The 43,925-nt window shown below is 45.5% G+C and carries 38 protein-coding genes, 1 tRNA gene and 3 pseudogenes; 30 read left to right on the plus strand and 12 right to left on the minus strand.

Translation table 11 applies throughout. From position 1 onward, the window contains the following. From F8562_RS24895 to F8562_RS24920, 6 genes and pseudogenes are all read left to right on the plus strand, one after another. Nucleotides 1–4,165 (plus strand): type I secretion C-terminal target domain-containing protein (locus F8562_RS24895; RefSeq protein WP_319644008.1); only part of this gene is annotated, 4,165 nt, incomplete at its 5' end. A 167-nt stretch (nt 4,166–4,332) separates the two neighbouring features. Then, complete coding sequence (locus F8562_RS24900) at nt 4,333–5,769, plus strand: TolC family outer membrane protein (RefSeq protein ID WP_014228671.1); 1,437 nt, start codon at nt 4,333–4,335, stop codon at nt 5,767–5,769. Then, nucleotides 5,766–7,913 carry a type I secretion system permease/ATPase gene (locus F8562_RS24905; protein ID WP_004849540.1) on the plus strand — a complete coding sequence of 716 codons (2,148 nt, stop codon included), beginning with the start codon at nt 5,766–5,768 and terminating at the stop codon, nt 7,911–7,913. The genes F8562_RS24900 and F8562_RS24905 overlap by 4 nt, the downstream gene beginning before the upstream one ends. Further along, nucleotides 7,910–9,115, plus strand: a complete 1,206-nt coding sequence (locus F8562_RS24910; RefSeq protein ID WP_014228672.1) for an HlyD family efflux transporter periplasmic adaptor subunit — start codon at nt 7,910–7,912, stop codon at nt 9,113–9,115. The genes F8562_RS24905 and F8562_RS24910 overlap by 4 nt, the downstream gene beginning before the upstream one ends. A gap of 197 nt (nt 9,116–9,312) precedes the next feature. Beyond that, a pseudogene (locus F8562_RS24915) lies at nt 9,313–12,456 on the plus strand (glycosyltransferase). A gap of 42 nt (nt 12,457–12,498) precedes the next feature. Further along, on the plus strand, nt 12,499–13,437 hold the full coding sequence (locus F8562_RS24920) for a peptidase (RefSeq protein WP_094909552.1): 939 nt from the start codon (nt 12,499–12,501) through the stop codon (nt 13,435–13,437). 13 nt (nt 13,438–13,450) lie between these two features. Here F8562_RS24920 and F8562_RS24925 read toward each other — a convergent pair whose 3' ends face one another. From F8562_RS24925 to rlmI, 3 genes are all read right to left on the minus strand, one after another. Then, nucleotides 13,451–14,152, minus strand: coding sequence for a helix-turn-helix domain-containing protein (locus F8562_RS24925; protein WP_014228675.1), 702 nt, complete (start codon nt 14,150–14,152; stop codon nt 13,451–13,453). Nucleotides 14,153–14,610: 458 nt separating this feature from the next. Then, a complete protein-coding gene (gene hspQ, locus F8562_RS24930) occupies nt 14,611–14,928 on the minus strand; it encodes a heat shock protein HspQ (protein ID WP_009651933.1) in 318 nt (105 codons plus the stop codon). Nucleotides 14,929–14,988: 60 nt separating this feature from the next. Then, nucleotides 14,989–16,191, minus strand: a complete 1,203-nt coding sequence (rlmI, locus tag F8562_RS24935; RefSeq protein ID WP_009651924.1) for a 23S rRNA (cytosine(1962)-C(5))-methyltransferase RlmI — start codon at nt 16,189–16,191, stop codon at nt 14,989–14,991. Nucleotides 16,192–16,382: 191 nt separating this feature from the next. On the opposite strand from rlmI, the gene F8562_RS24940 reads away from it, so the two are divergent. Genes F8562_RS24940 through yccX form a run of 3 tightly spaced genes read left to right on the plus strand, consistent with a single transcriptional unit; the run spans nt 16,383 to nt 18,073 of the window. Continuing rightward, a complete protein-coding gene (locus F8562_RS24940; RefSeq protein WP_014228676.1) occupies nt 16,383–16,937 on the plus strand; it encodes a YbhB/YbcL family Raf kinase inhibitor-like protein in 555 nt (184 codons plus the stop codon). 16 nt (nt 16,938–16,953) lie between these two features. Beyond that, nucleotides 16,954–17,742, plus strand: a complete 789-nt coding sequence (locus tag F8562_RS24945; RefSeq protein ID WP_014837988.1) for a helix-turn-helix transcriptional regulator — start codon at nt 16,954–16,956, stop codon at nt 17,740–17,742. Nucleotides 17,743–17,791: 49 nt separating this feature from the next. Then, nucleotides 17,792–18,073 (plus strand): acylphosphatase, encoded by a 282-nt coding sequence (gene yccX, locus F8562_RS24950; RefSeq protein WP_004849561.1) that lies wholly within the window; start codon nt 17,792–17,794, stop codon nt 18,071–18,073. On the opposite strand, the gene tusE is transcribed toward yccX, so the two are convergent. Further along, nucleotides 18,070–18,399: a sulfurtransferase TusE gene (tusE, locus tag F8562_RS24955; protein ID WP_004849563.1), complete on the minus strand. Its 330-nt coding sequence runs from the start codon at nt 18,397–18,399 to the stop codon at nt 18,070–18,072. The two genes, yccX and tusE, sit on opposite strands and share 4 nt — an antisense overlap. Nucleotides 18,400–18,487: 88 nt before the next feature. Next, complete coding sequence (gene yccA, locus F8562_RS24960; RefSeq protein ID WP_004100829.1) at nt 18,488–19,147, minus strand: FtsH protease modulator YccA; 660 nt, start codon at nt 19,145–19,147, stop codon at nt 18,488–18,490. 267 nt (nt 19,148–19,414) lie between these two features. On the opposite strand from yccA, the gene F8562_RS24965 reads away from it, so the two are divergent. The 3 genes from F8562_RS24965 to F8562_RS24975 all read left to right on the plus strand — a co-directional run bounded on the left by F8562_RS24965 (nt 19,415) and on the right by F8562_RS24975 (nt 22,414). Continuing rightward, nucleotides 19,415–21,043, plus strand: a complete 1,629-nt coding sequence (locus F8562_RS24965) for an ABC transporter substrate-binding protein (protein WP_014837990.1) — start codon at nt 19,415–19,417, stop codon at nt 21,041–21,043. A gap of 141 nt (nt 21,044–21,184) precedes the next feature. Beyond that, nucleotides 21,185–21,272 (plus strand) — tRNA-Ser (locus tag F8562_RS24970). Between the two features lie 950 nt (nt 21,273–22,222). Further along, nucleotides 22,223–22,414, plus strand: coding sequence for a hypothetical protein (locus F8562_RS24975; RefSeq protein WP_094909550.1), 192 nt, complete (start codon nt 22,223–22,225; stop codon nt 22,412–22,414). Nucleotides 22,415–22,657: 243 nt separating this feature from the next. Here the strand turns inward: F8562_RS24975 and F8562_RS24980 are convergent, their stop codons facing one another. After that, nucleotides 22,658–23,176, minus strand: coding sequence for a hypothetical protein (locus tag F8562_RS24980; protein ID WP_094909549.1), 519 nt, complete (start codon nt 23,174–23,176; stop codon nt 22,658–22,660). A gap of 500 nt (nt 23,177–23,676) precedes the next feature. Here F8562_RS24980 and F8562_RS24985 point away from each other — a divergent pair, with 500 nt between their 5' ends. The 8 genes from F8562_RS24985 to F8562_RS25020 all read left to right on the plus strand — a co-directional run bounded on the left by F8562_RS24985 (nt 23,677) and on the right by F8562_RS25020 (nt 28,258). Continuing rightward, the gene (locus F8562_RS24985) at nt 23,677–24,522 is read left to right on the plus strand and encodes a DUF6387 family protein (protein ID WP_094909548.1); all 846 of its coding nucleotides are present in this window, start codon (nt 23,677–23,679) and stop codon (nt 24,520–24,522) included. A 234-nt stretch (nt 24,523–24,756) separates the two neighbouring features. Continuing rightward, nucleotides 24,757–24,984 carry a helix-turn-helix transcriptional regulator gene (locus F8562_RS24990; protein ID WP_094909555.1) on the plus strand — a complete coding sequence of 76 codons (228 nt, stop codon included), beginning with the start codon at nt 24,757–24,759 and terminating at the stop codon, nt 24,982–24,984. 11 nt (nt 24,985–24,995) lie between these two features. Next, a complete protein-coding gene (locus tag F8562_RS24995) occupies nt 24,996–25,307 on the plus strand; it encodes a hypothetical protein (protein WP_094909547.1) in 312 nt (103 codons plus the stop codon). Between the two features lie 14 nt (nt 25,308–25,321). After that, entirely contained in the window at nt 25,322–25,708 is a 387-nt protein-coding gene (locus tag F8562_RS25000; protein ID WP_094909546.1) for a hypothetical protein, read from the plus strand. 16 nt (nt 25,709–25,724) lie between these two features. Then, complete coding sequence (locus F8562_RS25005) at nt 25,725–26,012, plus strand: hypothetical protein (protein ID WP_094909545.1); 288 nt, start codon at nt 25,725–25,727, stop codon at nt 26,010–26,012. A gap of 94 nt (nt 26,013–26,106) precedes the next feature. Continuing rightward, nucleotides 26,107–26,430 (plus strand): hypothetical protein, encoded by a 324-nt coding sequence (locus F8562_RS25010; protein WP_094909544.1) that lies wholly within the window; start codon nt 26,107–26,109, stop codon nt 26,428–26,430. A 66-nt stretch (nt 26,431–26,496) separates the two neighbouring features. Further along, the gene (locus tag F8562_RS25015) at nt 26,497–26,820 is read left to right on the plus strand and encodes a hypothetical protein (protein ID WP_050548636.1); all 324 of its coding nucleotides are present in this window, start codon (nt 26,497–26,499) and stop codon (nt 26,818–26,820) included. Between the two features lie 568 nt (nt 26,821–27,388). Next, the gene (locus tag F8562_RS25020; protein ID WP_072011302.1) at nt 27,389–28,258 is read left to right on the plus strand and encodes a hypothetical protein; all 870 of its coding nucleotides are present in this window, start codon (nt 27,389–27,391) and stop codon (nt 28,256–28,258) included. Nucleotides 28,259–28,348: 90 nt separating this feature from the next. Here F8562_RS25020 and F8562_RS25025 read toward each other — a convergent pair whose 3' ends face one another. The 4 genes from F8562_RS25025 to F8562_RS25040 all read right to left on the minus strand — a co-directional run bounded on the left by F8562_RS25025 (nt 28,349) and on the right by F8562_RS25040 (nt 31,938). Continuing rightward, the gene (locus F8562_RS25025; RefSeq protein WP_224393895.1) at nt 28,349–29,290 is read right to left on the minus strand and encodes a retron St85 family RNA-directed DNA polymerase; all 942 of its coding nucleotides are present in this window, start codon (nt 29,288–29,290) and stop codon (nt 28,349–28,351) included. A 286-nt stretch (nt 29,291–29,576) separates the two neighbouring features. Next, the gene (locus tag F8562_RS25030) at nt 29,577–30,455 is read right to left on the minus strand and encodes a retron St85 family effector protein (RefSeq protein WP_094909543.1); all 879 of its coding nucleotides are present in this window, start codon (nt 30,453–30,455) and stop codon (nt 29,577–29,579) included. Between the two features lie 234 nt (nt 30,456–30,689). After that, nucleotides 30,690–31,169, minus strand: a complete 480-nt coding sequence (locus F8562_RS25035; protein WP_094909542.1) for a DUF4756 family protein — start codon at nt 31,167–31,169, stop codon at nt 30,690–30,692. Nucleotides 31,170–31,257: 88 nt separating this feature from the next. Beyond that, nucleotides 31,258–31,938 carry a hypothetical protein gene (locus tag F8562_RS25040; protein ID WP_094909541.1) on the minus strand — a complete coding sequence of 227 codons (681 nt, stop codon included), beginning with the start codon at nt 31,936–31,938 and terminating at the stop codon, nt 31,258–31,260. Nucleotides 31,939–33,223: 1,285 nt separating this feature from the next. Here F8562_RS25040 and F8562_RS25050 point away from each other — a divergent pair. From F8562_RS25050 to F8562_RS25075, 6 genes and pseudogenes are all read left to right on the plus strand, one after another. Continuing rightward, nucleotides 33,224–33,720: pseudogene (locus F8562_RS25050) on the plus strand (hypothetical protein); the annotation flags it as partial. Between the two features lie 101 nt (nt 33,721–33,821). Continuing rightward, nucleotides 33,822–34,337: a hypothetical protein gene (locus tag F8562_RS29570; protein ID WP_224393893.1), complete on the plus strand. Its 516-nt coding sequence runs from the start codon at nt 33,822–33,824 to the stop codon at nt 34,335–34,337. A gap of 46 nt (nt 34,338–34,383) precedes the next feature. Beyond that, the gene (locus F8562_RS25060) at nt 34,384–35,205 is read left to right on the plus strand and encodes an integrase core domain-containing protein (protein WP_094909540.1); all 822 of its coding nucleotides are present in this window, start codon (nt 34,384–34,386) and stop codon (nt 35,203–35,205) included. A gap of 23 nt (nt 35,206–35,228) precedes the next feature. After that, on the plus strand, nt 35,229–35,471 hold the full coding sequence (locus F8562_RS25065) for a hypothetical protein (RefSeq protein WP_224376801.1): 243 nt from the start codon (nt 35,229–35,231) through the stop codon (nt 35,469–35,471). Between the two features lie 142 nt (nt 35,472–35,613). Continuing rightward, the gene (locus F8562_RS25070; protein ID WP_094909539.1) at nt 35,614–36,435 is read left to right on the plus strand and encodes a S1 family peptidase; all 822 of its coding nucleotides are present in this window, start codon (nt 35,614–35,616) and stop codon (nt 36,433–36,435) included. A gap of 245 nt (nt 36,436–36,680) precedes the next feature. After that, entirely contained in the window at nt 36,681–36,908 is a 228-nt protein-coding gene (locus F8562_RS25075; protein WP_224376802.1) for a hypothetical protein, read from the plus strand. Nucleotides 36,909–37,076: 168 nt separating this feature from the next. Here F8562_RS25075 and F8562_RS25080 read toward each other — a convergent pair whose 3' ends face one another. Together F8562_RS25080 and F8562_RS29810 are read right to left on the minus strand one after the other, a co-directional pair. Next, a complete protein-coding gene (locus F8562_RS25080; protein WP_094909538.1) occupies nt 37,077–38,909 on the minus strand; it encodes a hypothetical protein in 1,833 nt (610 codons plus the stop codon). 196 nt (nt 38,910–39,105) lie between these two features. After that, nucleotides 39,106–39,969 (minus strand): annotated as a pseudogene (locus F8562_RS29810) (conjugal transfer protein); the annotation flags it as partial. 308 nt (nt 39,970–40,277) lie between these two features. On the opposite strand from F8562_RS29810, the gene F8562_RS25090 reads away from it, so the two are divergent. From F8562_RS25090 to F8562_RS25105, 4 genes are all read left to right on the plus strand, one after another. Then, entirely contained in the window at nt 40,278–41,192 is a 915-nt protein-coding gene (locus tag F8562_RS25090; protein WP_094909537.1) for a hypothetical protein, read from the plus strand. Nucleotides 41,193–41,389: 197 nt separating this feature from the next. After that, nucleotides 41,390–41,740, plus strand: a complete 351-nt coding sequence (locus F8562_RS25095; protein WP_142298660.1) for a hypothetical protein — start codon at nt 41,390–41,392, stop codon at nt 41,738–41,740. After that, a complete protein-coding gene (locus F8562_RS25100; protein ID WP_094909535.1) occupies nt 41,737–42,699 on the plus strand; it encodes a hypothetical protein in 963 nt (320 codons plus the stop codon). The genes F8562_RS25095 and F8562_RS25100 overlap by 4 nt, the downstream gene beginning before the upstream one ends. Before the next feature lie 60 nt (nt 42,700–42,759). After that, nucleotides 42,760–43,907 (plus strand): IS3 family transposase gene (locus F8562_RS25105; RefSeq protein WP_094909581.1). Its coding sequence is split into 2 segments (ribosomal slippage): nt 42,760–42,997 and nt 42,997–43,907, totalling 1,149 coding nucleotides; the frame shifts between segments, so codons are not numbered across the junction. The last annotated feature ends 18 nt before the right edge of the window (nt 43,908–43,925 follow it).

Here is a 43,925-nt window from a genome sequence, read left to right on the forward strand (position 1 = left end):
TGACAGTGACTCCGACTCGGACAGCGATGCTGACTCTGACAGCGACTCGGATTCGGACAGCGATTCGGACTCGGATAGCGATTCAGACTCTGACAGTGACTCCGACTCTGACAGCGACTCGGATTCCGACAGCGACTCCGACTCCGACAGTGACTCCGACTCGGACAGCGACTCGGATTCCGACAGTGATTCCGATTCCGACAGCGATGCTGACTCTGACAGCGACTCCGATTCAGACAGCGATTCGGACTCTGACAGCGATTCCGATTCCGACAGTGATTCGGATTCTGACAGTGATTCGGATTCTGACAGCGATTCCGATTCCGACAGCGACTCCGATTCGGACAGCGACTCCGACTCTGACAGTGATTCTGACTCTGACAGCGACTCGGACTCGGACAGCGATTCCGACTCCGATAGCGACTCGGATTCCGACAGCGATTCTGATAGTGACAGCGATTCGGATTCTGACTCTGACAGCGACTCGGACTCTGACAGCGACTCGGACTCTGACAGCGACTCGGACTCTGACAGCGATTCGGACTCTGACAGCGACTCCGATTCAGATAGTGATTCGGATTCGGACAGCGACTCGGATTCGGACAGCGACTCCGACTCTGACAGTGACTCGGATTCAGACAGCGACTCCGACTCGGACAGCGACTCTGACTCTGACAGCGATTCTGACTCGGACAGCGACTCGGACTCCGACAGCGATTCCGACGCTGACAGTGATTCGGATTCAGACAGCGATTCTGATTCTGACAGTGACTCCGACTCGGACAGCGATGCTGACTCTGACAGCGACTCGGATTCGGACAGCGACTCGGATTCGGACAGCGACTCGGATTCGGACAGCGACTCGGACTCCGACAGCGACTCCGATTCGGACTCCGACAGCGACTCCGATTCGGACTCTGACAGCGACTCGGATTCGGACAGCGACTCGGATTCCGACAGCGACTCCGACAGTGATTCCGATTCCGACAGCGACTCGGATTCAGACAGCGACTCGGATTCCGACAGTGATTCCGACTCCGACAGCGATTCGGACTCTGACAGCGATTCGGATTCAGACAGCGATTCGGATTCTGACAGCGATTCCGACTCCGACAGTGACTCGGATTCAGACAGCGACTCGGATTCCGACAGCGATTCGGACTCCGACTCTGACAGCGACTCGGATTCGGACAGCGACTCGGATTCCGACAGCGATATCGAGGCCATCCCCGATAGCAACAGCCCGGACGTTGTCGCGCTGGAAGGTAACCTGAACAACGTCAGCGGTACCAGCGGTCAACTGGTTGGCCTGACGTTACTCAGCACCGTCGATGTCTCGCTGCTGTCGGGCAATAATCTGCGCTTTAGCGTGGGTTCCGGAACCGTTGAGGATATGACGGTATCGGTGAACGGCAACTCGCTGCTGACGGCGAGCGGATTGCTGACCACTATCGTCAACCTGCTGGGGGCAGGAAATACCCTGACGGCCGATCTCTCGGTGGTGAATACGGTCACCGGCGAAGTCGTGGCGATTGCGGAAAACAGCGTCTCTATCTCGGCGAGCCTGCTTGGCGGGCTCTCCTATAACGGCACGGTCTCCTTCGCCAATCTGCCGGCGGGCGACTACACCATGGTTATCTCTGCGCCGGAAAGTAACGGCCCCCTGGTATCGTTGATCAACGCGCTGGCGGCGGCCCAGGTGGCAAGCTTCGTCAACGTGGACGTGACGGATTCCGTTGGCTACAGCGTCGGCGCCATTGAAGGTAACGTGCTGGATACCACCGCCAGCGGCGATATGCAGGATAGCGGTCAGGGCATCTCGGTCACCAGTGCGGTATCGGACTCCGTCGACGGATCGACCCCGGTTAACGTGACCAGCGCTGGCGTCAATATCACCGGGGCTTATGGGGTACTGACGATTCACTCTGATGGCAGCTATAGCTACCAGTTGACCAAAGGCGGGGCCGCTATCGGTCAATCGGATGTCTTTAGCTATACCATTACCGATGAAGCGGGCAATACCTCGACGACTAACCTGACGATTAATATCGGCGGCAACATCGAACCGGCGCAGGCCAATCCGGATGCTCAGGAAACGGATCTGACCGCGACGTTCGATACGCTCAACGGAGAAAGCGGTACCGTTGGCCAACTTGTCGGCGTCTCGTTACTCGGTTCCGTCAACGTTGGCTTACTCAACGGCAATAGTTTTGACTTTGACGTCGCCGCGGGGGCAAACGAAAAAGTGCTGCTCGCTGTCTCTGGGACCACCGGCCTGAGCCTGGGCGCGGCCCTGAGCACGTTGCTGAGCCTGCTGGGTGGCGCATCGTCCTTTACGGCGGATCTCTCTATCGTCGATAAGGCGACCGGCGAAGTGGTGCAGGTTCTGACCAACGCCGTCAACATTAATGTTAATGGACTCGGTCTCAGCCTGGGCTATAGCGGCGGCGGCTGGTCCTCAATGTTACCTTCAGGGTCGTACACGGCGGTGGTCTCTTCACCGAATACCGGCGGTCTGTTGGGCGCGCTGCTGGACCTGAACCTGGGCACCTTTGTCAACGTGTCGGTCACCGATTCTGAGGGCTATCACACCGACAGCCTGACGGGGAACGTCCTGCAAAGCGATGGCGACGGCGATGTGGCGGACACCGGGGTAAATATTAAGGTGACGAGCGTCACCGCCACCTCGGTGACCGACGCCGATCCGGTATCGGTCACCAGCAGCGGAACGACGATAGCCGGTGCCTGGGGATCGCTGACCATCCATAGCGACGGTAGCTATACCTATCAGCCGTACGGCGGAGTGAATAGCGTCGGCCAATCGGAGGTCTTTACCTACACCATAACCGACAGTCTGGGCCACACGGCGAGCACGACGCTGACGATCGATATCGACAGCCCGGCTTCGCTGGCGGTGAATGATGTCGTTGCGCTGAACGTGGCAACGGCGCTGGCAACGGTGAATGTTCCGGCGATTGACACGGCGGGGCTGAACACAAGCGGTAAGTCGACAACGGGCGGAGTATCAGCGAGTAAGTCGATTAGCTTTAGCGTGGGGGCCGATCGCGAAATGGATACCCTCTCGGTGAATGTGAACTACACCGCAAGTGGCTCGGTGGTCAATACCGTCAGGATTGACAGCACGGTCAGCATTTATCACGTACTCAGCGACGGCAGTAAGGTTCTGGTGTGGCAGGGGGCACCGACAGAAAATCTGACCACGATTATCGGCGCAACAGCCAGCGCTACGGATACGCTAACGCTAACGGGTGTGGCATTGAGCGAAGGAAATTACGAGATGGTCCTGGCTTCGAAAGCCACCGCCACTCTGGATTCTTTCTTAACGCCAGCGCCGAATTATACGGTTGGAGCTTCTATCACCGGTACGACGTTCGATACCGCAACGCACTATACGGTGGCAGGAACCAACGTCAGCGGGAATATCCAGAACGGAAACAACTCGGGCGGTACGGAAGATTTCCATGGCGTGCTGTATGCCTCATACACCGTCGCCGGACATACTTCCACTGGCAGTGCCGAATCCTGGACCTTCAACAGCAATGGCAGTATCACCACCAGCAACGGTAGCGCAGTAACCGGAAGTAGCGTCACAATTTACGGTGACTATGGCACCCTGACGATGGCGAATAATGGTTCTTATACCTACAGTCTGAAGGCAGGGATGGATGTGTCGACAATCACGCACAAGGAGGTCTTCGCCTACACGGTAAACGACAGCAATGGCGTTTCTTCCGCGGCGACGCTGACCATCGATCTGCATCCGCAGATTACCGGCAGCGTGAACGGCGACGATATCCACAGCACCGCTTATGACGATACCTTCACCCTGGGTATCGGGGCCGACACGGTGGTTTACAACCTGCTGGCCGATGACAATACCGGCGGCAACGGCAGCGATACCTGGAAGGATTTCTCGGTTGCGCAAGGGGATCATATCGATGTGTCGGCGCTGCTGGTTGACTGGGATGGGAACAGCAGCAGTCTGGGCAACTATGTGACCCTGAGCTACGTTGGCAATAACACGGTGGTATCCATCGACCGCGACGGCGGGGCCGGTGACCATCAATCAACAACCTTAATTACGCTGGAAGGGGTGCATATCAATTCGCTCAACGAGCTGCTTGATACAAATAACTCCAACTAATCGGCGTTATAGCGAACGGCACACGGAAGTGCCGTCCAGATTATTTATTGCGGAGGAATGAATCGGGCAGCGATCCGGGAGATAGCAGACCGTTATTTAATAAAAATAATGATGCGGAAATTATTATATCCGTTTTTTCAGTGCGTGAATTCTGAAGGGTAAATTTGATGCGTCTATTTAAACAAAAAAGGAATGTCATAACCTGCGGCTATACCGCTCTCTTTATTGCTTTGAATCCGCCGTTTTCAGGTCATGCGGAAAATTCATACTTGATGCCGAATGATATTAGCAGCCAGCGTTTAACCGATAGCCAACAGGTCGCGGGGTACAATGAAGAGATTATTAATAGCCAGACCCGAATATCCGGCCCGCTGGATATAAAAAAAGCGGTAAAAAATGCGGTCAACTGGCATCCGGCGATTACCCAGGAGGTCAGCAAACTCCAGGAAATGGCGCAGAAAGTTGACGTGGCGAAAGCCAAATATTACCCGCAAATTAGTGCGGGTATGAATAATGGTTATAGTAATACTTATTCTGATGCCGGATATACGCCATCGCTGGTCGTCTCGGTATCGCAAATGCTTTACGACTTCGGCAAAGTGTCCAGTTCGGTCAGAGCCGCCGACTCCGGCGTGGCCCAGCAGCAGGCCACCGTCATGCTGAATATCGACCAGGTCGCTCACGACACCGCCGCGGCGGTAGTGCAGGTGCAGGGCTATCAAAAGCTGGTCGACATCGCTAAAGCGCAGGTCGATTCGCTTAAACAGATTGGCGATCTTATTCGCCAGCGCAACGATGCGGGGGCGTCATCGTTATCGGACGTTGTGCAGACCGATACCCGCGTGGAGGGCGCGCAATCTACGCTCCTGCAATATCAGGCGGCCCTTCAGCGCTGGAAAGCCACGCTCGCGACCTATATCGGCATCGGCGGCATTGCCACGGTGACGGATGACCTTCCGCAGGGGATGGACGCCGCCTGCGCGGTATCCAAAATCGATTACCGCTCTGTTCCGGCGGTATTAGCGGCGCTGGCCCAGGCCGGCCAGGCTCAGGCTCAGCTGGATAACGCCAACGCGCAAATGCTGCCGACGATTTCCCTTGAGCCGGAAGTCACCCATTACCTCAACGATAACTACGCCAACAGCGCGGTACTGAATAAAACGCAATACTCCGCGTGGGTGAAAGTGCAAATGCCCATCTATCAGGGCGGTGCGATGACCGCCTCACGCGACGCCGCCCAGCAAAGTCTGGCGGCGGCGAATGCGGCGATAAAAACCGCCCAGCTGGATGCCAGCCAGAAGCTGAACGCCTCTCGCGATGAAGCGGTTAATCTTGCCCAGTCGCTGGGGATTCAGAAACGTCAGCAGCAGCTGGGTGAGCAAACCCGGGCGCTGTATCAGGATCAGTATCTTCAGCTCGGCTCGCGGCCGCTGCTGGATCTGCTCAACGTCGATCAGGAAATTTACCAGGCCAGATTTAGCCAGGTCCTGACGGAATCACAACTGCGTTCGCTGGAGCTGGACTGCCTGTTCAGCACCGGCAAGATGCGCTCGGTGTTCGCGCTGGAAAAACAAAATATCCAGGGCGTGGAGATCCGCCCATGACCTCACAAAACGAACGCGCCGGGATACCGCATTTGCTCGATTGGTCTAATGCGATTGCTTTTATTGCCAACCACTATCGACAAAGCTTTTCTCCCGGCACGCTGCATGCCGCCGCCGAGTGGGCGACGCAGAAAACCCTGCCGGAGGCGCTCCGGCACCTGGCGCGCCACGCCGGGCTAAACTGCCAGTTTTTATCTCCGGGCGATGAGAAAATGTCGGCCTGGCGGCTACCGCTGGTCGTCCAGCTGCGCGACGGGCAAGTCGCCGTGCTCGAAAGCTTTGACGTTAATAACGCCGTCGGGGTGCGGTTTGTGAAGGAGCTCGCGCTGCTCAGCTACTGCCCGCTGGAAACCCTGCTGCCGGAAATTGAAAAGACCATTGCGTTTCGCCCGTCAGCGCCGGAAAGGGATATTCGCACCGAGAGCTACCTGGCCCGCTTTCAGCCGGACTGGCTGCGTAAAATTGTGCTGAAAGATATTCGCCCCTACCTGCACGTGATGCTGGCGTCTTTTGCCATAAACGTTCTTGCGCTGAGCGGTATTCTGTTTTCGATGCAGGTTTACGATCGGGTGATCCCGGCGCAGTCTTATCCCACTCTGTATGTCCTGTTCAGCGGCGTATTGCTGGCGGCGGTATTTGCTTTTGTGCTGAAAATTATGCGCGGGCACGTCACGGATCTGCTCGGCAAACGCGGGGATATTCGCGTTTCTGACCGGGTCTTCGGCCACGCGCTGCGCCTGAAAAACAGCGCGGTACCGCGCTCGACGGGGAGCTTTATTTCGCAAATCCGCGAGCTGGAGCAGGTGCGCGAAATGATGACCTCAACGATGATGACCATCGTGGCGGATTTACCGTTCTTTTTGCTGTTTCAGGTGGTGCTGTTTATCGTCTCGCCGTGGCTAAGCTGGATTGCGCCGGTGGCGACGATTCTGATGATCCTGCCCGGCCTGCTGCTGCAGCGCAAGCTCGCGGCGCTGGCCAATAAAAACCAGCATGAAAATACCTTGCGTAACGCCATTCTGGTGGAAAGCATTCAGGGGTTGCAGGACATCAAAATGATGCAGGCGGAAAGCCGCTTTTTGCATCAGTGGAATAGCTATATTGCCATTACCGCCGAGTCGGGGGTCAAAACGCGCAGGCTCACCCACGGCCTGGTCAGCTGGGGAATGTCGGTGCAAAACCTGCTCTATGCCACGGTGGTGGTGGTCGGCGCGCCGCTGGTGATTAATGGCGACATCACCACCGGGGCGATGGTGGCGGCATCAATGCTCTCGACCCGCATGGTGGCGCCGATGACCGCGCTGTGCGGCGTACTCGCTCGTTGGCAGCAGGTGAAAACGGCGAAGGCCAGCCTCGATAACCTGATGGCGCTGCCGGTCGAAGGGGGGCAGGACGAAACCCGGGTTCACCGCGCCGTGCTGCACGGCAATTACGAGTTCCGGCAGGCGGAATTCCGCTACGGCCTTAACGATGCCGCGATCCCGCTGCGTATCAACCAGTTATCCATTAAAGCCGGCGAGAGAATCGCCATCCTTGGGCGAATCGGCGCCGGTAAATCGACCCTGCTGCAGGCGATGATGGGCAACGTCGAGCTGGTTTCGGGCGAGCTGCGGCTGGATGATTTAAGCCTGCCGCAGATCGACCTCGCGGATATTCGCCGCAACGCCACCTTGCTGACCCAGGAGGCGCGGCTGTTCCACGGCACCCTGCGTGAGAACCTGATCCTCGGGCGACCGGCGGCGACGGATGATGAAATCTTCTCGGTGCTTACCCTGTGCGGCGCGCTGGAGTTTGTGCGCAAACTGCCCCTCGGTCTTGAACACGTCATTATGGAAGGCGGGCTGGGGCTTTCAGGCGGCCAGCGGCAGTCTCTGCTGCTGGCCAGGACGCTGCTGCGCGATCCGAACATTATCCTGCTCGATGAACCGACCTCGTTTTTCGACGAGCGAACGGAAAAGGCCTTTGTGGAACAGCTGGCGCAGTGGGCCGGCGAGCGAACGATGATCATCGCCACGCATAAAGCTGCGGTGCTTAATATCGTCGATCGGATCCTGGTTATCCAGGACGGGCAGCTGGCGCTGGATAAACCCAAAGCAACGGTTTTTGAGCAAGAGAAAGCCCGCGGGCAGGTGGTGAACATATGAGTAAAATCCCCCTGATGGCCGATCACGACCCGGTGGCGCTGCTGCCGGATAGCGAAGAAGACGAGGCGAAAATTGTTAAATCGCGGCGGCTGATTCTCCTGCTGGCCGTTATGCTGCTGGTGGGCGGCATCTGGGCATGGTTCGCGGTACTGGACGAAGTTTCAACCGGTACCGGGAAAGTGATCCCCAGCTCGCGGGAGCAGGTGATACAAACCCTCGACGGCGGTATTTTAACCGAGCTGAACGTACGGGAAGGCAGCAAGGTACAAGCCGGACAGGTTGTGGCGCGCCTCGATCCCACCCGCAGCGAATCTAACGTCGGCGAAAGCCAGGCGAAATATCGCGCCTCGCTGGCGGCGAGCATTCGCTTAACCGCCGAGGTGAACAATCAGCCGCTGGCGTTTCCCGACTCCCTGAAAGCCTGGCCCGCGCTGCTGGCGGAGGAGACGCGTCTGTACCATAGCCGCAAAGAGCAGCTGAGCAAATCGACGCGCCAGCTGGACGAGTCGTTAAAACTGGTGAATAGCGAACTGGCCATCACCGAAAGGCTGGCGAAAACCGGGGCGGCGAGCAATGTCGAAGTGCTGCGTCTTCGCCAGCAGGTCGCGGATATTAGTTTTAAAAAGATCGATCTCAATACCCGCTATTTTGTTGACGCGCGTGAACAGCTGTCAAAAGCCAATGCCGACGTGGCCAGCCTGGCGGAAGTGATAAAGGGGCGCGCCGATTCGGTCACGCGCTTAACCGTTCGTTCGCCGGTGCAGGGGATCGTTAAAAATATTAAGGTCAATACGATTGGTGGGGTTATTGCGCCCAACGGCGAGCTGATGGAAATTGTTCCGGTCGATGGCCGGTTATTAATCGAAGCGCGGATTTCACCTCGTGATATTGCTTTTATTCATCCTGACCAGCAGGCGCTGGTGAAAATTACCGCCTATGATTATGCCATCTATGGCGCGCTGAACGGCGTGGTGGAAACCATATCGCCGGATACCACTCAGGATGAAGCTAAACCGGATGTTTACTACTATCGGGTGTTTATTCGCACTGACTATGATTACCTGGAAAATAAAAGCGGCAAGCGTTTTTTAATTGGCCCGGGAATGATTGCCACCGTTGATATTAAGACCGGCGAAAAAACGGTCATGGATTATCTGGTCAAACCGTTTAATCGGGCAAAAGAAGCCTTAAGGGAACGTTAATCAACGGGCGAGCTTCTTATCGGCTACGGGTCATGGCCGTTTGCGGTCCGCTAGCCCGGACAAGGCGCGTTGAGCGCCGCCTCCGGGGAGTGTGCCGGGCCGAGCCATCGGCGCAATATCTAAAATGGGTTTGTTTGCAGTCTCTGATAATAATTTTTAAACATTCAACGCATTCTTGAATAAACGGAGAGGGGAAGATGGCGCTAAGTGATTTACTGCAACAAGCCTGCTTTCAGGCGAAAAAATTAAAATCCACCGTATTGCCCTCTGACTATCCGGCATGGGTAATCTTCTTTAGCGTCAGCGATGGCCAATCACGCGCGCATATGCATATTTCTCGCGGTACCAGCTTCGATCTCGCGTGGCTGGCGGGGGCCAGGGCGCTGCAGGAGTGGCGTAAAAAACAGGACCGCGAACCGCAGTGGCTGCGGGTTGACGTCGTGGACAGCGTGGAAAAGCTCAGCTGGCAATCCCTCAATGAAAAATTCATGGTCACCAAGCGTAACTATTTTCGCTTTGGCCTCGCGTTTGACCCGCAGTTTAATTGCGCAATGCTCGAGCAGGAAATTGCCGGCAACGCGCTGCTCTACGATGGCGATAACGGCGTCGTGGCGCCGAATAGCGTCAATCTGGAAAACTACGCCCGGCGGCGGTTTAAACAGACGCTTAGCTGGCCGCAGGATCCGCAGCAGCCGCTCTGACGCTTTAAAACTCAGGGGATCTTCTGCGATCGTTTTGGGACAAAAGTGATGGAACAGAGCGGGCGAGGTTCCGGCTATCGCGTTATCGGGGAAAACTGGCAGGACGAGTGCCTCGCCGAGGTGATTAAAAAAGGCACCGATTATCTGGCCCGTCAGGTAAAGCAAGACGGCCTCTACCATTACGGCTGGTTTCCCTGTTTCGACCGCCCGGTCCGATCCTATAACGCGCTGCGCCACGCCAGCTCCACCTATTCGCTGATTGAGGGCTGGGAAGCGACCCGTCAGCCGTCGGTTCGTCAGGCGATAGACCGCGCGATTGCGTACCTGGTTAACACGCTGATTGAAGTACGGACGCTGGACAATGGACGCGAGGCGGCGTTTCTCTGCGACGTGGGCGATGAGATCAAGCTCGGCGGTAACGCGGTAAGTATCCTGGCGCTGGTGAAATACACCGAGACGACCGGAGACCGGCAATATCTGCCGCTGATGGCGCAGCTGGCGACCGGCATCGCCTTTATGCAGGATCCGCTCAGCGGCCAGTTTGTTCACGTATTGAATAGCCACGATCTGTCGCTGAAAGCCAAATTCCGCATCATTTATTACGATGGCGAAGCGGCTTTTGCTCTTATGCGCCTGTACGGCCTGACCAAAGCGCCGCAGTGGCTGGAGATGGTGGAAAAAGCCTTCGCCTATTTCATTAAAAATAAGCACTGGCAGCACCATGACCACTGGCTGAGCTACTGCGTTAATGAGTTAACCCGCTTTCGCCCGGAAGAGAAGTACTTTCGCTTTGGCCTGAACAACGTGCGCGATCATCTTGATTTTGTGCTGCATCGCGTCACCACCTATCCCACGCTGCTGGAATTAATGATGGCGGCGTCTGAGATGGTGACCCGTCTGGACGCCTCGCCCGAGCATCGCCATCTGCTGGCGGATTTTGACCAGCAGAAGTTCTGGCAGGCGCTGGAAGTTCGGGCGCGCTATTTGCTGAACGGCTTCTTCTGGCCTGAGCTGGCGATGTTTTTTAAAAATCCCGCACGGATCGTCAACAGCTTCTTTATTCGCCACCACAGCTACCGCGTGCGTATCGATGACGTCGAGCACTACCTTTCCGGCTTTATCGCCTATCAGAAATACCATTTAGCGGCAAAAAAGCCGCTGCTCCCGCAGGACGACGCGCCGCCGTCGAATAACGCGATCCCCGTTTTTCTGCTGGAGACGCTGCGCGACGTCGGCAACGGTATTGAGGTGGCGGCCATGCGGCGGGCGAAGCTCTTTACCGAACATTTGCGCACCGTGCCCTGGATAGTTACCGCGACGTGGAATCCCGAATTGTCCAGAGCGGTGCGGGCGCTGAAAGCGCGCGGCGCGCTGCCCGAAGAGGTGCCGGTTTATAACCTCTATGAGTGGCTCAGCGATTGCTTTGAGATGAACGCGATCGCTGCGCTGGCGCCGCTGGTGGGCAATATCGAGCTCAGGCATGCCGTCAATCCCGGCGCGGATGTCGCGGTGGGTAAACACAACTTCCTGCTGCGTCCGCAGGGGAGAATCATCGAAGACTATATTGATAGCGCCGGCAATATTCTGCTGCGCAAAAGCTTTGACGAGAAAAAGGGCAACGTGCAGCTAAGCCATCTTGAAATTGCCCTGGCGGGCGGTGAAGTCAAACGCTTTGCTCAGGAAGAGGCGTTTTATGCGTGGATGCTGGAAACCCGGCTGGCGGAAAAAGGGCGCTGGCATTTTATCGTCGATAAAAATAAAACGTGGAAAAGCTTCGTCTGCTCGCGGCCCGCACAGCGCATGGCGTGTACGCTGAGCGCGATTATTCACTCCCATCATCAGCTGTCTAACGGCGCGCTGAAAAGCTCCTACCGGCATATCCTCGAACAGCCGGAGCTTGTCGATCGGCTGATTGTCCTCACCGATGAGCAGTGGCAGGACCTGCAGCTGGAGGGTTTCCCGGCCGCGCGGATGGTGGTGATCCCCAATCATCTCGATAACGGCAATATTCCGGCGAACCCGCAGAAAGCGCCGTCGCAGACGGTCATTTATCTGGCGCGCTATTCGGAAGAGAAGCAGCATGCCTTGCTGCTGAACGCCTTTCGTAAAGTGCTGACGGCGATCCCCGATGCGCAGCTGCACACCTACGGGGTCGGGCCGCTGCGGCGCAGCTTAAGCGCGCGGGTGGCGGAGTGGGGGCTGGAGAAGGCGATCCATATCAACGGCTTCACCTCCGACATCGCGCAGGCGCATAAAACGGCCTGCTGCACGGTACTTTGTTCGACTCAGGAGGGGCAGTCTCTCTCCGCCGTGGAGGCGATGGCCTACGGTACGCCGCTGATTAGCTTTGCCATTAAGTACGGTCCGCGCGACATCCTGCAGGACAGGGAGGCGGGGATTCTGGTGCCCTGCGGCGATGAGGAGGCCCTGGCGGCGGCGCTGATCGCCGTTATCTCCGACAAGTCGCTGCAGCAAAGTATGCAGCAGGCCGCGCTGCGCAACGCCCAGCGCTACTACGGCAGCGCTATCGCCGGACGCTGGGCGGCATGGCTGCAGACAAGCGAGCGTCAGTTGGATGCCGGCGCGGAGCGCGGAAACGGGCTGGAAAAAAAGCGTCCTCGGGCGGTTAACGTTGGCTAACCGTCAGCGCCTTTTTTATTCCCGCGGCCCTCAGGCGTGGCGATGAGACGAGTCATCGCGCTCCTGCTGGCATCCTGCTGCTGTTCGCCGCTGCTGGCGCGCGATGTGGTGCAGGTTTCCCGCTGCGTTCCCGGCTCTTTGCTTCATGCGCATCGCCTGGAAAAAGCGCACGTCGTGGATGACTTTCATATTTACTACAGCCTGCAGGGTAGGGACGCCCTGCAATATCCGCAGGATAGTTCCGGCGACGGCGTGCCGGATGTCGTGAAAGACATTGCGAGCCAGCTCCAGGCTGCGAAATATCTCTACACCTCGCTGCTGGGCCTGCGCTCGCCGCTGCAGCAGAAAATTTATCGCCAGGCCCGACAGATCAACATCTACCTGCTGACGCTCCCCAAAGGTCACGGCCTGGCCTTCGATCGGGTGGCGGCAGAAACCATGGGTGACGGAACGGCGCTGCCCTGCGGCTTAAAAATTGTCCTTAACGCCGCGCTGCGGCCGGCGCGCAACATTACGCCAGCGCATGAATTATTTCATTTGTATCAATACGGCTACGGGGTTTTTAAACAGAAATGGTACCTGGAAGGTATGGCGCGCTGGATGGAAAATGCCTTCAGACCCGCGCAGGAAAGAGTTGTGCCTTCATCCGGGGAGGTTGCCTGCGAGAGCAACGTTTCTCGCAGCTATAGCGCGGCCACCTTTTGGGCCAGCTATGCGCAGCAGGCGTTTGCCGCCACGCTAGTGCCGGATAACGCGCTGGCGTATCGCTATGTCGATGGCAGCCCGGTGTTTCAAACCCGGACGGTACCCGGCGGCGCGATGCTGGCGCCTTTTTTTCAGCAGCTTGCGCTCAGCAGCCGGCGCATTTCTGGTGAAATGAAGCTGCCCAATATCCGCTGGAGTGAACAGCAGCAGCGCGACGGGCGGTACAGTCACCTGATTTGCCAGGCGTTAGCCGCGACGGCGCAGAATAAAAAATAAGCGGTATGCATACTCATTCTGCTGGCTGCGCGGGCCCGGATTTTGAATAAAGCCTGTTCATCTTTTCCGGCAGATCAATAATATCCGTCAGGATGCCGCGCGATAAATGGATATAGCCGTCACTCTTCAGCTTCGATAATACCCGCATGATGCCGCTGCGGGACAAAAAAGAGTGGTCCATAATATAATTCACGGCAGTGATGTTATTCTTAATTACATTCGGTTCATCAATAAGTTCGAGCAGATGGCTACGTATAATTTCGTATGCGGAGAGTTGTGATATCGTCATGCAATGAGCATAGACTTTGGCCGAACTATAATCCTGCAGCATCGCCAGCGATTGCCAGAGATGATATTTGACGACCTGCTCATGAAAAAAACGTTGTGGAATCAAAAGTAAGCGCGATGTTTCTTTCGTTTTAACATACAGATGGCGGGTATATGCCAGCTGGCAGCTGGCGCCAAAAATAAACGGTGCGCTTTCAGCATTAAGGATCATCCCATCGCTTATGCGGTTTAACGCCACGCTCCCGTCGAATAAAATGAGGCACTGTCTTTCACCATTCCGCGTCAGGCTGATGTTGCGTTTTTTGCTAATGGTGCAGGGCGTATGCTCTTTAGCGATTATCTCAATCAATTTTTCAATATGATCGGTGGGTTTCACGACTTTGCTTAAAATTTCATCGCGGAGCAGCGAGTGATTATTCCTCTTCATTGTTACCCTTTTAAAACAATGAGTTGAAAATATTATTGAATGGATATTGTACGCGTCTAATAATCAATAATATGCTTTCTGTTGGCAACTTATCGAACATTGCCAGGATTATTTTCCTGCTATAAATTACGATTTGTAATCTAAAACCTGTAATTCATATTAGTCAATATAAATTGATTTTTTTTATTGTTTTTTTAAGCCAGGTAGATCTTTTTTTGCGGCTGGTCTTTTTGCGCAAAAAGTCACGTTATTGCGCGTGAGGAATTTCTCGCTTCGTTTTTGATTTTTTAACGCGATGATAAGCGGAGTGAGTCAGGTAGGTATATGTGTTTATTAAATAAAAAAGCGCGGCGTTTATTTTTTATCCTATTTGCCGCATACGCGGCGGCAAGGAGGAGATGAAAATAGCCAACGGGGTTTTAAACCTGGCGGTATCCAGGCGTAAAACCCACAAATGACTAGTTGCGCAATCGAGGGGCCTGCAGCTGCTGGCGAATGGTTCTGGCCAGTTCGTCCAGCGACGGCTGTTCAGGATGTTCGTCGCTGGGCTCGCTGCTCAGCTGCGCTTCTGCGAGATAAGTGTGAATCGGCTGGCCATCATCGTCTTCCATCACCACATGATACCAGGGCGCAAGGCGCAGTTCGTCGTTAGCGGCGATTTCATCCTCTTCCGGCTCCGTGAGCGAGTACTCGGGATCGACATCGACGATCACGCCCAGGTAGCCCAAAAGCGTGTGGCGAACTTGTTGGCCGATACCGAATTTGCTGGCTATCATAAGCACCTCCTGGGAGACATGATTACCTGCTATATGCGGGCCGATTCTCCACTTTTCAAGTTACATGATGCGGCAAGCAAACCCTTTCAGATACAGCCCTTCGGGGTAGGTTGCTATCACCGGGTGGTCGGCAGCCTGGCGGAACTGTTCTATAAATTGTACATCACGTCCGGCATCCAGGGCGGCATCGGCAATGATTTTCTGAAATAAATCGGTGGTCATCAGGCCGGAGCAGGAGAAGGTCAGCAGGACGCCGCCGGGATTCAGGAGCTGAATCGCCAGCATGTTGATGTCCTTATAGCCGCGGCAGGCGCCCATCAGCTGGCTTTTGTTTTCAACAAACTTCGGTGGATCCATCACAATCACGTCAAACTTTTCGCCGGCGTCGCGATATTTCCGCAGCAGCTTGAAGACGTCGTCGCGGATGAACTCCGCTTTAGACAGATCCAGCTTGTTCAGCTCAACGTTCTGCTTTGCGACGTCCAGCGCCTCCTGCGAGGTGTCAACGCTGACAACCTGACGGCAGCCGCCCATCAGCGCGGAGATGGCAAAACCGCCGGTATAGGAGAAGCAGTTCAGCACGCGCTTATCGGCGACGTATCGACGGGTCGCCAGGCGGCTGTCGCGCTGGTCAAGGTAATAGCCGGTTTTGTGGCCGCCCTGAATATCTACCAGCAGCTGCATACCGTGCTCGGTAATCGGCAGCAGGGCAGGCGGCAGTTCGCCGACAACGGGCCCCTGCGCCAGCTCCAGCCCCTCTTTTTTACGCACCGCGACGTCGCTACGATCGTAGATAGCGCAGTTCGGAAACAGCGTTTGCAGCGCGCTGACAATCGACGCCCGCTGGTATTCGGCACCGGCGCTCAGCAGCTGCAGTACAAAAAAGTCGCCAAAACGATCGATGGTCACGCCCGGCAGGCCGTCGGACTCACCGGCTATCAGGCGATAGCTATCGAGCCCGTCGCGGGCCGCCAGCCACTCGCGCCAGGTTTGCGCCTGCTGCAGGCGACGTTCGAAAAAGGCGTTATCAATGGCTTCATTGCGATCGAAGCTCCAGACGCGGGCGCGGATCTGTGAAGACGGCGAATAGGCGCCGCGGGCCAGCCATTTTCCCTGAGAATCAACGATATCGATGGTCTCACCTGAACGGGCTTTACCTTCCATCCGGGCGACGGCGCCGGAGAAGATCCAAGGATGGCGACGCAGCAGGGATTTCTCGCGTCCTTTGGTTAATACTAAGCGGGGGAAAATGGAGTCTGTCATGGGGCTACCTTTAAGCAACGGGAATGTCGGCACCGAAAAAATGGCGCGTAGGTTAGCACAAGTGGCTGAGGCAAGCACCATTCCACCGGTATCGACAAGTGAGCGTTTCGGCACAAAACGCAGGCGCTTTGGCACAATAAAAAACATGCCGGGATCTTACAGTATTTCCTCACCTTACGGAGGAAAATACGATGAAAACAGGATTGAAGGTCGCAGCCGCGATGATGGTTATAATGAGCGGGACGGTGATTGCCGCGCCGTTTAGCGTCAGCAGCGCGGATATGCGCGACGGCCAGACGCTGGCGCAGACGCACTGGTTTGGCGGTTTTGGCTGCACCGGCGGCAATATTTCACCGCAGATCGCCTGGAAAAATGCTCCGGCGGGTACCCGCAGTTTCGCGGTGACCGCTTACGATCCGGATGCGCCGACCGGGAGCGGCTGGTGGCACTGGACGGTGGTGAATATTGCCCAACAGGTGACTGGCTTAGCCGCTGGCGCCGGAGACAAAAATAACGCTAAACTGCCCGCCGGGGCGATACAGGGGCGCAATGACTTTGGCTATGCGGGTTTTGGCGGCGCGTGTCCGCCCGCCGGAGATAAACCGCATCGCTACCGCTTTACGGTATGGGCGCTTGATACCCCGACGTTGCCCATTGATGGCGAGGCCAGCGGGGCGTTAGTCGGATTTATGTTACACAGCCACGCTATCGCCAGCGCGCAGTTAACGGCGCTGGCCGGAAGATAATAAAAAGGGCGGCATGATGCGGAACATCCATTTTCACCATAACGCGTTAACGGCGGCGGAAATCACTACCCGTCGTTTATGCAAACTGCACCGCGTCACGCTGTTCTCGCCCGCGATCTGCCGGGTAAACCGCGGCAGTAAGGTCATTGTGCAGGGTGCCAGCGAGATGCTGGCAACGCCGCAGCAGCTGATTATTTTGCCCGCCGAGGTTGAGCTCGAGGTGATTAATCAGCCGGAAAACGGGCTTTTTTGCTCCGACCTGCTCTCTCTCACGCCGGAACTGCTGGCGGATTTTAAGCACCGCTATATGAGCGAGCCGCAGACCGGTCGTCTGACGTCGCTTTGCGCGCCGCTGGCGCCGGAAATGTCGTTTATGTGGCAAAGCGTCCTGCGGGCGGTACGGGAGGGGCTCAGCGCCGAGCTGCAGCACCATCAGGCGATGGGATTGCTGCTGGCGCTGTATCAGGCTGGCTACGCCGGGCCGCTGCTCAACGAGCGGCGCGAGGACATAACCGGTCAGGTCAGGCAAATTATTATGCTGTCGCCTGCCGAAGCGTGGAGCGTGGCGAAAGTGGCTAAAATGCTCTTTCTTGGCGAATCGACGCTGCGCCGTCGTTTGCAGCAGGAGTCCCGGAGCTTCCGCCAGATCGTGGAAGAGGTCCGTATGGCCTACGCGCTGGGGCAATTACAGTCGACGTCGCGACCCATTGGCGACATTGCGCAAAGCAGCGGCTACCTGTCAGGCTCGCGCTTTAGCGCCCGTTTTCGTCAGCACTATGGATTATTACCTAAGCATGTACGCTGACGGAATTTGCTATCCTCTGTATTGAGTCATTGGCCGAAAAGGGGGGAACATGGCAACGGTTTGCACGATGGCGTGGGTATACGGCTCCGTTCAGGGCGTCGGGTTTCGCTATTCGACCCAGCGCGAGGCGCTGCAGCTGGGATTAACGGGATACGCGCGCAATCTCGACGACGGCGGCGTGGAGGTTCTGGCCTGCGGAGAACCGGACCAGGTGGAGAAACTTATTGCCTGGCTGAAGGCCGGTGGGCCGCGCAGCGCGCGGGTGGACAGGGTTCTGACCGAGCCCCATCAGCCCACCAGAGAGTGGCAGAAATTCGCCATTTTGTATTAGATGCATTTAACCGGTTTAGGCAGTCCGGCGATTTTTGTCGCCTGCTTAGCCGGGCCTTTCGGGAACAGGCGGTAGAGGTAGCGGCTGTTGCCTTTCTCTTCGCCAAACTTGTTCGCCATGGCCTTCACCAGCATACGAATCGCCGGTGAGGTGTTAAATTCCAGATAAAAGTCGCGCACAAAGCGCACCACTTCCCAATGCTCAACGGACAGGCTGATGCCCTCCTGCTCAGCGATAACGGCCGCCATCGCTTCGTTCCACAGGGTTGTGTCCTTCAGATAGCCTTCGCTATCGGTCTCTATTTCATTGCCTTCAAAGATAAACATGATTCTTCACATACCGCTGAAAATGGCGGCAGTGTAGCAAAAAATAAGGCCCCGCATAAGCGGGGCCTGAGTACAGACGGGGAGAGGATTAGTCTCTGCTGGCGAAGCCAAGGATGCTCAGCAGGCTGACGAAGATGTTGTACAGCGAGACGTACAGGCTAACGGTCGCGCGGATGTAGTTGGTTTCACCGCCGCGGATGATGTTGCTGGTCTCAAACAGAATGGCGCCTGAAGAGATCAGGATAAACACCGCGCTAATCGCCAGATGCAGAGCCGGCAGCTGCAGGAAAATGTTGGCAACCATACCGATAAGCACGACCACCACGCCCGCCATCAGCATTCCGCCGAGGAAGGACATATCTTTACGGGTGGTCAGCACGTAGGCCGAGCAGCAGAAGAACACCAGCGCGGTACCGCCCAGCGCCAGGCCAATCAGATCGCCCATACCCGCAGACAGGTAGGCGTTAAGCATTGGCCCCAGGATGTAGCCCAGAAAACCGGTAAAGGCGAACGCGGAAATGATACCCGTTGGCTTATTCGCGGTTTTATAGGTCAGGAACATCAGGCCGTACATACCGACCAGCGTCAGAATCAGACCCGGAGAAGGCAGCATCAGCACCGTGCTGGCCGTCGCCGTAATAGCGGAAAATGCCAGCGTCAGGCTAAGCAGGAAATAGGTGTTCCGCAGAACTTTGTGCGTGCTAAGTAGCGATGAACGGTCTCGCGACGATGTAATTATACGATCCATGAGTCACTCTCTTATGACAGATGTAATTAATAACGAAGCATAAAAAAAACAGGGCCTAAGCCCTAATGCTTTTACCCATCTTTACTCAAAGTCAGCGGGCTGAATGCAGCACATTATTCCAGGAAAATCGGGATAAGTGGCATTTTTATTTGTTCGCCTTCCGGAGTCAGATCGAAATCTGATAACTCACTGAAAAATATTGCGTTATAGCCATTCTGCGACTAACTCTGGAGAGGGTACTCACGAAGCGTAACAAAGGCAAGGGATATGAAAACACAAAAATATAATCACATCACACGCGTACTGGTGGCCGTCGGTCTGTTCTCCATGGTCATCCCGGCGCTGGCCGCTCAGGTACCGCCGGGAACGGCGTTGGCCGAAAAGCAAGAACTGGTCAGAAATAACGGCAGCGAACCGTCGTCGCTGGATTCGCATAAAGTGGAAAGCGACGTTGAAAACAACATTATCAGCGATCTTTTTGAAGGGCTGGTCAGCGTATCGCCAGCAGGAGAGATTGAGCCCCGGCTGGCGGAGAAGTGGGAGAATAAGGACAACACCGTCTGGACGTTCCACCTGCGTCCCGGTGTGACCTGGTCCGACGGTACGGCGATCACGGCGCAGGATATTGTCTGGAGCTGGCAGCGTCTGGTGTCGCCGCTCACGGCGTCGCCTTACGCGAGCTATCCCGGCAATATGCATATCGTCAACGGGGCGGAGATCGCGCAGGGGCAAAAAGCGCCCGAGACGCTGGGCGTCAAAGCGATAGATGATGCCACCCTTGAGGTCACCTTAACTCAGCCGAATGCGGCGTTTTTGGCGATGCTGGCGCACCCATCTTTGGTTCCGCTCGATAAAGTGCTGATATCGCGCTACGGCGACAAATGGACCAAACCGGAGCATATCGTAACCAGCGGGCCCTATAAGCTGTCGCAGTGGGTGGTGAATGAGCGCATTGTGGCCGAGCGCAATCCGCGCTACTGGGATAACGCGCATACGGTCATCAATAAGGTGACGTACCTGCCGATAAGCTCTGAAACCGCCGACGTCAACCGCTATAAGGCGGGAGAGATCGATATTGTGTATACGGTACCGATTAATCAGTTTGCCCAGCTCAAAAAAACCATGGGCGATCAGCTGGATGTTTCGCCGCAGCTGGCCACCTATTATTACGAATTCAACACTACCCGGCCGCCGTTTAACGACCCGCGCGTACGGCGGGCGCTGAATATGGCCCTCGATAAAGACATTATCGCGGAGAAGGTGCTGGGGCAGGGGCAGCGTCCGGCCTGGCTTATCAGCCAGCCTGACATCGGCGGGGTGAAGCTGCACAATCCCGAGTACGCCAGCTGGCCGCGCGAGAAGCGTATCGCCGAGGCGAAAAAGCTATTGAGCGAGGCCGGGTATAATGAGACCCATCCGCTGGTCTTTAATCTGCTCTATAACACGTCCGAATCTCACCAGCGAATTGCCATCGCCGCCAGCTCAATGTGGAAAAAGAACCTTGGCGTTGAGGCGAAGCTGCAAAACCAGGAGTGGAAGACCATGCTCGACGCTATGCATACGCATAATTTTGACGCCGTGCGCTACGCGTGGATAGCCGACTATGACGACGCCGCGACGTTTCTCAATAACTTCCGCACCGGCGACAGTGAAAATACCAGCCAGTACAGCAACCCGGCCTACGATGAGGCGCTGCGCAATGCGGCAAAAGCCTCTGACACGGCGGCACGGGGCAAGTTCTACCAGCAGGCGGAGGATCTGTTAGGTCAGGATGTCCCGGCCATTCCGGTCTATCACTACGTGCGCACCCATCTGGTCAAGCCATGGGTAGGGGGATTTACGTCGGATAAGCTGGGGTATTACTACACCAAAGATATGTACATCAAAAAACATTAACGCGAAGAGGGCGGTTTGCGCTGAAAATCTGCGCAAACTGCCTGAATTTCAGACGAATAACGCGTTTTTGTTTAATTTTAAGGCAGTTGAATAAATTGGTGCTTTACAGCCTGAACAGAGGTGTTTATAGTGCGCCTCATTGGAAGCGTGGCCGAGCGGTTGAAGGCACCGGTCTTGAAAACCGGCGACCCGAAAGGGTTCTAGAGTTCGAATCTCTACGCTTCCGCCAAATTTATGGCAAAATCAATAACTTACGATGGGTTTTTGGCTTTGCCCTGCATAAAGTACTGCATAAAAAGCCCGTGAAAACGGGCTTTTTTTGTATCCAAAATCTGCGTTTAATCACTAAAAACCCATCCAAAACCTAGCTTGTTAATGTGGGTAATCTTTAATAATGCCATGTTCCGCGCGCGGAGAGAGGTGATAGCATCCTACTCACGTAAAGCCATTAGGTTATTCCGGGTCATCAGTTAAAAGATAAAGTTGAAATAGCCTGCTAAGAAGGGACAGTCTGACGTAAGCTTGTCTCACTGCAGGGGGAATGGATAAGCAATATATTCACTAATAATACTGCTCTGACCTGTAAAATAACACTCGCCAAAATGAGATTTTTCTTAGATTATGAAGGGGGGGGGCGATGCGAAGCGCACACAGCAATTATGTCGTTTTCTTTTCCCCCGGAGTGCCTCGGTGGAATTTTTTATATCTTCTATTAATTTCATGTTTAATCATCATTTGTTTCTAAAATATTTTCTTGTGTTTTTTATGCTCATCAAGAAATTAAATATTCGCAAGATGGGATTTCCTACAGTCAATTTCACGAATATATTTATGGTAATATGGCTCTCCTATATTTGAACATAGATCAATAAAAAATAAATCACCATAATGTGCAGTATACAAAGATTAGTATCTTAACTATATACTTTTTTTGGAAGGTACAAAAGATGAGAATAGGAAAGTAGTAAATTGACATCTTTGTTCATTAAATGCTATCATTTATATTATAACATTACGTCATCCTATACTGATTAAGTATTTTGCATTAACCAGAAACATGTGTTATATCTTAATTGGTGAATCGATTGAGACATGTTAGCCTTAAAAATATTAATGCCTCCGCTTCATATTTCCGTCTACACAATAACAAGAAGTTCAAAGAGACAAGAGGAATGAAAAATGATGACACCAGAGGATGCGGTACGATATTGTCTTATTGGACTGGAGCGGGATTGTGATGACGCCATCATCAGTACAATTATACCGAAACTCCCTAAAGAGGTCGTCCATCTTGCTAAACGATGGGGCTGGGGTGATACAGAGGTTACAGAAAGTATTTACCAGTTCTTAAAGCAAGGGTATGACGAATAATAAAAATCTATTAGATGCTATGATGATAAATCCACTCTGTATATCACTCTGGGGGAAAAGATAAATCATATTTCTATACTCTCACATCGAAATTGGGTTGTTCAATTATAAACTTTATTCAGCGGGAGTAGTTGTGTTATAGCTGTAAAGATTAATGGGTGCAATGATTGTATGGATACCTTTATTAAAGAAGATAGAACACCCACCACCATTAGGTGATGGGTAAATGATAGTGTTATTTTACTATAACTGGTTTTTCTCTGCTGCAGATTTTTTCTGTCCTTCAACGGAAATCTGTTTTTTATAATCATTGTAAAAATCAGTTCGTAGATAGCTAAGCGTCATTTCGAATGATAAATGTGGAGCATCTAAGAGTATTTGTGTACCACCATTTGAATATTTGGTGAATTTATTACCAACAAATGGAATCTGCTGAGAAATTAATTTATATTTTTGTTTGAGAGATGAATTGATATAATTAAATTTTTCTTTAGGGAATTTGGCTAATACAGCGACTAACAAACCATTTCCATCAAAAATAGTGGTGACCTCTTTTAAACCGTCAAATGGTATATCTTTGACAGGAATATTATACATGTTACCATGGCTGTATATATTTTCACCTAATGATGAATATCCATTATATAAGTCTGAAGTCTCCTTTTCTGTTGTTTTTCCTAATGTCAGACCGAAAACTGTAGGATCGGCAAAAGAAGCAAAAGGCAGTAGTAAAACAAATAAACTGAAAATAATTTTTTTCATATATCCTCCATAATAAACAGACGCATTATCCCACTAAGCTTGTTTGTATCAGAGAGTATAACAACGTCTCCTACGACATAAACATGATATATGCTAGCATGATTTTTCTTTAAAACTAGTTTTTTGACAGATAACTAAAACGATTTTTCCAATATCGAAGATATCATTCTTCTTTCTGACGTGAGTATTTTACATATAATTATCGATATTATTCTATTGCATCCAGTGAAGAATTTTATTGAAATATGTTGTAAGCCCTACTTTATGCTTATTTTTTAATATAATGAAAAATTATAGTCCCTTGCGAAGTGAAGAGCGGAGTCTTGGGTAAACAGGCAAAGTAGTAATACAACTACTAAAAAATAGGGGGAGGTGGCTGTTACACCGACAGAACAACAGCTTTATAGTGTTATCGGGTCATTAAATAAGAGATGCATTATAAATGACAGGGAGTTAACGTTGTCAGGTAAACTATTAAATATCAAGTGGATAATAAAAAAATGAAAAGAAGTGAAATCAGGAAGGCGATTGAATCGTGGTTTGATATTGAGCATTATGACGCAATTGAACAGCTCACCCTACAGCAGTTTTATGTTGAGATTGAGCGGCGTATCTTGGCTTACAAAATGTTGCAGAAGCGCGATACATTGCCGCCCCTGAACAGACTCTTGCTGGATGATTACCGCAATAAGATCCAGAGAGGCGAAATTTTATTCAGTGGCGATACATCCACGCAGGGGCATGAGCTTGCCAGAACCTACGCTGTTGTCCCGGTAACCTGCAGTAATGCGCAATTATATGCGAAAAGTTTAACACTGCTTGCTACCCACCCTGAAACATCCCAAAAAAGTCAGTCCGAATACCTGTCGGAGTATCTGAAGGAGTCCGGGATAAAAAGCCTGTCTTCGATTACTGTCGATATCTTCCTACAGGAGGCATCAACTGAAGACATTATTGAACACCTGAAAGTACTCATCCCTCAATGGAAGAAACAACTAAAAATGAATGCTCCGGCAGTGAGGGAGTATCGATTTGGCAAAAGTACATTCAGAAAAATCATTGAATACCGTCTTATACCCATGATGGATCTCATTTTTTGGGGAGCAGATAATGACGGTATAAAAATTCCACTTTCCCTGATGTCTTCACTTCTTCATGAGGACAGTGATAATGATCGTGATGAAGGAATGCTAAAGGCAACGGATTACCCATTGGCAATGGCGTTCCTGACAGATGAAAACTATCTGAAATCACTTGAAGATTATATGATGGAAAACAATTACTTAAAAGACATCCCGGTTTCTGAACACGTCAGAGACGATACAAAGAAAAAAGCAGCCAAGTAAAAAGGGTTACGTTCGCCCTGAGCGAACGTGATCACATCCAGTTCCAACCATCTCTTTCCCGTTCACTTCCCCTCGATTTTTTCAAGAAACTCTTCTTCCAGCATCCCTAAAAAAACACAAGCGAATTCGCTATTATTTTCCTCGTCGCAACAACATAGAGAAAACAAAATCTCATAGAGATTACGTAAAACAACAGAGGAAATGACAATGAAAAAGAGTAACAAGCAAAACTATATGAAGAATGAAATCGCAGGGAAAAGATTAATCCGTGTTCCTGAAGTACTCAGTCGGGTTGGATTTAGTCGTACCACTTTATATGAACGTATTAAGGAAGGCAGTTTTCCAGACAGAGTGAAAATAGGGTTAAGATCTGTGGCCTTTGTTGAAAGTGAGATTGACGCATGGATTGAAAAAGTGATTGCTGAATCTCGCTGTGTATCTGAATACAACCATTTTAAATAAAAGAGGATAATATGAAAAATAGAACTATTCTGCCATGTGTAATAACTGTCACTAATGATGAAACGGAAATATTTATGGAAATGGCTGTTAATAACTTTAAAAAGCATCTTCAAGTCATGATCGATTGTATGGGCGATGATTATGAGCGTCATTTTAAAGACAGACGTTATGTTGAAGATGTGATTGTCAAAGTGATCGAACGAACAAAACAAGATTTTTCTGAATCAATGAAAGATAATAAAGGTAAAGAATGTTATCTGTTCTTGGATGAGGTGAGAAGGAATCTGAGAGTTATTTACACTGCGTATCGTACTAACTATTAATGATAGAGGTAAATATGAACGAAAAATGTTTAGGCTGGAATGAAATACCCGTTAAAATATCCGCAAGTAATGCTGATACAGCAAACTTTGCTACTGATGTTGTAAATACCTATAATGAGTTAATACATTACTTATACTTTAATCTAAAGGATGATGTGTTTCTGAAGAAAATGAAGGATGGATTTTACAGGGAGATATTCATAATGGATATTATTAATCTCACGCTACATGAATGGTTTGAAAGTTCTGAAGAGATAAAGATTAAACACATATCAGTCCCTGAGGTTAAAACTATACTAAGTAGCTATCATGAGTTTTTGATTAAATGTTTTAATGGTGATGATTATATTCTTTTTTATAAAAAAATAGAAATCAGCGCAAACAAACAGTCTGTAATATAAAATAAGAGGTAATGAAATGAGTGAAAAACTGATAAAAGAATCAAGGAAAATATTCCTGCACCTTGCTGAGTTATTTTATGAAATGAGAATAAATACGCTGAAGGAAACACGGCCTGATGAAGCAGAGATGTTAATGGTGGATGATGCATTCATGGAAGACATTTATAAAGAGTGCATTAAAAATGCAGGTGCAACTTTTAAAAAAGTATCCAGAGTTGAGTATTATGAGCAAGGGCATTCAGTAAAAATGGTTGATAAGGAGGTGGTATTGATAACACTGCGTGTTAATCATAAAAGAAGATGAATATATAAGTTTCAAAAATATAGTCCTGTTTAGCCCCATGTATGGGGCTGGAAATAATAAACCAATAAATATCATTTTAAAATGAGGAATCATTATGTCTAAAAATATTGAAATTAAAAATACATCTACTGAGTTGTTCTATGATCTGGCAAAGCGTTCTTTCGAAGCAAGCTGGAAAACAATGCAAGATATATGTAGTGACAACATTTCGCATCTTGTTGATGACGCTGATTTTATGAGTGCATTTATACGAATCACGATTAATCATATTTGTCATAACTTTGAGAAGTTTACTATGCAAGAAGGAAATCAAGGAAACCTTGAAGAGGTTAACTTTGAAGAGGTTAACTTTGAAGAGGTAGCAGAACGGCTTGTACGCCATTCGTGGGAGTTTTCTGAGGAGTCATATACTCAGTAATACGTGGACTGTATTAGCCCCGTAAGGGGCTGTACAGAATATTATTTTAGTAAAAAAGGTAATGTCATGATTAAAGAAAAAAATGAAACGATGATGTTTGCCGTAGCAGTTGTATTAATGAGGTATTGTAACAGTATCTATTATATGGCGAATGAACACTATGATACTGCTGTATTCTTTGTGAAAGAAAAAGAAGCTGTTGATTACATATTAGATGATTTAATTAAAGATCTGATGAATAATTTTTATTCTTATAAAGATAGATATGGTAAAGGACATGAGAAACAAGAAGAGATTAATGAGTCAGAACTTAAGGGGAAAATATTATTGATTCATGAACAATCTGTTAAATATTTAGTTATGAAGAATATTAAATATGGTACTGTATAAGTTTGTGTCTTATAAAAATCACACCACGACATATCATATTAAAAATATATTCGGTTATTGTTAGATTGTTACTTGATTATCATTTTAATATTTGATAATTATTCACTATATTGATTCTCATATTTAAACTTCTTTTTAATATATCATATCAGGTTCAGAAAAGTTTTATTTATCTGAGGAACTATTATATAAAAAGAGAGCATTTTTTCTTTGTTTTCCACCCTTATTGGAAATATCAAGTAAAATGCTCTTTTTTTGCGCAATTTTATAGGTGATTGATTTTCAGTATTTGGCATTTTTTTGAATGTTCGATAGCGTAAATTTCATATCATCAAAAATAGTCTGATAAAACAAATAAAGATAACATGGGTATTTTGTAGTATTATGTGCTTTTCAACAAGCAGCCCCGAATAACGTCATCGATTTGAAATGTAACTTAGTCTTAAGAGTAGTTGTAGCTAGTGAACAGTGCGAAAACCATTGCAAGATAATTAACAGTGTGTTAGTAGATGTGTTGTAATACTGAGATCCATTCGTGTATTTGGTATATTTTTAAAAGGGAATGAAAATGACACCTGAGTATAGAATTGATGCAGAGAAAAGAATAACTGAATATTTACAGTCTCAAAATTTAGAAAACATTAAAAATATGCAGGTTGAACAAACATTTGAAGATTTAGGCTTTGAGGTTAACATATGGAACATTAGAACTAAAAACGATGGTAACTGGTGGGTTGCTGAAGGTGAAAATGTTCCTATGAATTTATACACTCAGAATGAGTATTTCTTTTCTGCTGATGAAGCATATTCGTTTCATTTAGGTATAACTCAAAGATTACATGCACGACACCAAAAAAATTATAAACATGTTATTGATGAGTTGCCTTTAGATATAGATATGCTGCAATCTATTAATCGAAAATTAAATGCCTCTGCGATTGCTCTTAATAATATTAATGCACCTGAAGATATTCAAAGCATTGGATTGACATGCAGAGAGAGTATGGTTGAACTTGCTGGATACCTTTATAAAAGTCATGAAGATATACTAAAAAAAGAAGGCATTAAAGCTGCTGACTTCAAGAATATTTCTCGTATTGTCATTGGATTATATGCAGCAGGACCGCGGAATTCAAGTCTTAGGAAATATTGTCGCTCAACGATTGAATCTGCATGGGATATATCTTCGGAGACGGTACATTCTTCAAATAAAAATATCCCAGATGCCAAAATTTGTCTTTTGCTTACATGTACAGCAGTTTCATTAATTCAGAATTTATTTCTTAAATTTATTGGCTTTGATAGTGATGTAAAGTGTCCAAACTGTCACAGTTTAAATACTGAAATTCATGAGTCTGAAGAAGATAGTCAATTACATGTAGTGTGCTGTGAGTGTGGTGAAGTGGTGAAAGTACTTTCAGACGAAATTGATGACTGATAATAGTTAATCTTTATATATTTGAGGCAATTTAAAAAATGATTGTTTTGAATATGATTTATGAGGTCATTGATTTGACCTCAATTGAAGTTAAATATCGGTAATTATTGTGTTTTGCTTCTGATGGAATGCGGAAAGTTTCTTTGCTTTATCCTTGTCAATACTTCTGACAAAAGATAATATGCCTTCTATAATTTTATTTTTATTCGGAATTTCATTCCTGACTAAATCATAAATTCTTTTTCTGTAGACACAATAATCCTTTTTGCTGATAGTGATCCTAGGCGTGACTGTTAACCCTGTAACCTCTCTTCGTACCTTGGGACCTAGAAATTTTTCCTTTCTGGAATTAATTGCAAAGCCTTCATCTACGATTATATCTTTTATTAAATAAGATGCTTTCTGTAAAATTATTATTTTATTTCCTGATATGCAAAGATCATCAGCATAGCGTGTATATGTCAAAGCTCGCTTTTTACAATATGTAGATACACGGTGATCAAGTCTTAGGCAAACAAGATTAGATAAAGCCGGTGAAGTTGGTGCTCCCTGAGGTAAATATCCCCCTTTAGTGCAAAATGATGTTAGTATAAAGGCTATGTTATTATTATACCCTATGTTTTTAAACAGAGTATATATATGTGATGCTTTTACATTGGTAAAAAAATCTTGTAAATCAAGATTCAATACATACTGATTTCCCTCATGTGGTTTAGCATTATCAAGGATCGATTTTTTCCTTACAAAGCCTTTGGCATAAACTGAAGGTGATAATTTATCTAAAATATATCTTAGAACCCACCGTTGGATTGCTTTTAATTCCTTTAGAGGGCTTTCGATGTGCCGAACCCCACCGGATTTTTTTTTCATTTCTATACGGTGATAGTATTTATCATTATTAAAGCTAAACTTGGAAATGACTTCTTTCGGGAGTCGAAGGGATTGTGATAAATCATCCACATTCTCAAGAATCGGAAGTGATAACAGTTGCTGTGTGTACTTTCCTTGATGAGCAGTCATATTTTTTATCATAGTAGATGTACATGAAATTGTGTGCTAGTTTTTAACGACTACAGCGGGGAAGGAGAATGAGCAGACATACCTGTGAAGGTATGGATGCGAAGTATCCTTCCGTAAGGCGGATGTACGAGTCCCCCAAATCACGGCGGGCGGGAGTTGGGGGACTCGATCATCGCGCTATCTCTGTGATGAACTGCGGGAACGGAGAGACTCTCCATCCACTGTGGACTTAACTAGCGAACTAGACAGCCACCTGCTTAAAAACTAGCACACCACACAATGTTATGATGAATCTCAATCAGTGTCTAGCATATTGTTTATTCATTATTTTAGTTCTTAATTCAGCTAGTAATGATTTTGAATGGAAACTATTGATTATTGAATCATAACCTACTTGAGTTATAGTATATAACCCCTCTTGCTGGTTAATCATTCCTGCCCTTATGAGAGAGTGTGTTGCTGCTTTACAGGCAATATTGTCTCTACTTTCAAACCTTCTCCTCATGATCAATTCCATGGTTTTATATACTGATAGTAAATTCAAATCATCAAAGAGGTAGATTAAAAGGAGAACATGCTTTGAGTATAGTAAGATATTATCTAGCTCTTTCTTCTTTCTTCCACTTGGAAGCGTTTCCTTAATTTTACCAAGTACTGATTTTACATGTTTCGGATTTTTTTCATCAAAGTTTTTTGGGATATCAAATATTTCTCCACCATGAGTTCGGACAAGTCTTATCGGTCCATGATTTATGAAGCTTTTCCCTGACTTGTATTCTCCCAGCCTCATCACAAGCATTTTCTTTGCTAACTCTTTATCCATAGAAAATGCCCCTAACTCAGCAAAAGAACCGGGGCTCTCGGGTATAAGAACTATTAGGTCAACAGAGTCTGCAAGTTGGGTTTCAAGGGATAGCAGGCTATTTTTACCTTGGCCTTCAAGAAGGTCTTCAAATAAATCCTCTGGGTAGGTAAGATAGATTCCTTTCTCCTGAGAGAGAAAAGTTGAAAATTTATATCGAAGACTTTTTTTATCGGACTTATCTTTCCCACATAAGAAGATTGTTTTTTGGGAATCATCAAAACCATTTATTAATAAATCTCTAATCTCATCAACGGTTTGATTAATATGTGCGTCTGGATATTTGTTAATGATACTCTGTTTGGGTGATTTCATGCTCATTCCTAACAATGGCAATCTTCATAGATATCTTCATATACTATTATAAAATAAATGCTTTTGCACCATAAATATTTTTGTTTTTCGCATTTCTGCAATGATATAACTCACTTGATCTCAAAATGATAAAATTAAATGGAGGACTAGTTAGGTCAGTAAATAATATAGAGAAAATTATCGCTTAAGAAATCTAGTACATCCCATTTAGCACGGAAAACATAGGTCAGTTCTTTAAAGAGACATTTTCCTGCGCTTTTGGCTTGATGGTTCGAACTCTGACGAGATGTGAGAGAGTTGCTCAAGACTTTGTTCTATGGAACGCTGGAACTCAACAGCGGCTTCTGTACGCTGTTTTATGACCAAGGCAATTATTTCTTCATCGCTTTTTTCTTCAATTGCTTTCCTGTAGAGCATTCTTTCATTAATCTTATCAAGATTACCTGATGATCTTGCTGACGTGTTAGCTATTGAACTGCTGATGGGGTTTAACTCGTCAATAAAGTATTCAATAAGAGATTCTTTCTTTTTTTGGAGTCTACGCAGTTCGGTGTGGGCAGACTTAAATTTCTGGGCTTTAATCAAAGGAACATCACCGGAACGTAGCTTACGATATTCATTTTTGTATTCTTCTATCGGAATATGATTTTTTAGTTCTTTGATTGTATCTAAATACTGGATTAAATCACTGTTATCTAATTTGACTCTTTTCATATATATACCTCGTAAATAAAATAGTGGATATATTTATATTACGAGATATGGTGTAAGTGTCAAATGGTGTAATATATAGACAAAAGTTTTATATTTTTTCTTCTTCATCAAATATGTTGTCTTCTGAAACAGAGTCCCAATCAATATCTTCATCGGGCGTGGAAAGCAAAGATTTATCATCTTCTTTATTGATTTTTTTCTCATCTTTTTTTGTAAGTATCGTATCTTTATAAACGGTGATGAATACGTCCTTGATGCCTTCACTGGTTGTTCTCAGCGACTTCTGAACATATTCTTTCCTTGTTGGATTTAATGTTCTGTATTGGCCTTTCAGGAATAGATTTGCGTTTATTAAAGTGTGTTTACCGTCTTGAATAAGAATGCCCTTATTGATAAGTTTTTTCCAGCATTTGCACACATTAGATTTGCTCATACCAAGCTCTTCTGCGAGTGCCGACTGAGATATACTGGCTATCAGATTCCCATGCTGCATGAGTTTACACAAACGGATCATTATTGTGTATTCAGCACCAGACATATTTTTACCGAGCTTTTCCAGATTATCGACAAAAGCATGAACATAGGCTATTCCCGGCTGTATATCAGAACTTCGTTCCTTTTTAACATTTACGGTTATTTTATCTTTTCGGTTTCTGTTATAAAAACTGTAAATCTCTAGTTTCTGTTTATCTGTGAAATCATTTTTGTTGATATAATCTTCCACTTCTTCACTGCTGGAGGTCATTATTGTATTGTAATCAATGCTCATGGTTTTCCTTTTTATTATTGTTGTTTTCTTTATATATAATGCAGCATGTGCTTTTGTCAAAAATAAATGTGAAAAAAGGAAAAATAATACACTTTTGCGAAATAGCGTTCACCGATTTCCGGAGATCTTGAATATCGAAAAGTTTCCACAGGAGAAACTTTGGTTTCCGTACAGGAAACTTCGGTTTCCACAGAAGAAACTTAAATTTCCGTACAGGAAACTTTTTCCGTAAAATTTCTTTTAAATATAATGGGTTATGATTCCATAATAATATAATATGTTTAATAACCTTAACGGGGAGTGTGCCGGATAAATGGCACCATTTGATTTTTTATTTTTACTTTAGGTTATGAACAGCCAGTGATTGTTTCGTACAATCACGAAATGCTGCTTTTATTTGGAATGCTTAATTAAGATTTCTTTTGTTTTATTAGCGTCAACGACGCGATCTTTTTTGGATAAATCCATCATTAACAGGGATAAATCCTGTTCAGCAATGTGATTGTCTGGAACAATCACTAAGTGCTGCTACTGAAAATATAGTTTTCCTATCCGTTTAAGGGCAAATGCTATATGTTATTGCGGTAATGCTATGTTCAAACATAGGATCAATTTTGTTTTTTATGATGAAATGATCTGGAAAAGATCTTTCCTCTTTTTACTATTAATATTAATAAGACACCTCATCAAGATAAAAATACATATTTCAGAGTTAGGGCGTAGCCGTGCGTCAGCACATGAGCTTCAGCTCATAGATTGTGGTGATTTTCAAAAAAAAGATGTTAGTGAAATAGAAAGAAATGCTTCGCAATAAAAATAAATATTGCACTCAAAAAAACTAATTATTTAAAATGTTGAAACCCTGTATGGCGATTATAAAAAATCGCCCGGTTTCTTTTAATCCTATTAAGTATTATCTCTTACTTCTTGCAAAATTAAATTAAGAAAAAACCGGCCCGTAGCCCTTACGGCATAAGGCTTAGAACGAAAATGTACGACTGACCGTACAGGCAGTGTTCCTGACTCTATAGTCAGTATTCCTGACTTTGCAGTCAGTTTCTATGTCATTTTTAGCTTAAAAACGACAGTGCTTTAAAGTATCGTCACTGGAATAGTTGCGATTTTGAAAATATTTTCGCAAAAAATATGCAAAAACTTGATGTCTTTTTTGTGCATAGTATTTAATTTATTATAAATAAAATAACAAGAGGTAATAATAAAATGAATGAAATAGACGTTGACTTGGATTTAGGATTAAATCCTTTTTGCTTTGAGACAGAGCTAAATGAGCTGTAAAAAGGCAATATATCTTGCGGAAATATAGATCACTTTGTCTTGTCTGAATCTATCTTTTACAGAGGGATCAAAGAACTCATCGAAAAACGTATTATTGCTAAAACCAATGAGAAAAACTGGTATTTCATAAACCCTGCTATTGTCTTCAATGGTGATCGTGCTCGCTTTGTTTCAGAGATTATAAAAAAGAAAGAAGCAATAGAAGAACAACCCGTATGCATAGTCGGTAATGGAGTTGCTAATAGAAAAGTTAAAGGGAAAGATAAGTCAATTGAGTCAGTCATCGAAGACGTGAATAACCAAGAAGACATAGATTTGTTAATCACAAGATTACAGGCTAAAAAGTCCCAAGGGGAAATGATGAGTAAAAGCATGGATGGATGTGCCGCTACTGAAGAAGCAACTCTTTTACCACCAGAAGAGCCGTTAGATTGGGATAATATTCAGGGCGATGTTTCATTTACAAAGATGATGTTCAGTGATTGAGTAAAAGAGATACACGAAAGTATTGCATATTGAAATGCTGGGTAACGTATTATTTATATGAGTTAAATTTGGTTTTCTTAAAATAAATATGGTATTAAAAAATGAAAAAAAAGGAAAATCAAACAATGAATAATATTAAAATCATTACGCTCTTTAATTCCAGTGAAAAAATCCCATTTATGACCTGCGTAGTTAAAGATGTTGAAGAGAATGAATATGGGATAAAGCTTACCCTCGAAAACAACAATAACATTTATGTCAAAGATTACGATTCCTTCTTCCTGTCTGAATCAGCAAATGATTGCGATAAAGAACGAATGGTAAATGTGTATGCGAGATTGATTTCTGAACTCAGCCAAGTCAGCGAAGAAACAATAAGATCTCTGATGTCAGAAACAAAAACCTACAACAGGCAGCATCCCAACACGCCCGTTAGTATTTTGGATGATTACTATTACTGTGGCAGGGTTAAAGCCAATACCTCAGATGAACCCGCATTGATGAATGCACTTGGCCTACAGGATCTACGTGGGACCATCGCTGAAGATAACTTTTTATCCGAGGTGGAAGCCGCTGGAGGTATCGTGCTTCACACTGATCCCTCACTGTCAGGATAGTTGTCACCCCCTCTGAAAAATCAATCTGAGGGCGACGGAGTGACAAATGAAACGAATTTCCCCTGAACGAAAAGCCGGCATACTGGCAAAACTGTTACCGTCCTACATCATGACCGTTGCCGCTGTTGCGCAGATGGAAGGAATATCCGAAGCTACCCTGTATAACTGGCGTAATCAGGCTAAATCAGAGGGAAAACCGGTGCCCGGCGCAGACAAAACAACAGACCAGTGGTCCGCAGAAGCGCGTTTTGCCGCTATTGTCGAAACAGCCACATTCAGCGAAGCTGAAATGGCAGAATACTGCCGTAAAAAAGGCCTTTATCCGGAACAACTTATTCAGTGGAAACAGGGCTTTTTGCAGACCTCCGTACCGGGTGATAAAGCGGCGCTGATGCACAGGACAGTTCTACGGGAGCGCTGCTGGCGACACCCTCTGGTGCTGCACGCAGATAACGGTGCAGCGATGAAGTCGCAGACGCTGCAGGTAAAGCTGGCAGAACTGAAAATCACGCCGTCGCACAGCAGGCCGCGGGTGAGCAATGATAATGCTTACGTTGAATCACTGTTCCGGACGCTGAAATATGTGCCGCAGTGGCCGTCATCGGGGTTCAGAACACTAGAGGATGCGCGTCACTGGGTGGATAAATTTACCCGGTGGTATAACGAAGAACACCGTCACAGTGGAATACGCTATGTGACTCCGGGAGAGCGGCATCGGGGTGAGGACAGCGTCCTGCTGAAACAGCGTGATACCCTGTACAGGCAGGCACAGAAAGCGCACCCGGAGCGCTGGTCAGGTCAGACAAGAAACTGGCAACCGCAGGGCTCTGTAACACTGAATCCGGAACGGGAAAAACAGGCCGCGTAAATTAACTAAGGGTGCCAACTACCTTGACACTTACCGCTGATATGGGCTATCCAGTAGCAGAGTATTTATATTCTGGCATTAGAATAGCTATAGAGCCGATAAACCTTGCACACATCCGAGATCTGACCGATGGCTATGTGGTAATGTTCAGGAACGGTGAGTTCGAGCATAAGCTTGAGGGCGATCTCTATGAAGTGTTATCTCAGGCTGTTGATAGACTTAAGATCGCTGTTGCTTTGTATGATTATGAATGGTATATCGTTTAATGTGTACTACTACTTTGAATGTTGTTTATTAAACAAAAATTTCTCCTCAGCAGACTGTTAAGAATGAAATGTGGATTTTTCTATAGATATAAAGTGTGATGGGATTATAAGTATTCATTAATCTTAATAAAATGGAGCTACGATGAATAAAAAAATGTCTGATTTACTTGAATATTCCACTGTTAGAATAGAATGTGATAATGGACGTTCAGTCGGTACTGGTTTCTTTTATTCTATTCTTTCTAACGATAATGAAAATCAAATTCCTTTTATTGTTACTAACAAACATGTTATTAATGATGCGACTAAGGCGATAGTTTATATCCATGCTGTAGACACAAAAACTGGGAAAGAAGAGAATCATATTGGCATTGATATTGGAGATGTACAGAAGAAATTTTTTATGCATCCGGATTCTGATGTTGACTTATGTGCTATACCTGTTGGTCCAGTGCTTTCTGAAATTTATAAAATGGGTAAAGAACCAAAGTTGTTTTATTTTGATGACAAGTGTTGTTATGAAAAGCATAAGTCAAAAAATTCACTTGGTGGATTAGAAGAAGTATATATGACTGGTTATCCTAATGGACTTTGGGATCATAAAAATAACAAACCAATTACTCGAAAAGGAATTACTGCAACAAACATAAAATCAGATTGGCAAGGGAAAAAAGAATTTTTAATTGATATGGCATGCTTTCCCGGTTCTAGTGGTTCACCTGTGTATATTTATAATGATGGGACATTTACTGAGGGAGAATCTATTGTTGCAGGCACTAGATTGATTTTGTTAGGGATACTATACGCAGGGCCACAGATTGTAGCATCAGGAGAAATAAAAGTAGTTGATGTCCCAGCAGTGCAAAAAGAATATGTTACTACAAATATGATGCTTAATCTTGGAATAATAATCAAAGCCGAAAAATTAGATTTCTTGATGGAGAAGTTTGGAGATCAACTCTGAACGCGATTTTCTTAGATTAAAATGCCGGATGATTAATCCATAATAGATATTAAATCAGGCATTTTTACTTTCTGCTTATATCAATTAATCCAGCAGTCCACGCGAAACCTTACTCGCCGTCTCGCTGAAAGACCCTGTAAATAATTCTGTGTAACTGCCAATGTATTAAAGGTGATCGTTCAGGTGGTCACCGAACTCGATAATAAAACGGCTCATTTTAAGAGGGGCTAAGTGTCTGGTGATTTATGGGGTCAGTCTACAATACATATTCTGGTTCTTATGCGCCGTTATCTGCATTGCAATTCGATTATGTTAAGCCGACCAAAGAATATGAGGCACAATCTCAAATTGACTACGATATTGATGTGAAGGGGCGAGGTGTTCTGTCTGATCCAAATCTGAGCATTGTTGAGCGACAGCGTTATCGAGATGCCTCGGACAACAAAGAAAACGAAGAAGGTTCCGATTGGTAAACGCTTCCCAAATTTCTTAATTTTCATAATGATGATTAGAGGTCATGGACTTAACAAGACCTGATGAATAGCTCATTGGTTTGTATTGATATATGCTAATGGGCGATATAATGAAAATTATCACTCTGGCTGAATATTTATCCATCCAGAGTGCGGTATGTACAGCTTTTAATTGGTTTGTTTTTTAGTTATATTTAAAATAAAATAGTTATCGCCAAATTCACTAATGCTCACTTCATCGTAATGATTGTTATTGGATTCACAAATTTGATCTTTGCCTTCTGAATCAGTAAGTAAAGTTATTCTGTTATAATTTTCTGGGAGATGAGCTAAAGCATTATTTAAATCAGTACCTTTATTATATTGAGCGCTTCTTATTTTTCCCTCTATTTCACCCACATTAAAAAAATCTGTTATTGAGGTGTCAATCAAGGCTGCATTTAAAAATTTAATATCAGTTAATGTTGTTAATAAATTATTGAAATCATCATTATTGATAATGTCTCTCATTGAGCTAGATACATCAATTAATAATATTCCATGCATTCCTTCTTTACCTAAAAAAGGTGTTATTGTATTTATTGGTCCTGCGATTTTATTTATCTTGCTATAAAACTCTACTCGTTTATTAGTCGATAATGCATTATACTCACCAATGAGGAGACATCTTTTTTTTATATTACAATCGACATTGTCCAGCATATCGCTTACGGGACCATGGTTAATGAGCAATATCTCGGCATCAGGATGAGCACTAGCATAATCCTCTAACGCATCACTAAATATTCGACGTGAATTACGTTTATAGTGTTTTACTTCAATTACAAGAGGACAATACAAAACATGATTCTTCTCTTGCCATAAACTATAATCAGGTTGTACACCATAGTGTCTACCTTTGCCTTTTGGCGAATCTAACTCTTCATACTTCTCAGAGTAAATTTTTAATATTGGTATGGAGCTATGGACTGTTGCGATTAAAGTTTCCTTGAATGGAAATGTAAGCTTGTTATCATGAGTGTGTGTGTGTATTTCTATATTATGTTCTCTTAGTGCTGAGTTTATTTCAGTAGCAATCCAGATGGCATATAATTCGTGTCTTTTTTTCCAAACAGGAAATGAAAGTATTTTCTCAAGTTCCACTGAATCAGTTGAAAGAGAATAGTTTATATATTGGTATTTTAGAAATTGTTCTCTTAACAATTCTTTAAATTCATTTAGTTCTTTAGTTTCAAGTCTTATGGCACTTGCGATAATTATGATTGTTTTTCCAAGCCATAGGTCTGTTTCATTTCTAACGATGGTATCAATCGATAGAGCGTTATCTACAGGAAAATTATAATTATTAATATCATATTTTAGCGAATATAATGAAGCCCATCTCGACTTTATGTTTTCATAGACAATCATACAAAGAGATGAAAGTTCGGCCAGTGGGCTTTTGTCTTCAAGGAGGCTTAATATAGTCTGAGGAAGTTCAATATACTGATGGTTATTAAAATAAATATATAACCAGTTGTCAACATCATCAAGTCCAGTAACTATTGTTTCGTTATGGAATGCTTTTTGAAGATTTTCATTGATAGTTTCAAATTGTTTAGCTATATCACAAACACACCAACTTCCCTTATAGTCTAAATTTGGTATGTTAATTATTCTTTGTGTTTTCTCCAAGAAGTTATTATAATTTTGAAAATCTTTTAAATCTAGAAAATCATCGCTAACACCTATTTCCCACTGGTTTTTACCATATTTTGTACTTGCTTGGCAAAAAAAATACATTATTTCCTTTATCATCGCTGAAAATGGCGTGACACCGGAAAAAAGACCTCGAACAAGCATATCCGTGGTTGAAGATAAGACTGCCTCTTCTATAGTGATTGCAGTTGGATTTAAGTATTTTTTTAATGATTGAACAAAATCCTTATCCCTCCCTAAAGGTTCAATACCTCCTATTTTTAAGAATTTCATCCAAGCATCTAAAGATTTTTCGTTTTTCATCTTATTCTCCCGTTTATGTATCATAAGTTTTTTGAATTTGATGATTTATTGAATGCGTATTCAAAAAAACGTGCGAACTATTTTATACAATTAAGAATATTACGGCTGGGATGCTTCAACGTCAATCCCTATAATTATATTTTTAGGTTAATCTTATGGAAATCATTGATAGAGTCATGTGGATTTGGGGATATGTTTAGATTGGTAGATTAAAATTTTGTTTAGTCGGTTTCTTATTTAGAGATAATTTATGAATCAAGCTCAGATGACTATCGGAAAGATTATGCTTTACACGGCTTGGTAAGCGTATTGTCTCATCAGGTGTTGGCTTGTCATTATCACTGTTAAATCTTGTGCGTTTGTCATACTCAGCACGTGGAACATAGATCCCCTGCACCTCATCAAATACGTAGTTTTCAGTAATGTACTTATCATGCTTAACATCAGGAACAACGGGTTTCTTCTTGGCCCAGACAAATTTCTATCTTATATATTCAACTACCAGTAAAGTGAAACGCTTGAACACATTACTCTGATTGGGTTTAACCTGCTTCCTCTTACTTTTAACAGGAGCGCGGTTGACCGCTCTGGCAGTTGAAGATGATAGGGTTTTCAATTTAGTGTGTGTATGAGGTGGAGGGGCAACCAGAACAGGTTTTTGACCTGCTGATGATGCAGACTGCGAACCCGTTTCAGAGAACTCTGTTCGAGGTTGTATTTCAGGTAAGATGATTTCAACAGGCTCAGGCATTTCTGATACGGTGAAGCTTCTAAGGTCAACAATGATCTGAAGATCCAACTCTTTGAAGACACCATATGTGGCCTGAGCTTCTTGTTTCATCTCATCACGAACAGCCTGTTCAGCAGCACGTTTTTCCTGAACGCTTTTTCTGTTCCACTTGGCACGATGAACACGTTGCATTGGTGGACGGCTGGTTAATGCTGCCTTAGCAATCCATAGTGCTTTTTCTTCAACGTCTAAAGTAATGGTAGCATTCTCAAGGGCTTCATCATGCTGGATCTCAATAGAACGATGTTCAATACGTGCATCAGTGCCAGCTCTTTATATATTGAATATGTCATTGAAAATTTAATCACTTTATTTTATATTAAATAGAACAATAAGATAAAGATTTTTTATTAAAGAGGTCATTATGTCAGCAATCAAAAAAATCGTTAAAAATTCTCAGATACATTGTAGGAAATCAGGGTTTTCCCATTTTAAGGGATTTTCTCGAGTTTCTTTTAGAAAAAACTCGTAGCTATAAAAATGATTATGCAAATCTACATACAGTATTTATTTCAAAGCTAAATGAAGTAGAAAAAAGACTAAATCGATTAAATATGGTTATCTTAAGGAGAGTAATAATGCCTATTTTACCCGGATATGAACCAAGGCAAGGGACTATACCAGCAAAAACCCTCTATGAAATATCTTTAGAATATCAGTTAAGAAAACTAATATATTTTCGTGATCAATTTGTTACTATGTTAAAAAGGCCACGCAATACCCATTACGTAGAAGATGACTGCCGTTATTACCATGATATTATTATCAATAATTCAGCAACGTTAGCAGAATACTATCTTCCCTATGTTATTTATTCTATCATTGGAACGATACTCCCAAAGCCATTGGCTCCAAGATTTGATGGGTTAAGAAAAAACATAGATAAAAATGGTTATGATGAAGCAAAATTAGACGTATTTAAACGATATGAAATTGGTGTTTTATCAAAATCTAGAGAGAGTTACAAAGAAGAGTACCTGCAACTTTGTCACAATACATTTGATAGTTCAATGAAATTTTTAATTGATGGTAGTTATGATATTATTTTTTTATTAAATAATTATATAAAACATAACTCAATGAATTTTGATTACGCTCCATTGTTAAGGACGAATAGTGGAGAGGTGAAAAATTATCTTTTTCTCAGGTTCACTGCTGAACAACAATTCATGCTCGGTGAATCAATACTGAAAAAATTAATTTCATACAATTATGATAATATCATTGCTAATGATAGGGCGAAATTAATCCTAGATGGGGTTGAATTTACTAAAATAGGAATGTTAGGGCATGTCGCATTACTGGAAAATAATAATATACTATACACTAAAGGTAACAGTTCTGCTGGTGTTACATCAGAAAGCTTATTGAATTTGATTAATAAATTAATGGTAAGCATATTGGAAAATATGATTTTAAATGTAAAGGATCATGAAATTACCAAATTCGGAGAATATAACAAGCTTCTGGCTGCTATAAAAAAGAACGAGTAAATAATCGTGTCTTTAGTTCCAATCATCAACGATGCTGAGTTTTTAACGATAGAGTATCTTCTGGTTGAAGTGAGGAACCGAATCAATGATGAATAAAATAATAAAAGAGGGCCATGGCCCTCTTTGCTTTTAACGACTATTTGACAGCCTGTTATAAATTGATTATCTCCATAATATATTTAATAAAGGAGATAAAAATGAAGTTGGAGTTAATAATTGGTGATAAGAAGTTAATAGAGCCAGATTTTAAAATATATACTCATGACATAGATAAGAGACTTTTTCTTATTGCTATAAGAACAGAAAGTAAACTAGAAGATGAGATTAAAAGTTCAATGAAACGCAATGATTTTAATATTGAAATGGAAAACGGTGTTATGGGATTATATATAAATGAATGTATTTATAATTTCGATATTGGATTCTTCTTGGATGGTTACTTAAAAAATCATGTAAAAAATAATTTCTCAGTAGCTTTTGCTTTTCTTGATGATAATCATACAATTAAAAAATATGAGGTTGAGGTAATAGAGATGACACATAAGTGAAAATAGAATATCATAATGAAAGTGTTTTTAATAAATTCATTATTAAAATAAATAAAAAACGTCAGAAAACAATGACGAATTCTGGTTTTACTGAGTATGGTAGGGATTCAAAGAAGCATGATCTTTTAGAACATAAGAAATTATTGGACTTATTAAACAAAAATAACAATGCTCATTTTCCTTCAATAGATAAAACCATTCCTATTATTTTTTACAAATTCTCATTATGGGCAAGAATGAAATCGAGAGTAAACGTCTTTCTCCACGATCCCAGCCTAAAAACCTTCGTTGGTAAGTTAACAACCTCATATCAACCGGGAACAGAAAGCATTTATATTAGTAAAAATCTCTACAAAGATAAGAACGAAGTAGGCAAGGCGGTTAATGAATACGAAGTTTACAAATCGCTCTTGGCAGCAGATTGTAGTCATGAAGAAGCTACTAACCTCGTTCTCCTGCATGAGATAGGCCATGCTATTCATCGCCAGTTAGAAAAGCGAGATGGTTATCTATTGGAACCAACGACACCGGAAGCATCTTTCCTAAATCCGTTTGTTAAGTTGAACGGGTTGTGTGTCGAAGGAATAAATTATGTGACTAGTATTGCTCATAAAGCAATAACAGAAAGTTATGCGGATTTATATAGCTGCATTCTCATTGATAGGTTGTATGATTCTTCTCGTTCTAATTTGATTATTAATGCATTACATCATTATAGGACAACGCATAAAAACGAGAATTATTACTCATATCCGAGCATTGCCAATTATTTGAATGATCGCAATGGGAGAGCATTTAAGTCTTTCTATGAAATTCATGAATATATGTCAGCTACTATAGCCGACAATGTAGTATATGATATTGGCAGGGACTTGAATCAGGGTAAACCACAGCTAAGTAAATTTATCGGAGTTGTGAATATTCTATATGGTTTAAATGAACGTAAAATAGATGATTGAATCGCCACGGGTTTAACAGACACCCCAGAGTCATTTAAGATGACTTAAAGAGAGGTGCCCATGAGCGGTAAGCGTTATCCTGAAGAGTTTAAAATTGAAGCAGTCAAACAGGTTGTTGATCGTGGTCATTCTGTTTCCAGCGTTGCAACTCGTCTCGATATCACCACCCACAGCCTTTACGCCTGGATAAAGAAGTACGGTCCGGATTCTTCCACTAATAATGAACAGTCAGATGCTCAGGCCGAGATCCGCCGACTCCAGAAGGAGTTAAAGCGGGTTACTGACGAACGGGATATATTAAAAAAAGCCGCGGCGTACTTCGCAAAGCTGTCCGACTGAGGTACGCCTTTATCCGTGACAACAATCGTTGCTGGCCTGTCCGTCTGCTCTGCCAGGTGCTGGATGTGCATCCGAGTGGGTTTTACGCCTGGCTTAAGCAGCCACATTCACGACGGTTTCATGCTGACCTGAAGCTGACGGGACATATTAAGCAGTTCTGGCTGGAGTCGGGCTGTGTTTATGGCTATCGCAAGATCTATCTCGATCTGCGGGATTCCGGGCAACAATGCGGTGTAAACAAAGTCTGGCGGTTGATGCAACGTGTGGGGATAAAGGCTCAGGTCGGATACCGAAGTCCACGGGCGCGTAAAGGTGAAGCCAGTATTGTGACGCCCAACAAGCTCCAGCGGCAGTTCAACCCGGAAGCACCGGATGAACGTTGGGTTACGGACATAACCTACATCCGAACCCACGAAGGCTGGTTGTATCTGGCCGTGGTGGTTGACCTGTTCTCCCGAAAAGTTATCGGCTGGTCAATGCAACCCCGAATGACAAAAGAGATTGTCCTGAACGCATTACTTATGGCGGTGTGGAGGCGTAATCCTCAAAAGCAGGTACTGGTTCACTCTGATCAGGGCAGTCAGTACACGAGCCATGAGTGGCAGTCGTTCCTGAAATCACACGCTCTGGAAGGCAGCATGAGCCGTCGCGGAAACTGCCACGACAATGCGGTTGCGGAAAGCTTTTTCCAGCTACTGAAGCGCGAACGGATTAAGAAAAAGATCTACGGAACTAGAGACGAAGCCAGAAGCGATATTTTTGATTACATCGAAATGTTTTATAACAGTAAGCGTCGGCATGGTTCGAGCGAGCAGATGCCACCAGTTGAATATGAAAACCTATATTATCAACGACTCAGAAGTGTCTAGGTTATCCGTGGCGATTCA

It is taken from the genome of Klebsiella sp. RCJ4 (assembly GCF_009025755.1).
Classification (GTDB): domain Bacteria; phylum Pseudomonadota; class Gammaproteobacteria; order Enterobacterales; family Enterobacteriaceae; genus Klebsiella; species Klebsiella michiganensis.

Excerpts from the sequence above, each read along its gene's own strand:
- F8562_RS25035 (WP_094909542.1), bottom strand. The coding sequence starts at position 31,169 with ATGAAAAGAGTCAAATTAGATAACAGTGATTTAATCCAGTATTTAGAT.
- F8562_RS25005 (WP_094909545.1), top strand. The coding sequence starts at position 25,725 with ATGAGTGAAAAACTGATAAAAGAATCAAGGAAAATATTCCTGCACCTT.
- F8562_RS25025 (WP_224393895.1), bottom strand. The coding sequence starts at position 29,290 with ATGATAAAAAATATGACTGCTCATCAAGGAAAGTACACACAGCAACTG.
- F8562_RS25015 (WP_050548636.1), top strand. The coding sequence starts at position 26,497 with ATGATTAAAGAAAAAAATGAAACGATGATGTTTGCCGTAGCAGTTGTA.
- hspQ (WP_009651933.1), bottom strand. The coding sequence starts at position 14,928 with ATGATAGCCAGCAAATTCGGTATCGGCCAACAAGTTCGCCACACGCTT.
- tusE (WP_004849563.1), bottom strand. The coding sequence starts at position 18,399 with ATGTTTATCTTTGAAGGCAATGAAATAGAGACCGATAGCGAAGGCTAT.
- F8562_RS24965 (WP_014837990.1), top strand. The coding sequence starts at position 19,415 with ATGAAAACACAAAAATATAATCACATCACACGCGTACTGGTGGCCGTC.
- F8562_RS25060 (WP_094909540.1), top strand. The coding sequence starts at position 34,384 with ATGAAACGAATTTCCCCTGAACGAAAAGCCGGCATACTGGCAAAACTG.
- F8562_RS24975 (WP_094909550.1), top strand. The coding sequence starts at position 22,223 with ATGATGACACCAGAGGATGCGGTACGATATTGTCTTATTGGACTGGAG.
- F8562_RS24905 (WP_004849540.1), top strand. The coding sequence starts at position 5,766 with ATGACCTCACAAAACGAACGCGCCGGGATACCGCATTTGCTCGATTGG.
- F8562_RS25095 (WP_142298660.1), top strand. The coding sequence starts at position 41,390 with ATGAAGTTGGAGTTAATAATTGGTGATAAGAAGTTAATAGAGCCAGAT.
- F8562_RS25080 (WP_094909538.1), bottom strand. The coding sequence starts at position 38,909 with ATGAAAAACGAAAAATCTTTAGATGCTTGGATGAAATTCTTAAAAATA.
- F8562_RS29570 (WP_224393893.1), top strand. The coding sequence starts at position 33,822 with ATGAAAAAAAAGGAAAATCAAACAATGAATAATATTAAAATCATTACG.
- F8562_RS24945 (WP_014837988.1), top strand. The coding sequence starts at position 16,954 with ATGCGGAACATCCATTTTCACCATAACGCGTTAACGGCGGCGGAAATC.
- F8562_RS24995 (WP_094909547.1), top strand. The coding sequence starts at position 24,996 with ATGAAAAATAGAACTATTCTGCCATGTGTAATAACTGTCACTAATGAT.
- F8562_RS25010 (WP_094909544.1), top strand. The coding sequence starts at position 26,107 with ATGTCTAAAAATATTGAAATTAAAAATACATCTACTGAGTTGTTCTAT.
- F8562_RS25000 (WP_094909546.1), top strand. The coding sequence starts at position 25,322 with ATGAACGAAAAATGTTTAGGCTGGAATGAAATACCCGTTAAAATATCC.
- F8562_RS25070 (WP_094909539.1), top strand. The coding sequence starts at position 35,614 with ATGAATAAAAAAATGTCTGATTTACTTGAATATTCCACTGTTAGAATA.
- yccA (WP_004100829.1), bottom strand. The coding sequence starts at position 19,147 with ATGGATCGTATAATTACATCGTCGCGAGACCGTTCATCGCTACTTAGC.
- F8562_RS24925 (WP_014228675.1), bottom strand. The coding sequence starts at position 14,152 with ATGAAGAGGAATAATCACTCGCTGCTCCGCGATGAAATTTTAAGCAAA.
- F8562_RS25030 (WP_094909543.1), bottom strand. The coding sequence starts at position 30,455 with ATGAAATCACCCAAACAGAGTATCATTAACAAATATCCAGACGCACAT.
- F8562_RS25040 (WP_094909541.1), bottom strand. The coding sequence starts at position 31,938 with ATGAGCATTGATTACAATACAATAATGACCTCCAGCAGTGAAGAAGTG.
- F8562_RS24980 (WP_094909549.1), bottom strand. The coding sequence starts at position 23,176 with ATGAAAAAAATTATTTTCAGTTTATTTGTTTTACTACTGCCTTTTGCT.
- F8562_RS24910 (WP_014228672.1), top strand. The coding sequence starts at position 7,910 with ATGAGTAAAATCCCCCTGATGGCCGATCACGACCCGGTGGCGCTGCTG.
- yccX (WP_004849561.1), top strand. The coding sequence starts at position 17,792 with ATGGCAACGGTTTGCACGATGGCGTGGGTATACGGCTCCGTTCAGGGC.
- F8562_RS24900 (WP_014228671.1), top strand. The coding sequence starts at position 4,333 with ATGCGTCTATTTAAACAAAAAAGGAATGTCATAACCTGCGGCTATACC.
- F8562_RS24990 (WP_094909555.1), top strand. The coding sequence starts at position 24,757 with ATGAAGAATGAAATCGCAGGGAAAAGATTAATCCGTGTTCCTGAAGTA.
- rlmI (WP_009651924.1), bottom strand. The coding sequence starts at position 16,191 with ATGACAGACTCCATTTTCCCCCGCTTAGTATTAACCAAAGGACGCGAG.
- F8562_RS24940 (WP_014228676.1), top strand. The coding sequence starts at position 16,383 with ATGAAAACAGGATTGAAGGTCGCAGCCGCGATGATGGTTATAATGAGC.
- F8562_RS25075 (WP_224376802.1), top strand. The coding sequence starts at position 36,681 with ATGGGGTCAGTCTACAATACATATTCTGGTTCTTATGCGCCGTTATCT.
- F8562_RS24920 (WP_094909552.1), top strand. The coding sequence starts at position 12,499 with ATGAGACGAGTCATCGCGCTCCTGCTGGCATCCTGCTGCTGTTCGCCG.
- F8562_RS25090 (WP_094909537.1), top strand. The coding sequence starts at position 40,278 with ATGCCTATTTTACCCGGATATGAACCAAGGCAAGGGACTATACCAGCA.
- F8562_RS24985 (WP_094909548.1), top strand. The coding sequence starts at position 23,677 with ATGAAAAGAAGTGAAATCAGGAAGGCGATTGAATCGTGGTTTGATATT.
- F8562_RS25020 (WP_072011302.1), top strand. The coding sequence starts at position 27,389 with ATGACACCTGAGTATAGAATTGATGCAGAGAAAAGAATAACTGAATAT.